The 43,092-nt window shown below is 42.2% G+C and carries 44 protein-coding genes; 14 read left to right on the forward strand and 30 right to left on the reverse strand.

Annotated features, from left to right (window positions below; genetic code table 11):
- The first annotated feature begins 420 nt into the window (after positions 1-420).
- On the forward strand, positions 421-1,206 hold the full coding sequence (locus tag ACKLNX_RS00960) for a hypothetical protein (RefSeq protein ID WP_412970900.1): 786 nt from the start codon (positions 421-423) through the stop codon (positions 1,204-1,206).
- A 98-nt stretch (positions 1,207-1,304) separates the two neighbouring features.
- On the opposite strand, the gene rplQ is transcribed toward ACKLNX_RS00960, so the two are convergent.
- The 20 genes from rplQ to ACKLNX_RS01060 form a co-directional block, all read right to left on the reverse strand.
- Positions 1,305-1,706 carry a 50S ribosomal protein L17 gene (rplQ, locus tag ACKLNX_RS00965; RefSeq protein ID WP_411692880.1) on the reverse strand — a complete coding sequence of 134 codons (402 nt, stop codon included), beginning with the start codon at positions 1,704-1,706 and terminating at the stop codon, positions 1,305-1,307.
- A 41-nt stretch (positions 1,707-1,747) separates the two neighbouring features.
- Positions 1,748-2,737, reverse strand: a complete 990-nt coding sequence (locus ACKLNX_RS00970; RefSeq protein WP_411692903.1) for a DNA-directed RNA polymerase subunit alpha — start codon at positions 2,735-2,737, stop codon at positions 1,748-1,750.
- Positions 2,738-2,757: 20 nt separating this feature from the next.
- Complete coding sequence (gene rpsD / locus ACKLNX_RS00975; protein WP_411692879.1) at positions 2,758-3,378, reverse strand: 30S ribosomal protein S4; 621 nt, start codon at positions 3,376-3,378, stop codon at positions 2,758-2,760.
- Between the two features lie 24 nt (positions 3,379-3,402).
- A complete protein-coding gene (gene rpsK, locus ACKLNX_RS00980; RefSeq protein ID WP_195733732.1) occupies positions 3,403-3,792 on the reverse strand; it encodes a 30S ribosomal protein S11 in 390 nt (129 codons plus the stop codon).
- Positions 3,793-3,804: 12 nt separating this feature from the next.
- The gene (gene rpsM / locus ACKLNX_RS00985; protein WP_411692878.1) at positions 3,805-4,161 is read right to left on the reverse strand and encodes a 30S ribosomal protein S13; all 357 of its coding nucleotides are present in this window, start codon (positions 4,159-4,161) and stop codon (positions 3,805-3,807) included.
- Between the two features lie 140 nt (positions 4,162-4,301).
- Positions 4,302-4,415, reverse strand: coding sequence for a 50S ribosomal protein L36 (gene rpmJ / locus ACKLNX_RS00990; protein ID WP_081585804.1), 114 nt, complete (start codon positions 4,413-4,415; stop codon positions 4,302-4,304).
- A gap of 44 nt (positions 4,416-4,459) precedes the next feature.
- Positions 4,460-5,770 (reverse strand): preprotein translocase subunit SecY, encoded by a 1,311-nt coding sequence (gene secY, locus ACKLNX_RS00995; RefSeq protein ID WP_411692877.1) that lies wholly within the window; start codon positions 5,768-5,770, stop codon positions 4,460-4,462.
- Positions 5,771-5,775: 5 nt separating this feature from the next.
- Positions 5,776-6,210, reverse strand: a complete 435-nt coding sequence (rplO, locus tag ACKLNX_RS01000) for a 50S ribosomal protein L15 (protein ID WP_411692876.1) — start codon at positions 6,208-6,210, stop codon at positions 5,776-5,778.
- A gap of 3 nt (positions 6,211-6,213) precedes the next feature.
- Positions 6,214-6,396, reverse strand: coding sequence for a 50S ribosomal protein L30 (rpmD, locus tag ACKLNX_RS01005; RefSeq protein ID WP_411692875.1), 183 nt, complete (start codon positions 6,394-6,396; stop codon positions 6,214-6,216).
- A 6-nt stretch (positions 6,397-6,402) separates the two neighbouring features.
- Positions 6,403-6,906 (reverse strand): 30S ribosomal protein S5, encoded by a 504-nt coding sequence (rpsE, locus tag ACKLNX_RS01010; RefSeq protein WP_006011602.1) that lies wholly within the window; start codon positions 6,904-6,906, stop codon positions 6,403-6,405.
- A 9-nt stretch (positions 6,907-6,915) separates the two neighbouring features.
- Positions 6,916-7,269, reverse strand: a complete 354-nt coding sequence (rplR, locus tag ACKLNX_RS01015; RefSeq protein ID WP_411692874.1) for a 50S ribosomal protein L18 — start codon at positions 7,267-7,269, stop codon at positions 6,916-6,918.
- 12 nt (positions 7,270-7,281) lie between these two features.
- Positions 7,282-7,815, reverse strand: coding sequence for a 50S ribosomal protein L6 (gene rplF, locus ACKLNX_RS01020; RefSeq protein ID WP_411692873.1), 534 nt, complete (start codon positions 7,813-7,815; stop codon positions 7,282-7,284).
- A gap of 13 nt (positions 7,816-7,828) precedes the next feature.
- Complete coding sequence (gene rpsH / locus ACKLNX_RS01025; protein WP_411692872.1) at positions 7,829-8,221, reverse strand: 30S ribosomal protein S8; 393 nt, start codon at positions 8,219-8,221, stop codon at positions 7,829-7,831.
- 12 nt (positions 8,222-8,233) lie between these two features.
- Complete coding sequence (rpsN, locus tag ACKLNX_RS01030; protein WP_411692871.1) at positions 8,234-8,539, reverse strand: 30S ribosomal protein S14; 306 nt, start codon at positions 8,537-8,539, stop codon at positions 8,234-8,236.
- Between the two features lie 11 nt (positions 8,540-8,550).
- Positions 8,551-9,090 carry a 50S ribosomal protein L5 gene (gene rplE, locus ACKLNX_RS01035; RefSeq protein WP_411692870.1) on the reverse strand — a complete coding sequence of 180 codons (540 nt, stop codon included), beginning with the start codon at positions 9,088-9,090 and terminating at the stop codon, positions 8,551-8,553.
- 15 nt (positions 9,091-9,105) lie between these two features.
- Positions 9,106-9,417, reverse strand: a complete 312-nt coding sequence (gene rplX / locus ACKLNX_RS01040; protein WP_411692869.1) for a 50S ribosomal protein L24 — start codon at positions 9,415-9,417, stop codon at positions 9,106-9,108.
- A gap of 12 nt (positions 9,418-9,429) precedes the next feature.
- Positions 9,430-9,798 carry a 50S ribosomal protein L14 gene (rplN, locus tag ACKLNX_RS01045; protein ID WP_008846203.1) on the reverse strand — a complete coding sequence of 123 codons (369 nt, stop codon included), beginning with the start codon at positions 9,796-9,798 and terminating at the stop codon, positions 9,430-9,432.
- A gap of 272 nt (positions 9,799-10,070) precedes the next feature.
- Positions 10,071-10,811, reverse strand: coding sequence for a 23S rRNA (guanosine(2251)-2'-O)-methyltransferase RlmB (rlmB, locus tag ACKLNX_RS01050; protein WP_411692868.1), 741 nt, complete (start codon positions 10,809-10,811; stop codon positions 10,071-10,073).
- Positions 10,812-10,813: 2 nt separating this feature from the next.
- Positions 10,814-13,273 carry a ribonuclease R gene (rnr, locus tag ACKLNX_RS01055; protein ID WP_412970901.1) on the reverse strand — a complete coding sequence of 820 codons (2,460 nt, stop codon included), beginning with the start codon at positions 13,271-13,273 and terminating at the stop codon, positions 10,814-10,816.
- A gap of 85 nt (positions 13,274-13,358) precedes the next feature.
- Positions 13,359-13,964, reverse strand: coding sequence for a tetratricopeptide repeat protein (locus tag ACKLNX_RS01060; RefSeq protein ID WP_412970918.1), 606 nt, complete (start codon positions 13,962-13,964; stop codon positions 13,359-13,361).
- 284 nt (positions 13,965-14,248) lie between these two features.
- On the opposite strand from ACKLNX_RS01060, the gene ubiD reads away from it, so the two are divergent.
- The 5 genes from ubiD (at position 14,249) to ACKLNX_RS01085 (ending at position 21,399) form a co-directional block, all read left to right on the forward strand.
- The gene (ubiD, locus tag ACKLNX_RS01065; protein ID WP_412970902.1) at positions 14,249-15,733 is read left to right on the forward strand and encodes a 4-hydroxy-3-polyprenylbenzoate decarboxylase; all 1,485 of its coding nucleotides are present in this window, start codon (positions 14,249-14,251) and stop codon (positions 15,731-15,733) included.
- 74 nt (positions 15,734-15,807) lie between these two features.
- The gene (gene fre / locus ACKLNX_RS01070; protein WP_411692865.1) at positions 15,808-16,503 is read left to right on the forward strand and encodes an NAD(P)H-flavin reductase; all 696 of its coding nucleotides are present in this window, start codon (positions 15,808-15,810) and stop codon (positions 16,501-16,503) included.
- Between the two features lie 130 nt (positions 16,504-16,633).
- Positions 16,634-17,992 carry a M28 family metallopeptidase gene (locus ACKLNX_RS01075; RefSeq protein ID WP_411692901.1) on the forward strand — a complete coding sequence of 453 codons (1,359 nt, stop codon included), beginning with the start codon at positions 16,634-16,636 and terminating at the stop codon, positions 17,990-17,992.
- Positions 17,989-18,786 (forward strand): hypothetical protein, encoded by a 798-nt coding sequence (locus ACKLNX_RS01080; protein WP_411692864.1) that lies wholly within the window; start codon positions 17,989-17,991, stop codon positions 18,784-18,786. Before ACKLNX_RS01075 ends, ACKLNX_RS01080 begins: the two co-directional genes overlap by 4 nt.
- A gap of 216 nt (positions 18,787-19,002) precedes the next feature.
- Complete coding sequence (locus ACKLNX_RS01085; RefSeq protein ID WP_411692863.1) at positions 19,003-21,399, forward strand: fatty acid cis/trans isomerase; 2,397 nt, start codon at positions 19,003-19,005, stop codon at positions 21,397-21,399.
- A 94-nt stretch (positions 21,400-21,493) separates the two neighbouring features.
- Here the strand turns inward: ACKLNX_RS01085 and ACKLNX_RS01090 are convergent, their stop codons facing one another.
- Together ACKLNX_RS01090 and alr are read right to left on the reverse strand one after the other, a co-directional pair.
- Positions 21,494-22,387, reverse strand: coding sequence for a BadF/BadG/BcrA/BcrD ATPase family protein (locus tag ACKLNX_RS01090; RefSeq protein ID WP_412970903.1), 894 nt, complete (start codon positions 22,385-22,387; stop codon positions 21,494-21,496).
- Positions 22,384-23,466, reverse strand: coding sequence for an alanine racemase (gene alr, locus ACKLNX_RS01095; protein WP_412970904.1), 1,083 nt, complete (start codon positions 23,464-23,466; stop codon positions 22,384-22,386). The genes ACKLNX_RS01090 and alr overlap by 4 nt, the downstream gene beginning before the upstream one ends.
- Positions 23,467-23,629: 163 nt before the next feature.
- Here alr and ACKLNX_RS01100 point away from each other — a divergent pair, with 163 nt between their 5' ends.
- The 7 genes from ACKLNX_RS01100 (at position 23,630) to ACKLNX_RS01130 (ending at position 35,281) form a co-directional block, all read left to right on the forward strand.
- Entirely contained in the window at positions 23,630-25,207 is a 1,578-nt protein-coding gene (locus tag ACKLNX_RS01100) for a sodium:solute symporter (protein WP_412970905.1), read from the forward strand.
- On the forward strand, positions 25,200-26,123 hold the full coding sequence (gene murQ / locus ACKLNX_RS01105; RefSeq protein ID WP_412970906.1) for an N-acetylmuramic acid 6-phosphate etherase: 924 nt from the start codon (positions 25,200-25,202) through the stop codon (positions 26,121-26,123). Before ACKLNX_RS01100 ends, murQ begins: the two co-directional genes overlap by 8 nt.
- A gap of 308 nt (positions 26,124-26,431) precedes the next feature.
- Positions 26,432-27,793, forward strand: a complete 1,362-nt coding sequence (locus ACKLNX_RS01110) for a M14 family zinc carboxypeptidase (RefSeq protein WP_412970907.1) — start codon at positions 26,432-26,434, stop codon at positions 27,791-27,793.
- 131 nt (positions 27,794-27,924) lie between these two features.
- The gene (locus ACKLNX_RS01115; RefSeq protein ID WP_412970908.1) at positions 27,925-29,433 is read left to right on the forward strand and encodes a bifunctional metallophosphatase/5'-nucleotidase; all 1,509 of its coding nucleotides are present in this window, start codon (positions 27,925-27,927) and stop codon (positions 29,431-29,433) included.
- Entirely contained in the window at positions 29,430-31,037 is a 1,608-nt protein-coding gene (locus ACKLNX_RS01120; protein ID WP_412970909.1) for a diguanylate cyclase, read from the forward strand. Before ACKLNX_RS01115 ends, ACKLNX_RS01120 begins: the two co-directional genes overlap by 4 nt.
- Before the next feature lie 343 nt (positions 31,038-31,380).
- On the forward strand, positions 31,381-33,894 hold the full coding sequence (gene pbp4b, locus ACKLNX_RS01125) for a penicillin binding protein PBP4B (protein ID WP_412970910.1): 2,514 nt from the start codon (positions 31,381-31,383) through the stop codon (positions 33,892-33,894).
- Positions 33,895-33,904: 10 nt separating this feature from the next.
- Positions 33,905-35,281, forward strand: a complete 1,377-nt coding sequence (locus tag ACKLNX_RS01130; protein ID WP_412970911.1) for a Na+/H+ antiporter NhaC family protein — start codon at positions 33,905-33,907, stop codon at positions 35,279-35,281.
- 48 nt (positions 35,282-35,329) lie between these two features.
- Here ACKLNX_RS01130 and ACKLNX_RS01135 read toward each other — a convergent pair whose 3' ends face one another.
- The 5 genes from ACKLNX_RS01135 to ACKLNX_RS01155 all read right to left on the reverse strand — a co-directional run bounded on the left by ACKLNX_RS01135 (position 35,330) and on the right by ACKLNX_RS01155 (position 39,813).
- Positions 35,330-35,746 carry a VOC family protein gene (locus ACKLNX_RS01135; RefSeq protein ID WP_411692853.1) on the reverse strand — a complete coding sequence of 139 codons (417 nt, stop codon included), beginning with the start codon at positions 35,744-35,746 and terminating at the stop codon, positions 35,330-35,332.
- A gap of 9 nt (positions 35,747-35,755) precedes the next feature.
- Positions 35,756-37,165, reverse strand: coding sequence for an aldehyde dehydrogenase family protein (locus tag ACKLNX_RS01140; protein WP_412970912.1), 1,410 nt, complete (start codon positions 37,163-37,165; stop codon positions 35,756-35,758).
- Between the two features lie 206 nt (positions 37,166-37,371).
- Positions 37,372-38,670, reverse strand: a complete 1,299-nt coding sequence (locus ACKLNX_RS01145) for an adenylosuccinate synthase (protein ID WP_412970913.1) — start codon at positions 38,668-38,670, stop codon at positions 37,372-37,374.
- A gap of 74 nt (positions 38,671-38,744) precedes the next feature.
- Entirely contained in the window at positions 38,745-38,939 is a 195-nt protein-coding gene (locus ACKLNX_RS01150; protein WP_411692850.1) for a DUF2065 domain-containing protein, read from the reverse strand.
- A gap of 13 nt (positions 38,940-38,952) precedes the next feature.
- The gene (locus ACKLNX_RS01155; RefSeq protein ID WP_411692849.1) at positions 38,953-39,813 is read right to left on the reverse strand and encodes a tetratricopeptide repeat protein; all 861 of its coding nucleotides are present in this window, start codon (positions 39,811-39,813) and stop codon (positions 38,953-38,955) included.
- A gap of 259 nt (positions 39,814-40,072) precedes the next feature.
- Here ACKLNX_RS01155 and ACKLNX_RS01160 point away from each other — a divergent pair, with 259 nt between their 5' ends.
- Positions 40,073-40,390, forward strand: coding sequence for an Mpo1-like protein (locus ACKLNX_RS01160; RefSeq protein WP_412970914.1), 318 nt, complete (start codon positions 40,073-40,075; stop codon positions 40,388-40,390).
- An 85-nt stretch (positions 40,391-40,475) separates the two neighbouring features.
- Here the strand turns inward: ACKLNX_RS01160 and ACKLNX_RS01165 are convergent, their stop codons facing one another.
- The 3 genes from ACKLNX_RS01165 to ACKLNX_RS01175 all read right to left on the reverse strand — a co-directional run bounded on the left by ACKLNX_RS01165 (position 40,476) and on the right by ACKLNX_RS01175 (position 42,774).
- Positions 40,476-41,570, reverse strand: coding sequence for a PQQ-dependent sugar dehydrogenase (locus ACKLNX_RS01165; protein ID WP_412970915.1), 1,095 nt, complete (start codon positions 41,568-41,570; stop codon positions 40,476-40,478).
- A gap of 125 nt (positions 41,571-41,695) precedes the next feature.
- Complete coding sequence (locus ACKLNX_RS01170) at positions 41,696-42,163, reverse strand: copper chaperone PCu(A)C (RefSeq protein ID WP_412970916.1); 468 nt, start codon at positions 42,161-42,163, stop codon at positions 41,696-41,698.
- A 98-nt stretch (positions 42,164-42,261) separates the two neighbouring features.
- A complete protein-coding gene (locus ACKLNX_RS01175; RefSeq protein WP_412970917.1) occupies positions 42,262-42,774 on the reverse strand; it encodes a hypothetical protein in 513 nt (170 codons plus the stop codon).
- Between the last annotated feature and the right edge of the window lie 318 nt (positions 42,775-43,092).

Genomic DNA, 43,092 nt, shown 5'->3' on the forward strand with positions numbered 1-43,092 from the left:
ATGAGTGCCCACACAGATTGTCTTGTTATAAATTGTTAAAGAACATGCCAGCTTCTTTCTATTTCACTGGCGGCTTGAAGAGGACTTAAAGTACCGTCTCAAGCGGGATGCGTATACTACCTGCATCAGTTTTATTGTCAACCCATTTCATTAATTAATTTTGATTTAATTAACTTAGAGTTAAATACATTTATAGATGTTCAAAGAATGTAAATAAATGTAAACTTTCTTAACATTTGGCAGTCTTAACATTCCTGCTAAAGACTTAATCTCGAAAGCGACGCGCATTGTAGTCATTTATACGATTAGGTCAATAGCAATACGCACAAAAGTTGAAAGTTTTTTCGCTTAAGCGTAATTTAATAAACCTGTTATAAACTCTTGTTGTGCCGATAAGATATAAACGGTAGAGGAAAATACATGAAATATTCAGCCCTAGCACTCAGTGTATTACTGGTCTGTAGCGCTCCCGCCCTTGCAGACATAGAGCAGCCTGTTGAACTAGTAAATACGTCTGAACAATCAAGTCAATTTCTAAAACAACAAGTAAGAAGTAGTAATTCAGTTGGAAGAGCAATTCGAACTGTTTTAGCTAGATACCCGGAAAATACGAAGGAATTAGTCAAGATTGCGCTTGATACATATCCAGATAAATATAGACAAATTGTGTCGGCAGCGGTTTCTTCTCAGCCAGCCTATGTAGATGACATTATAGAGTTAGCAATAGAAAGAAATGTTGCTTCCGCGACCGAGTTAGTGACTTTAGCTATAAATGCGGAACCAAGTTATGCCGAATACGCAACTGAAGCAGCTTGCAAATTCTCACCTGAACAATTTAACGAAATTGTTAAAACAGCAGTACTGATGGAACCAGACTCTGCTGACCAGATAGCTAAAACTTTGGCGAAAAGATATCCAAACAAAACATTAGAAGTGCTTGTCACTACAATACAAGAAGTCCCCTTAGTTGGTAAGTATGTCGTTGATGCCTTACTAGCATTGTTTCCTATAGATTCGTCCGAATCAGAATCAATGATCATTATCTCAGTGGAGCAGTTGGCGCAACACCCTGAGGCACTTGAACGTTTGGTAGAGTTGGCAGAGCAGCGAGGTATTGAACAAGAACAAATCAGTGCTAGCGCAATTAGAGGTGGTTTAACTGTTGCTCAGGCCAAAGTATACGTCGATAAATATTACATTGAATAGATGCATATAAAGCATTCATCAAATCATATAGGCAGTTAGAAAACAAAAAACCCGGCGTAAGCCGGGTTTTTAATTTCAATCTCTAAAGTAGAGAGTGATTATTCTTCTGTTGCTTCAACTACTTCTTCAGTAGCTTCAACGACAGGACGGTCAACTAATTCAACGTAAGCCATTGGAGCGTTGTCACCAGTACGGAAACCACACTTCAATATACGACTATAACCACCTGGACGTGCGTCGTAACGCGGACCAAGTTCGTTAAACAATTTACCTACCACTTCTTTATCACCCGTTCTTGCAAATGCAAGACGACGATTAGCAACACTATCTTGCTTTGCTAATGTGATTAGCGGTTCAATTACTCGACGTAGTTCTTTCGCTTTAGGCAACGTAGTTTTAATAACTTCGTGCTTTACCAAAGAACCGGCCATGTTTTTAAACATTGCTTGTCTGTGGCTGCTATTGCGATTTAACTGTCTACCACTCTTGCGATGGCGCATAGCTATATCCTTCTTTACAAATCAGTTTATCTAAAACCTGATTAATCTTTTTCAGCGATTGATTCTGGTGGCCAGTTTTCAAGGCGCATGCCTAATGACAAACCACGAGAAGCAAGTACATCTTTAATTTCTGTAAGCGACTTCTTACCTAAGTTAGGCGTTTTAAGAAGTTCAACTTCAGTACGCTGTACCAGGTCACCAATATATTGGATAGCTTCCGCTTTCAAACAGTTAGCAGAACGAACCGTTAACTCTAAGTCGTCAACTGGACGAAGTAGAATTGGATCGAATTCTGGTTTCTCTTCTTTTTCAACTGGCTCAGAGATGTCACGTAATTCTACGAAGGCATCTAATTGCTCAGCTAAAATAGTAGCGGAACGACGAATTGCTTCTTCTGGGTCTAATGTACCGTTAGTTTCCATATCGATAATTAGCTTGTCTAAGTCAGTGCGTTGTTCAACACGAGCTGACTCTACAGAATAGGCAATACGTTCTACTGGGCTGTATGAAGCATCTACTAATAAACGACCAATAGGACGATCATCATCTTCAGAGGAACGACGAGTTGAAGCTGGAACATAACCTCGGCCCATTTCTACTTTAATGCGCATGCTCAACTCAGCTTCGCCTGTCAAAGTACAAATTACATGCTCTGGATTTACGATCTCAACGTCACCATCGTGCTGGATATCGCCGGCAACAACAGTACCTGCACCAGACTTAACTAGTGTAAGAGTTGCTTCGGTTTTACCTTCAAGACGAACTGCTAGTCCTTTAAGGTTAAGCAAAATTTCGATTACGTCTTCTTGAACACCTTCTTTAGTGCTGTACTCATGTAATACACCATCGATTTCTACTTCAGTCACTGCACAACCTGGCATAGACGAAAGTAAAATACGGCGTAATGCATTACCTAGAGTATGGCCGAAGCCTCGCTCTAAAGGCTCTAGTGTTACTTTTGCACGAGTAGGTGAAACATTTTCAATTTCAACTAATCTTGGCTTTAGGAATTCGGTCACTGAACCCACAATGTATCCTCTTTAGTTAATCTTTACTTAGAGTAAAGTTCGACAATCAACTGTTCGTTAATGTCCGCAGACAAATCCGTTCTTTCAGGAACGCGTTTAAAAACACCTTCCATTTTCGTATTGTCAACTTCCAACCAAGTTGGTTTCTCGCGTTGATCTGCTAATTCTAGTGCAGAAGCAATACGGGCCTGTTTTTTCGCTTTTTCACGAACAGCAACCACATCTTCAGCTTTTACGTTGAATGATGGAATGTTCACTACTTTACCGTTTACTACGATAGCCTTGTGGCTAACTAGTTGACGAGCTTCAGCACGAGTGCTGGCAAAACCCATACGGTAAACAACGTTATCTAAACGCTGTTCAAGAAGTTGCAACAAGTTTTCACCTGTGTTGCCTTTAAGACGTGCAGCTTCTTTGTAGTAGTTTCTAAACTGTTTTTCCAATACGCCATACATACGACGTACTTTTTGCTTTTCACGCAATTGAACACCGTAATCAGACAAACGACCGCGACGGGCGCCGTGCTGACCAGGAGCTTGGTCAATTTTACATTTACTTTCAATTGCTCTTACGCCGCTTTTAAGGAACAAATCTGTTCCTTCACGACGACTTAGTTTGAGTTTTGGACCCAAATATCTAGCCATGATCTTTCTCCAACTGTCCGTCGATTAAACGCGACGTTTTTTCGGTGGACGACAACCGTTGTGAGGTATAGGTGTCACATCGGTAATATTTGTGATCTTATAACCCGTTGCATTCAATGCACGGATTGCAGATTCACGACCTGGACCTGGGCCCTTAACGAACACTTCAATGTTCTTTAAGCCGTATTCCTGAGCTGCAATACCAGCTCTTTCAGCAGCAACCTGTGCAGCGAAAGGAGTGGATTTACGTGAGCCACGGAAACCAGATCCACCAGAAGTTGCCCATGATAGAGCGTTACCCTGACGGTCAGTGATTGTCACAATTGTGTTGTTGAAAGACGCATGGATATGAGCCATACCATCTGCAACTTGACGTTTAACGCGCTTACGCGCTCTAGTAGGTGCTTTAGCCATTGTAACCCTCGCTTACTTTTTAATAGGTTTACGAGGACCTTTACGGGTACGCGCATTAGTTTTAGTGCGCTGACCACGTAGAGGTAAGCTACGACGGTGGCGAATACCACGGAAGCAACCTAGGTCCATCAAACGTTTAATACTCATTGATACTTCACGGCGAAGGTCACCCTCAACTGTGAATTTAGCAACTTCATCACGAAGCTTATCAATAGTCTCTTCATCAAGATCTTTCATCTTGGTTGATTCTGATACACCTGCACCAACACAAATAGCTTTCGCTCGTGTGGCACCAATACCGTAAATTGCTTGAATAGCAATTACTGCATGTTTGTGATCAGGAATGTTAATGCCAGCGATACGGGCCATTAACAGCACTCCTTATATTTAGTGTTACTAGCCTAAAAAGCCCGATAGGATACTTACCCAGTAACAAAATTGCAAATAAAGGTTTTAAGGCTCGGGCGCTAGTACAGCAACCCGATATTAAAAACCATCTTTTTTTAGGATTAACCTTGCCTTTGCTTATGCTTAGGCTCTACACAGATCACTCTAACAACGCCGTTACGTTTTATGACCTTGCAGTTACGGCAAATCCGCTTAACGGATGCACGAACTTTCATCACATCACTCCGTAAATAGCTAGCTCAAGGGTTAGGCAGTTTGCCTAGCCTTTAAGGTTCGCTTTCTTAAGAACATCCCCATACTGATGAGACATCAAATGGGTCTGTACCTGCGCCATAAAGTCCATTACCACTACACAAATAATGAGTAGTGAAGTACCACCAAAGTAAAACGGAACGTTAAACCATAATAGTAAGAACTCAGGCACCAAACAAACAAAAGTAATATAGAGAGCACCAGCTAGTGTTAATCGAGTCATCACCTTATCGATATATCGAGAGGTTTGCTCGCCTGGACGAATACCAGGAACAAAAGCACCAGATTTCTTTAAATTATCAGCTGTTTCGCGAGGATTAAAAACTAATGCAGTATAGAAAAAGCAGAAGAAAATAATCGTTGCAGCATAAAGCATAACGTACAAAGGTTGCCCTGGAGACAATGCTAATGATACATCAGTCAAGAATGAGAGTGACTCGTTCTGACCAACCATACCAGCAAGCGTCCCTGGGAAAAGGATAATACTAGATGCAAAGATAGGTGGTATAACACCTGCCATATTCACCTTAAGCGGTAAATGTGAACTTTGCGCAGCAAAAACCTTGCGACCCTGTTGGCGTTTAGCGTAGTTAACAACAATGCGACGTTGCGCACGTTCTACGAAAACAACCAAGTATGTTAACGCTACTATAATGGCACCGATAACGAGCAAGAAAAGAAGGTTAATTTCGCCTAGCCTTGCTTGCTCTGCAGTTTGACCAATCGCTGTTGGCAAACCCGCTACGATACCAGCGAAAATAAGTATAGAAATACCATTTCCGATGCCGCGTTCTGTAATTTGCTCACCTAACCACATTAAGAACATGGTGCCAGTAACCAAACTCACGATTGCTGTAAAATAGAAACCAATGCCAGGGTTTACCACTAAACCTTGAACTAAGTTTGGCAGACCAGTAGCAATACCGACAGACTGAAAAATAGCTAGCATCAAAGTAAGATACCTTGTGTACTGACTAATTTTCCGTTTACCCGCTTCACCTTCTTTTTTCAGTTCCATCAATGGAGGGTACATATGCGAAAGCAATTGCACAATAATAGAAGCTGTGATGTAAGGCATTATCCCTAACGCTAGTACTGAAGCACGTTCCAGAGCACCACCAGAGAACATATTCATCATCTCTACGATAGTGCCTTTCTGTTGTTCAAATAATTGAGCCAACACATTGCCATCAATACCAGGGATAGGCACATAAGAGCCCAGCCTAAACACGATAATTGCTCCAAGAACAAACAACAAGCGTGATTTAAGCTCGCTTAAACCGCCTTTTGCTCCTGAATCTTGTCCTGGTTTTGCCATTTAGCTTATTCCTCTACCTTACCGCCAGCCGCGTTAATCGCTTCAAGTGCGCCTTTACTTACTCGGACACCGCTTAAAGTAACAGGACGATTTATTTCGCCACTCTTCATAACTTTAACAAACAGGACTTCTTTTTTAACAAGACCCGCTGCTTTCAAAGTTTCAAGAGAAACGATATCACCTTCTACTTTAGCGATTTCGCTAAGAGTAACTTGGTCAGACACAAACGATTTACGTGACGTAAAACCGAATTTCGGCAAACGACGTTGAAGTGGCATCTGGCCGCCTTCAAAACCAGGTCTAACAGAACCGCCTGAGCGAGACTTTTGACCTTTGTGACCACGACCACCAGTCTTGCCTAAGCCAGAACCGATACCGCGACCAACACGTTTACCTGTATTGTTAGCTCCCTCGGCAGGAGCGAGAGTATTAAGTCTCATGTGTTACTCCTCTATAATCTCAACCATGTATTGAACACGGTTGATCATGCCACGAACTGACGGAGTGTCTTCCAACTCACGTACTTGTCCGATTTTACGTAATCCCAAACCAACTAATGTTGCTTTGTGCTTAGGAAGACGCCCGATTGAGCTTTTAGTTTGCTTAAATTTGATCATCTTAGACATGTTCAATTACCCCAAAATATCTTTGACTGACAAACCACGTTTAGCAGCAATCTTCTCTGGTGAATTCATTTCCACTAAAGCATTGACTGTTGCGCGAACAACGTTAATTGGGTTTGTAGAACCGTAGCATTTTGAAAGTACGTTCTGAACACCAGCTACTTCAAGCACTGCACGCATCGCACCACCGGCAATAATACCAGTACCTTCAGATGCAGGCTGCATGTAAACTTTAGAGCCAGAATGACGACCTTTAATTGGATGCTGTAATGTGTTGCCATTAAGGTCAACGTCAACTAAGTTGCGTCGAGCCTTTTCCATTGCTTTTTGGATTGCAGCAGGTACTTCACGTGCCTTACCGTAACCAAAACCAACGCGGCCATTGCCATCGCCAACCACTGTCAAAGCTGTGAAACTAAAGATGCGACCACCTTTAACAACTTTTGATACGCGGTTTACAGCGATAAGCTTTTCTAACAGATCACCCTGTTGTTGAACTTCTTGCTTAGCCATTTTAAACTCCTAGAACTGAAGACCCGCTTCACGAGCGGCATCAGCCAGTGCTTTCACACGACCATGATATTTAAATCCACTTCTATCGAAAGCGACTTTATTAACGCCTTTTTCGATAGCTCGTTCTGCGATCGCTTTACCTACTGCCGCTGCTGCCTCTGCGTTGCCTGTAGCTGTTAAAGAACCTTTCAATTCTTTTTCTACAGTAGAAGCTGCTGCTAATACTTCAGAACCGCTTGGAGCGATTAACTGAGCATAGATGTGGCGAGGTGTGCGGTTTATAACCAAGCGATGTGCACCTAACTCACTAATTTTCTTACGGGCGCGAGTTGCGCGACGTAAGCGAGCTGATTTCTTATCCATCGGATTACCTACCTACTTTTTCTTAGCTTCTTTACGACGCACAGTTTCATCTGCGTAACGAACACCCTTACCTTTATAAGGCTCTGGTGGACGATATGCGCGGATGTTCGCTGCAACCTGACCTACAACCTGCTTATCAGTGCCTTTCACAATGATTTCAGTTTGTGTAGGGGTTTCTACAGTAATACCTTCAGGCATCATGTAGACGACAGGGTGTGAAAAGCCCAACGTAAGGTTTAGTTTGCTACCTTGTGCCTGAGCACGGTAACCAACACCATTAAGTTGAAGTTTCTTTTCAAAACCGTCGGTAACACCAACTACCATTTGATCTAATAATGCGCGAGCAGTACCAGCTTGAGCCCAGTTGTTAGCAACGCCTTCACGAGGAAGTGCTTTCAATTGGTTCTCTTCTTGTACTACTTCAACAGCGTCATTAAATACGCGAGTTAATGTACCCTTGCTACCTTTTACTGTGACTTCTTGGCCAGCGATTTTAATTTCAACGCCAGTTCTGATGTCGACAGGTGCTTTTGCTATACGTGACATAATATTTCCCCTGTTATGCTACATAACCGATGATCTCACCACCCATGCCAGCTTTACGAGCTGCACGGTCAGTCATCACACCTTTTGAGGTAGACACGATAGCAATCCCAAGTCCGCCCATCACTTTTGGTAACTCATCTTTTTTCTTATAGATGCGTAAACCAGGACGGCTAACTCGTTCGATTGTATCAATTACTTTTTTACCATCGAAATACTTCAATGTAACTTCTAATACAGGCTTAACACCTTCAGTTACAGAAGAACTTTCAACATAACCTTCAGCTTCTAGTACTTTTGCAATAGCAACACGTACTTTAGAAGAAGGCATAGAAACCGTAACTTTAGAAGCCAATTGGCCGTTACGAATTCTGGTAAACATATCTGCTATAGGATCTTGCATGCTCATAGTCTGCTCTCCTTACCAGCTGGCTTTTTTAAGGCCAGGGACTTCACCACGCATCGCAGCTTCACGAAGCTTAATACGGGAAAGACCAAATTTGCGTAGGAACCCATGTGGACGGCCCGTAATACGACAACGATTATGTTGACGAGACGGAGACGAGTCACGTGGAAGTTTTTGCAGTTTAAGAACAGCATCCCAGCGCTCTTCTTCCGAAGAGTTCACGTCACTGATCACCGCTTTAAGCGCCGAACGTTTCGTTGCATACTGTTTAACCAGCTTGGCACGTTTTGCTTCGCGCGCCTTCATTGATTCTTTTGCCATAACCCTACACCTTATTTTCTAAACGGGAAGCTAAACGCACTCAAAAGAGCATGTGCTTCGTCGTTAGTATTTGCGCTAGTAGTGATAGTAATATCCATACCACGCATTTTATCCACTTTATCGAATTCGATTTCAGGGAAGATGATTTGTTCACGAACACCCATGCTATAGTTGCCTCGACCGTCAAAAGATTTCGGGTTAAGACCACGGAAGTCACGGATACGTGGAATAGTAATTGAGATTAATCTCTCAAGGAATTCCCACATACGTTCGCCACGTAGGGTCACTTTGCAGCCAATCGGATAACCTTCACGGATTTTAAAACCCGCTACTGATTTTCTAGCGACAGTGACAATAGGTTTCTGACCGGCAATCGCTGCCATGTCTGCTTGAGCTGCCTCAAGAACTTTCTTGTCTGCTACCGCTTCACCTAAACCCATGTTTAGAGTGATTTTTTCAATCCGAGGGACTTGCATGACGCTTTTGTACCCGAACTGCTTCGCAAGTTCAGCTACTACTGTTTCTTTATAGAAATCATGCAGTTTCGCCATCGTACTCTCCAATAATTATACTAGGTCGCCGTTAGACTTAAAGAAACGAACTTTCTTTTCATCTTCAACACGGAAACCAACGCGATCAGCTTTACCCGTTGATGGGTTAACTAACGCTACATTAGACACATGAATAGTGGATTCTTTCTCAATGATACCGCCAGGCTGCTCAATCTGTGGATTGGCTTTCTGGTGTTTCTTGATCATGTTCACACCTTCAACTACTAAACGGTCAGAACTAAGTACTTTCAAGACTTTGCCTTGTTTTCCTTTGTCTCTACCCGCTAATACGACTACTTCATCATCACGACGAATTTTATTAGCCATTATCGTGACTCCTTAAAGTACTTCTGGGGCCAATGAGATGATCTTCATGAATGAATCTCCACGAAGTTCTCTTGTGACCGGGCCAAAAATACGCGTACCAATTGGTTGCTTGTTTGCGTTAAGCAAAACAGCTGCGTTGTTATCAAAACGGATGGTTGAACCATCTGCGCGACGAACGCCTTTTCTAGTACGCACCACCACTGCATTCAGAACATCACCTTTTTTTACTTTACCGCGAGGAATTGCTTCCTTGACAGTAACTTTGATGATGTCACCGATATGTGCATAACGGCGATGCGAGCCACCAAGAACCTTAATACACTGAACCCTGCGAGCTCCCGAGTTATCGGCAACGTCCAGGTTAGTTTGCATTTGGATCATGTTTAGTGCTCCGCTGTTAAATATTATGACTCTCACGAGTCTCTAAGCTGCTATCTCGCCCTTGATTTCAAAAGAAATTTTAGAAAAAATAGACCACACCCCTACAAAAAGGGCGCGAAACTATAACAGAAAATTAGCCTGAGCGGTAGTTTAATTTGCGATTGAATTAAGTTTATTTAATCCGCAGGCAAGGCATCACTTAGGAATTGAGATCGTGCTTGAATAAGTATGTTGGGGTGATGAATAAAAACACAAGGCGATACCGTCAGTTATTAGACCGTTCGTTGTCTCACTATCTCATATAAACAAATACCACTAGCGACCGATACATTTAAGCTACTCACTGAGCCTGCCATCGGTAGTTTAATCAGCTCATCGCAATTCTCACGAGTAAGTCTTCTCATTCCTTTACCTTCAGCGCCCATTACAAGTGCTGTGGGGCCTGTCAGTTTGCATTGATAAATAGACTGTTCGGCTTCACCAGCTGTGCCAACCACCCAAACGCCAGCATCTTGCAATGCTTTCAAGGTGCGAGATAAGTTGGTCACTTGAATTAATGGGATAACTTCAGCGGCACCACAAGCAACTTTGCGAACGGTTGGTGACAGCGCGGCGGATTTGTCCTTAGGTACAACAACAGCATGAACACCAGCAGCGTCAGCGGTTCGCAAGCAAGCACCTAAATTATGCGGGTCAGTAACGCCGTCAAGTACAAGGATAAATGGCATATCTTGACTCTTTAAGATGGCGTCAAGATCGTGCTCATCCAACACTTTGCCGGGTTTTGCTCGTGCGACAACGCCTTGATGCTGCTCACCATTGCATTTATCGTCCAAAGTCTTGCGTTGGCAAAATTGAATACCAATGCTATGGCGTCTTGCTTCATTAATAATGTGTGTTAATCGTTCGTCTTCACGCCCTTTCAGCACGAAAAGTTCGATCACTCGTTCAGGTTCGCGATCAATAACAGCTGTCATTGCGTGCAAACCATAAATCAATTCTTGTTGTGCCATGACTAAGTTCGCTTCTTATTCTTTGATGACTTTCTGGCTTTTGATGATGGGCCGCTCTTTTTACGTCCCGAAGGCTTGCGCTTAGAAGCAGGCTTGTCATTTGAACCTGTACTTTCTTTTGTACCAGAGTTTTCTTTTGTACCAGCATTGCCTTTTGACGCTTTACCCGCTTGGCCTTTGCCTTCTTTAGCTTTGCTCTTATCAGCTTTAGAAGAGCCACCTTTCGCCCCCTTCCCGCCCGCTTTTCCGCTGCGTTTGCGTGGTGCTTTTACTTTTCCACGAGTGTTAGTCACGCCATCAATCAACAAATCAATCTTTCTTTCATCCAGATTAACGCCAGCCACTTTAATATTAACTTCGTCACCTAATCTGAACATGACGCCTGATGCTTCGCCAATCAAGCACTGTTTCTGGTCATCAAAATGATAGTAATCACTTGCTAACGATGTAATATGAACTAAACCGTCAATTTGAAATTCAGTGATACGAACAAATAGCCCGAAGTTAGTAACAGAAGCAATCACACCAGCAAAAACATCACCCACATGATCCTGCATGAATTCGCATTTAAGCCAATCTGAAACATCTCTAGTTGCATCATCTGCACGGCGCTCGGCCATCGAACATTGTTCACCTAATTGCTCAACTTCTTCAGCTGAATAGGACTTTCCACCTGTCTTTGATTTACGCGTATTCTGCTTGTCGATAATTGCTTTTATAGCTCTGTGCACGACAAGGTCAGGATAACGACGGATTGGCGAGGTAAAATGCGCATAGGCGTCTAAAGCCAAACCAAAATGCCCTACATTATCAGGAGAGTAGACGGCTTGTTTCATTGAGCGAAGCAACATCGTCTGAATCAACTCTTTATCAGGACGGTGTTGAATTTTTTTCATTACGCTAGTGAAATCAGCTGGCGTTGGCTCTTCATGGACAGTAAACGGAATACCTATTTCGGAAAGATAGGTTTTAAATGTCGTTAAGCGATCTTCATCGGGCTTATCATGTATACGAAATAATGCCTCAGCTTCGTTCTTCTCTAAAAACTGAGCAGCACAAACATTTGCCATTATCATGCATTCTTCAATTAGCATGTGAGCTTCATTACGCTCAACAGCAATAATATGAGAGATTTTCCTTTGTGCATTGAACACAAATTTGCTTTCTATTGTTTCGAACTCAATTGCCCCACGGCCTTGGCGTGCGGTCTTTAAAGCTTTGAATAAGCGATTCAGATTTTCTAAATAAGGAACATACTTTTCGTAGCGTTTCATTAAGGCTTCATCGCCTTTCAAAATACCCCAAACTTTATTATAAGTAAGTCGGGCATGAGAACGCATAACCGCCTCGTAAAATTGATACTCCTGCAGTTTACCTTTCGCTGTGATGGTCATTTCACAAACCATACAGAGTCTATCCACGTCGGGGTTTAAAGAACACAAACCGTTAGATAGTGCTTCTGGCAACATAGGAATAACTTTTTCAGGGAAGTATACTGATGTCGCTCTATTTTGAGCTTCGCTGTCTAAAGCCGTGCCCGTTTTCACATACGAACTGACATCGGCAATGGCAACCCAAAGCTGCCAAGTGCCATCATCATTTGGTTGACAATAAACCGCATCATCGAAATCTCTAGCATCTTCACCATCGATAGTAACTAAAGGAAGTTGGCGTAAGTCGATACGCCCTTTCTTTGATTCCTCAGGGACTTCTTCGGAGAGGCCTTCAACTTGCTTAAGTACGCCTTTGGGCCAATTATGGGGAATATCGAAATTACGCAAGGCCATTTCGATTTCCATACCCGGCGCCATATGTTCGCCTAGTACTTCAAGGATTTTACCAATCGCATTAACTTGTCTGCGTGGGCGTTGAGTTATTTCAACCACCACGACGTGACCTTGGCGAGCGCCATTTCTGCCTTCGGGAGGAATGATAATTTCGTGTGAAATGCGGTTGTCATCTGGAATAACAATTGTGACACCATCTTCCTTGAAAACGCGCCCAACAATGGGTTCTTTTCTTGGTTCAAGGACTCGATTAACTCGAAATTCAGAGCGACCACGGCGATCGGAGCCACTGTTAACACCTTCCACGATATCGTCGTGCAACAATGTTTGCATCTGGCCTTGATGGATAAATAAATCTTTTTCTGTATCTGAGTGCTTCAGGAAGCCAAAGCCGTCGCGATGGCCAATGACTCGGCCTCGGATGAGCGCCTCTGCTTTTTGCACTTCGTATTTTTTATCGCGAGTAAAAGCCACCTGCCCTTCGCGTTCCATTGCACGCAAACGTCGCTGAATACCAATTCTCGCCTCTTCTTCTTTCGCATTGACAAGATTACATATTTCTAAGAAGGAGAGTGATGTTTTAGCGTTGGATAGTGTTTCGAGTAGAAATTCACGGCTTGCAACCGGATTTTCGTATTTTGCTTTTTCTCTTGAGTAATGCGGATCGTCTGACATTCATTCTTTTCGTTGTTAAATTCAACGGGATTATATCAAGGTTTTTCTTGCAAGTCTTTTATTTAGGCTAGATTGTAGCCAATGCTCAATTGACCATTGGCTTACGCGCATTTCGAACCGCTTTAGGGTGCATTAGAGACTCTAGCTCTCCCATGTACATCGCAATTCTTTGGTGGGTTCGGCTGTCATCTGTAATCGCGTTGTATAACCAGTGGTACAAATCTTCAAAGTCGTAAGGGCTGCCATAACCATCAATAAACAGTTCGGCCAATTGCAATTGCGCTTTTAAATTGCCTAATGCGGAAGCTTCGCGTAAATAGATAACGGCGCGCTTCTTGTCCTCTTGCACTAGTTTGCCAACAGAATGATAACGCCCTAGTTGTTCTAGTGCAGCAGCAAGCCCCTGAGCAGCGGCCTCTCTCATGTAAAAAACACCGCGCTCTGGTTCAGCGTCAACGCACACTCCCCACGCCAACATATCGCCCCATAAGAATTGATAGGCGGGCACTCTCAGTACTTCAGCTCTTGCCTCAATGTCTTGTACCAATTGGCAACGATCAGAGACAACACGTTCTAAATGCTGGTTTTTATTAATCAGTTTAATTAGCTCATCTTGGCTATATATCTGTACTGCTTCTATCTGCTGAGCTTGCGCGCTGCCGATGAAAGCGAGAAATACAGCCACAAAAATTGAAAATTTGAACACAAACACTCCTGACAATGCGATATTTAAGGTGCTTATTATCTATCGGCAAGAATAACAAAAAGTGAAAAACAATTTTAATCTATCATTTGATCAATGCGTATGTTTCAGCAGTACAAACGACAATGCGAAAATACTCAGAATGAATTAACAGCCTTCGCTATTTTTTGTTAGACTTTAAGTAAAGCTTAAATTCCTAAAAAAGCAGTATAATTTTGAAAATGAAAAGCTGTCATTTCGGGCACTCACAATGATTTTCATCAGGAGTATAAATGAAATATAAGGATCTTCGAGACTTCATCGATCAACTCGAAAAAGTCGGAGAGTTAAAACGCGTAACAATGGAAATTGATACCGAACTTGAAATGACCGAAATTGCCGATAGAACATTGCGGGCAGGCGGTCCAGCAATCCTTTTCGAGAATCCTAAAGGTGCGAACATGCCAGTGTTGGCAAACCTTTTTGGGACACCAAAACGCGTTGCGTTGGGCATGGGCCAAGAGTCTGTTGAGTCACTTCGAGAAGTTGGCAAACTACTAGCGTTCTTGAAAGAGCCAGATCCACCCAAAGGCATTAAAGACCTTTGGAGTAAAATCCCGGTATTTAAGCAAGTGCTTAACATGCCAGTAAAAGAAGTAAAAAAAGCACCTTGCCAAGAAAATGTAATTAGTGGCGATGATGTAGATTTAAGCTTGTTACCTATTCAACGCTGTTGGCCTGGTGATGCAGCCCCGCTCATCACGTGGGGGCTATCAGTCACTCGCGGCCCACACAAAAAACGTCAAAACTTAGGTATTTACCGACAACAAGTGATCGCCAAAAACAAAGTGATAATGCGTTGGCTATCTCATCGCGGTGGTGCGCTAGACTTTAAAGAGTGGTGCCAAGAACATCCAGGCGAAAACTATCCTGTATCGGTTGCCCTTGGAGCAGATCCCGCGACTATTTTAGGTGCCGTTACCCCAGTCCCGGATACATTGTCAGAATATGCCTTCGCTGGTTTGTTGCGTGGCGAGAAAACCGAAGTTGTAAAATCAATATCCAACGACTTACAAGTTCCTGCCAGTGCCGAGATCGTGTTGGAAGGTTATATTGAGCAAGGTGAAATGGCGCCGGAAGGCCCGTATGGTGATCATACCGGTTACTATAACGAGGTTGACGAATTTCCTGTGTTTACTGTGACGCATATCACCCACAGAAACAATCCGATATATCACAGTACTTACACTGGCAGACCACCAGATGAACCAGCCATATTAGGTGTGGCTTTGAATGAAGTTTTCGTTCCTATTCTTCAAAAGCAATTTCCTGAAATAGTCGATTTTTATCTTCCACCTGAAGGTTGTTCTTATCGTATGGCTATTGTGACAATGAAAAAACAATATCCCGGGCATGCTAAGCGCGTCATGATGGGGGTGTGGTCATTCCTGCGTCAATTCATGTACACGAAATTTGTGATAGTCTGTGATGATGATGTAAATGCACGTGATTGGAACGACGTTATTTGGGCAATCACGACACGCATGGATCCAGCTCGAGACACAATGTTAGTCGAAAACACACCCATTGATTATCTTGATTTTGCATCGCCGGTGTCTGGCTTAGGTTCCAAAATGGGAATGGATGCAACGAATAAGTTACCGGGTGAAACGGACAGAGAATGGGGAGAACCGATTGTTATGGATGAAGCTGTTAAGCAGCGCGTTGATGACATTTGGGACGAACTTGGATTACTCGACACAGCGTCTGATAAATAATCGATTTTTACAGTTTAACAAACAATAATTTTAACAAGGTCTTAATCTTTTTAAGATCTGAATAAAGGACCTTCATGAAAGTGATTAATTGCACGGTTGAGTCAATTGAAGAGCTAACCAACGTTGTGCATAAAGTGATATTGGTGCCAGAGATTCCGCTTGTGTTCAAAGCAGGCCAATACCTTCAAGTTGTAATGGGTGAAAGTGATAAGCGACCATTTTCCATAGCAAATGCACCCAGCGCACCGGGCAAAATAGAATTACATATCGGCGCTGAGCCAGAGAATCCCTATGCCTACGAAGTCCTGACCACTTGTCAGAACGAGGGTAAGTTAGTGATTGAAGCGCCATTAGGTAAGGCCTTCGTACGAGAATCAAATAAGCCAGCCATAATCGTCGCTGGAGGCACTGGCTATTCGTATGCTAAATCGATTGTATTGGATTGCCTTGAACAGCAGGCTGGGCGAGAGATTACCTTATATTGGGGTGCCAAATCTTTTGCAGACTTATATGAAGCAAAAGACTTAGAAGCTTTGAGTTTGACTCATCCCAACTTTACTTTCGTTCCTGTTGTCGAACTTCCGAGTGAGCAATGGCAAGGTCATGTCGGTTGGGTGCACAAGGCCGTCCTGAAAGACATCACAGACTGGTCAGGAAAACAGGTCTATGCGGCAGGTCGCTTTGAAATGTCAGCAACCATTCGAGATGAATTTTGTGCTGCGGGCTTAGACAAAGAAGAATTGTTTGGTGACGCCTACGCGTTCATTTAGTTCAGGACTAGATCACTAGCCAACTATTAATTTGCAACGAACCTTTTGAGGAACATACATGCGTAAATCAGTATTTTTAAAGAAGCTTGGTAACACATTTGCTTGTAGTGCATTGATATTCTCCTCCTCAATGCTAGCAACCGTTAATGCACAACAAACGCCAAGCAACGCGTTAAGCTACACTGATCAGGCTCTTTTGCACGGCATTGCTAAAGATGTCTCAGCGAAACGCATTGAACAAGACATTCGTACTCTGGTGAGTTTTGGTACCCGCCATACGCTTTCAGAAACTGAGTCTGAAACTCGTGGAATTGGTGCCGCACGACGTTGGATTAAAGAAGAGTTTGAAAAAATATCAATGGAATGTAATGGCTGTTTAGAAGTATTTTTTCAATCTCAAGTTATATCTGGCGAAAGCCGCATCCCAAACGCGACAGAAATAGTTAGTGTAATTGCCATTCAAAAAGGTACCAGCGATCCAAACCGCTACGTCATGATGAGTGGTGATATTGATTCTCGAGTATCTGATGTAATGGATAGTGAATCAGACTCCCCCGGAGCGAATGATAATGCATCTGGCGTAGCTGGCACATTGGAAGCAGCAAGGGTATTGAGTAAACATCAATTTGAAGGAAGTATTGTTTACGCAGCACTTGCCGGTGAAGAACAAGGCCTCTTTGGCGGCAAAATTCTAGCCGAATATGCAAAAGCAAATAACTGGCGATTAAAAGCGGTATTAAACAATGACATGATTGGCAACATAGAGGGTGTTAATGGTGTCATCAATAATACAACTGCTCGCATCTTCGCTGAAGGAACGCGAAACACCGAAACACCAGAAGAGGCGAATTATCGCAGATTCACTGGTGGTGAAGTAGATAGTCCCAGCCGCAATTTAGCACGCTACATCGATTTAATGGCAGATCGCTATATTGAAAATTTAGACACGATGGTCGTTTATCGTCTCGACCGTTTCAGACGCGGTGGACATCATCGCCCGTTCAACGATCTTGGCTTTCCTGGTGTTCGCATTATGGAAACCAATGAAAATTACAACAGACAACATCAAGATCTTAGAACCGAGAATGGGATCGTATATGGCGATACGATAGAGGGCGTTAACTTCGAGTACGCTGCAAAACTCACGGCACTTAATGCCGTTTCATTAGCTGGTATGGCAAATGCGCCTAATCCACCGGCCGATGTCAACATTAGCGGCGCAGTGCAAGCTTCGACCACATTAAGCTGGAAGCCTCATGATGACCTTAGCCCTACTCCTAACAATCCGCATCTGAAGGGCTACAAAGTATATTGGCGTTTAACTGACGCGCCTCAATGGCAATACAGTAAATATGTAGGGAATGTGACTACTGCAACTTTAGAGAATGTCGTTATCGATAACTATTTCTTTGGCGTTGCTAGCGTCAGCGAAGATGGCTTTGAAAGTCCCGTGGTATTCCCTGGTGCAGCAGGAGCGTTTGGAGAATGAGAAAGAAAGGCATGATAAACAAAACGTTTTCGTTCATTTTGATGTTGATTACTGTACTTGTGTCAACAGGCTCTCAGGCTAATACTCTCAAACTCGTAGGTAATAAAGTTGTTACCTATATTGACGAACATGAGCTACCGGCTAGACAAATGGATTTAGTCAGCGCGGCACTCGCTTCTAGGCAAGTAAATATAACAGCCACTACCCAAGCTTGGTCTGGAAGTGGCTTACGCTCAGGAAAGTTCTCCGGCTACATTGATCACTACTCATTGAACAACGAAGGTGATCGCTACATATATTCTAAACCCTATATGCAAATGAACTTGCATTTGGTCTCGCGCAGCCGAAAAGCCGAATCCATAACGCGACTTGAGCAACTCTATCGAGAGCGTGTCGGCATAGAAAACAGATTCGCCAATACTGACCAACTGCGAGGAGAGCGCGAAGTTCGCTGGGCTCGATCACCCACGTTTTTCGATAATCTGAAACAGCTAGCTGAACGAAGAGTTGATTATTTATTGGTAGACAAAGCCATCGCAAAAGAAGCTAATTTATTACTTGTAAACGCAGGTCTGAAACCACTTTATATGTCCAAAGCAGCATTAATTAAGGTAGACATCAGCTTAGCGATGAATCGCGAATATCCAGATGCTCAGGCAGTTATCAAGGATTTCGAAAGCGGTATCGACAGCTTACAAAAAAGTGGTCGTTATTCGGAATTGTTGAAGCTTGATCTAAACAGAGAGAGTTTGCTTGATGTAGAAGTTTATTCCGACATGGTGCGTAAATGGTGATGTTAGTGACTTGGCCTTCTGATACGAGAGATATACAGACCTTGATATAGCCGATAATATCAATTTCATCTCGCAAAACTTATTTGAAACCAGTAATCTAAATGTTAGGCTAGGCGTATAACATAGCGCTGAATTCGGTATTTTCCGAAGCTGTTCCCTATCAACAAAATTACACTGCGAAAATAAACAACTGCAGTACCTTTTCGTGGAGTATTAATGAGTTCAACCCCTTCCTTTTTCTTTAAAGCCTGCGTGATAACATTTTTTATCGCATCAGGGTGTGCAACTCTCGCCAACTTTAGTTTAGACGACAAGTTTGGTGATGCTGATACGACTAACCGTGATGTTAGCACTGCGACTGACACTTCTTTTAATACCCAATATCCTGACTTTTTTACGCAAGAAGCCAAACCTATCATTGAAAGTCGATGTGTCGTTTGCCACGCCTGTTACGATGCACCATGTCAATTGAAAATGACTTCAGTAGAGGGGATCGAACGAGGAGCCAACGAACAGAAAGTATATGATGGCGCGCGTTTAATTGCAGCCACGCCCAATCGACTCTTTATCGATGCTTTTGAAACACAGCAATGGCGGGAGCGAGATTTTTTCCCCGTTCTGAACGAACGTGAACAAACGCGCGCAGCGAATACGCAAGCCAGTGTGTTAGCACGCATGCTCAAGCTAAAACAACAACATCCTCTACCCAATCATAAATTATTGGATAAGCGCTTTGATGTGAGCATGAGTCGCGAGCAACAATGCCCGACTATTGAAGAATTTGATCAATATGCGCAAGAACAACCTTTTGCTGGTATGCCATACGGCTTGCCCGGTTTAACAGAGTCCGAAGATAAAACATTAATGACATGGTTAGAGCAAGGCGCGAGAATGCCTTCGGTGAAGAACATGTCGAGTGAAGAGCGAAGTGCTGTCGACGCTTTCGAGTTGTTTCTAAACGGTGATTCCCTCAAAATGCAGCTAAGTGCGCGTTATATCTACGAACATTTATTTACCACGCACCTTTATTTTAGTGAAATTACGACAAGCAATACACAGCCTCAGTTTTTTAAATTATATAGATCCAGCACACCAACCGGTCAAGCCATTAAAGTGATTGCAGGGACACGCCCATTTGATGATCCAGGAGTTGAACGCGTTTATTATCGGCTGCAAGCCGTCACCTCGACTATTGTGAATAAAACCCATCAGCCATATGCAATTGATAAAAAGTTAATGGATAAGTGGGAAAAGTGGTTTATAAACGCCGACTATAAGGTGAACAAATTACCCGGTTACGCCCCCGAGGTTGCCGCCAATCCGCTTATAGCATTTGAGCAATTGCCAGAGGATTCACGCTACCGGTTTATGCTGGAGCGTGCTGAAAACACCATTATGGGCTATATCAAAGGTCCAGTTTGTCGTGGCCAAGTTGCACTAAACGTGATTAACGACAGATTTTGGGTGTTTTTTGTCGACCCTGATTTTGTTGATAGTCCAAAATTAAACGCATTTTACGCCTCGCAAACAGAAAATTTACGAATGCCTGCACAAGAAGAAAGTACTGCCTTAGCAAGTGATTGGATAAAGTATGCTGGTCGCCAAAGTGACTATCAACAAGCACGTAATAAGTTTCTAAACGATAACTTCGAAAATGCAGAGCACCTTCGCGTTGATGCTATTTGGGATGGTGATGCACAAAACAAAAATGCAAGTTTAACGGTATTTCGCCACTTTGATAACGCTACAGTTGTGAAAGGTTTAATCGGCACGCCCCCGAAAACAGCGTGGGTAATCGACTATGTCTTGCTTGAGCGAATCCACTATTTATTAGTAGCTGGTTTTGACGTTTACGGCAACTATGGTCACCAACTTTTAACTCGCCTTTACATGGATTTCTTGCGCCTTGAAGGAGAATCCAATTTCCTCGCCTTCTTACCCCCAAGCGAACGCCTAAAAGAACAAAAATCTTGGTATCAAAAGGCAGGAGATGAGTTAACTGAATATTTTGAAGGAAACGTGGATCCGTTTACCCATCCAAGTGGTATTCAATTTTCTACCACTGACCCTAAGCAAGAGCTATACACGAAATTTAAGGCGCATCTTAAAGATGTTCAACCAAATAGTTATCAACTTAGCACAAGCGAATTGAAGGAAAACAGTTTGGCCTTGCTGCGCCAACTTAATCGCGTGAATGGTAAAGGTGCTTCAATCTTGCCTGAACTCACAATGATCATGGTTGAGTCGAACACAAGCCACTCCCCTGAAATTTTCACACTTATCCGCAACAGCGCCCATTACAATGTGAATAGTTTGTTTAATGAAGATGATAACCGAGATATCAAAAACGATACGGTAACTTTGGTACATGGCATTTTGGGTAGCTATCCCGATGCCTTTTTGCATGTTAACGAAAGTGAGATTGCTGGCATGGTCGCCGATGTTGAACGGATCAGATCTGAGTTAGATTATACTCGCTTAATGGATAAGTATGGAGTGCGACGCACCGCGCCAGATTTTTGGTCCTTCAGTGATAAACTGCACGCTGCATATTTACAACATAACCCTGTTGACGGAGGTTGGTTGGATTATAACCGGTTGGAGAATAGGTAGTGATGTGAGTCATTGTCGGCATGGAATCTAATTGCAAATTGGGCTTCAAACTGATTTTGTGAGGACGCGGATTAGGGCTCGTAGGATTATTTCCTTAGTCCGCTTGCAATCTAGCATATAACATAGCTCCCTCTTGCGCGGAGCCCTGCATAATATTGATTTCCTGAGCTAATTGTTGCGCCAGTAGAGGTTGATAAGTACTTGCCAAACCACCGGTTATGAATATCGGCTTATCTGAACTTAGCTTGTTGGCTTGCAGCACAGAAATCAGATAATCCCTACCTTTCTCTAGTAATGTTCTTGCCGTTTTATTGTCAGATTTATATAAGTCTACGATGATCGGAGCAAGAACAGCATAGTCAGTCGCGCGCTTGAGTTTGAAGCGAGTTAAAATTGCATCAATATGCTTAGCTTTATTGGCTTCTGAAGGTGGGTAATCTAGCTCAAGTTCTTTTGAAATTACAGAACAAAACTCATCATCACGCACAATGTGATCATAAGATTTTAAAAGTAGTTTCACCGCACTTAAACCCAACCAAGCTCCGCTAGCATCATCTCCATGAAAAAAACCATGGCCGCCATATTGAGCGACGTTAGACGCTTGATAATGTGCAATAGATGAACCCGTGCCTGTTATGATCACGATACAAGGATCACCTTTGTTCGCTGCAAAACAACTGGCATGTAAGTCACTGATCATATAAAACTGTTTAAAGGAGTGCCGCCACTTCAAGAGTTGTTCTTTCGCAAGAGCGGTTTGTCCACCGGCGCACCCTGCACCAACAACAATATTTGATGAATCGGTATGAATCTTTGAATCGCTAATAGCAAGTGAAATTGCATGCTCAATTTGCTGCATGGCTGAGGCAAAATCATTAAAAACGTTGGCTGGGCCGGCTTTACCTGAACCTAAGAGTCTAGCCTTGTCGTCATATAAGGATGCTCGGCAGTGAGTACCACCCGCATCTATACCAACGAAATAGCTCATTCTACGAATTTCCGAGGAACTCGCTTCGAAATTCGTGTCATCAGTTCGTAGCCAATTGTGCCAATCTTTTTAGCAACTTCGTTTATGGGCAGGTTTTTCCCCCATAATTCAACTTTCGTTCCAATTTCTATATTTTCAATATCAGTAACATCAAAGGTCAGCATATCCATTGAAACACGCCCGACTAACGTCCCTACCTTTCCTTCGAAAAGTGCTGGGGTGCCAATTGGCGCGTGACGCGGATAGCCATCGGCATAGCCTATCGCAACGGTTGCGATTACAGATGTTTGTTTGGCAGTCCAAGTGGCACCGTAACCAACCGATTCACCTGCTGCAATAGTGCGTAATGCAATCACTTCACTATTTAATTGCATCACTGGTTTTAAGAGAACCGCCACCTCATTATTTTCAAATGGTGAACTGCCATATAGTGATATTCCCATTCTGTTCCACATTTTTGCGGAATCGGGTAAACAAATATTAGCGGCTGAATTGGCGATGGATAAACAATCATGTCGTTGCGACATGACATTCATAAATTTATTAATAGCGATACTTGAAGCATTATTATCAGGCTCATCAGCTGTGGCTAAATGCGTGGCAATCACCGTATTTTTATGAAATATGTGGGGGTATGCTTCAGCAAGCTGTTGGTAATCCTCAATCATTAAACCTAGGCGATGCATGCCGGTATCAAACTTCACCCAATGATGACTTTCATCTAGTTCGTTGTTTGCGATGCGCTTGTTGATCCAATTAAGTTGTTGTTCAACATGCAGCATCCAAACCACATTAAGGACTTTGCTTAACTCGCACTCTTGTTCCTGATGCGGGCCTTGAAGCACGAGGATGGGCTGAGTAATTCCCGCTTCTCTCAATTCAAACACTTCATCGAGGAAGGCAACAGCAAACATGTCGGCTTCATCACGCAAGCAATTCGCTACCGCAAGCGCACCATTTCCATAGGCGTCTGCTTTCACAACAACCACTTGTTTGCTGTTTGGTGCGCAGGAGCTCATCGCTGCAAAGTTATGTTTTAAGGCACCGAGATCGATGCTAGCGTGAGTATATCTGGCCAAAAAGAAATATCCTGTTAATTAGTAGGTTGATAGTAAACTAGTGAAACTTGTTTTTCATCATGATTAATGGGTTAATGGCAAGATAAATCAAGCGAATGGGCAAAAAATCGCTTTCAAGCTTTTTGAAAGTAGATATCGCCCTCAAAATAACTAAAAGAGCGTTATGATTGACCAATTTTCTACAATCGACTGGCTTATTTTTGCTGGCTACGGACTGATACTTATTACCAGTGGCTGGTTATATAACCGCCAAGCGGCAACCTCAAATGACTACTTTCTCGGTGGGAAATCGATACCTATGTGGGTGGTTGCTATTTCGGTATTGGCAACCTCACAGAGTGCTGCAACATTTCTTGGTGGTCCAGACCAAGGTTATCGTGGCGATCTAACTTACCTCGCAACTAATTTAGCAGGTTTCATAGCTGCGTTTTTCGTCGCTCGCTTCTTACTACCCAAATTCTACCAGTTTAAAGTATTTACGGTGTATGAATTGCTAGCACAACGCTTTGGCGATCAGGCCAAATATCAAGCTGGTTCGGTTTATTTAGTTGGACGTTTATTTGCAAGTGGCGCTAGGCTATACATGGCAGCCATCGCGATTGCTATGATCTTGTTCGGTAATATCGAAGCCTCTAGTGTCATCATTTCTATCGCATTAATAGCGACTGTCGGATTGATCTATACCGTCTACGGCGGCATTCGCACGGTAATATATAGCGACGTGATTCAATGTATTGTGTATATCTCTGCTGCATTGCTAGTGCTGGGGTATTTGTTGTATAGCATCCCTGCTGATTTCAGTGCGATCATAAATGCGCTACAAAACCCGAGTGATGGCTCCCAATCCAAACTGACACTAATCGACTTTTCATTGGATTTTTCACCTTCAGGTGTATTTGGTTTTTGGTCAGTGATCACCGGTTTTGTGTTATTGAATATTGCCGCATTTGGTATGGATCAGGATGTCACTCAACGCATGCTCACCTGCAAAGATTCTAAAGAGGCAACGAAAGCTTTAACCTCCTCAATACTTATGGGCATACCGGTAGTTCTGATTTTTGTCGTTATTGGAATGCTACTCTATATTTATTATCAACGCCCCGACTTGATGAGCCAAAGTATTGCTAACGGAGAAGTGCCTACGCCAGAATTTGTAGGCCAAACCGTGACGATATTCATGTATTACGTTCTCACCGATTTACCTAACGGCATCAAAGCGGTAGTAACAATTGGTATTATTGCAGCAGCCTTATCGACTCTGAATTCAGGTCTAAATTCAATGTCCTCTGTAGCGGTTCAAGATATCTATCGTGGCATGCTACTTAGCCGCGGAAAAACACTGTCTGAAAGTCAAACGGTAATGGCTGGAAGAATCAGTATGATTGTTGTAGCAATAGCACTAAGTCTAATGGCCGCATTGTGCTTTTACTGGCAACAGCACAGCGATATGCCATTGCTTGCCTTCGCGCTTAGTGTGATGATTTTCTCTTATAGTGGCTTACTCGGTATTTACTTCACTGCCTTGTTCAGTACTAGAGGCTCTCCATTCTCAATTATCGCGGCATTATTCATCGGATTTATCATCCCAGTGTTGATGCAACCTTATATAATGGGCTTATACCTTCCTGAAGAATATCAATTCAGTTTAGGTTTCTCTTGGCAACTGCTTATCGCAACGACAGTCGCTACTGCAGTGTGCATGTTAGGTAACAACAATTCCGCAAAGGCTAACAATGACTGATACCCACGACATACTGAATGAGCTAAATAGCATTCCTTCTGAAGCAATAAACTCAGCAAGTGAGCACATTGACTTAATGAGTACAGTCGAAGTATTGCAATGCATTAACGAACAGGATGCACTAGTTGCTCCCGCTGTTTCGAAAGCCATACCCGACATTAGCAAAGCAGTAGATGTCGCTGTTGATTGTTTGAAGGATGGAGGCAGACTCATATATATTGGCGCTGGCACAAGTGGCAGACTCGGTATATTAGATGCCGTAGAGTGCCGTCCCACATTCAGTGTCTCAGATAATATTGTCGTCGGTCTAATAGCGGGTGGTGAAAGAGCCCTTATACACGCGGTTGAAGGAGCCGAAGACGATAGCAATGCGGCACAACAAGATCTCGAGAACATTCAATTTAGCAAAAAAGACATGCTGATTGGTTTAGCCGCAAGTGGACGTACCCCTTATGTAATTGGTGCATTAAAGTTTGCAAATTCATTGAATGCAACGACAGCCTGCATTGTTTGTAATCCTCAAGCCCCACTTATCGACATTGCAGATATTGGTATCTGTGCCAATGTTGGGCCGGAAGTATTAACGGGCTCAACTCGGATGAAGTCAGGCACAGCTCAGAAGTTGATTTTAAACATGATCAGCACTGCCAGCATGATCAAATTAGGTAAAACCTATAAAAATTTAATGGTTGATGTAAACGCAACAAACCAAAAGCTACTTGCGAGAGCCATTCGAATTGTCATGCAGGCAACCGACTGTGAAGAAAGTGTCGCCGTTGAAGCGCTAGCAATTTCGAATAACAACGCCAAGCTTGCTATACTTAAGATACTTACAAATAACGACATTGAAACGTGTGAAAATTTGTTGAAGCAGAGTGATGGATTTCTGCGAACTGCATTGAATAGTAATCAATAAACAAAAATGGGCATTTACTAGAGTTTTTTTAGAGAACAATATTGAAGTAGTCACGCTTTTTGCACCACATGATGAAAACCTCTACAGAAAACGATGTGGCATTTATCGTTTCAAACGCAAAAATCCAAATGGAAAGCACATAGATGGGCCTGAGAAAGAAACAAGTCCTAACATGACCACTGATAAAGCTATACGAGCTGTACCAACGCTGACCAGTAACATAGATGCATCTTTACGAAGATTCATAGTGTATAAGTTTAAAACCACTTCGGTGTTCTGATTCAACACCTGGTACTAATGGATAATTGATGAAACTACTCTCATCCAACGAGCTGAAAATGCTCCATGAAAACCGCGTTGCTAATCTTGACAGAAAGCAAATCATGCCTGCGCATATTGAACAGCTGATGATTGATTTATCAGTGCGTAATGATATTGAGAGCAGATTGGTCGGGCATTCTTTCTCGGGCCTGCCTATTAGTTGTTTCAGTATAGGCACAGGTCCAATCAAAGTTTTGATGTGGAGCCAAATGCATGGTGATGAATCGACGGCCACAGCTGCTGTTTTAGATATCCTCCATCTGCTCAGTAGCGAAGACACAAAGCCTTTACTAAACGATAGATTAGATACCAATTGGCAAAACTTAATAACACTGCACATTGTTCCTATGCTCAATCCAGATGGCGCCCAAGCCGCAACACGAGAAAATGCGCAATGTATTGACATTAACCGCGATGCGCTCGCCCTCCAAACGCCGGAAGGCAAAATACTTGATAGTTTAGTGACTGAACTTTGCCCTGATTACGCATTCAATTTACATGACCAACACGATTACTATCGTTGCGGTGTTGACGGTAAGTCCTCGACACTTGCTTTTCTTGCGCCTGCATTTGATGTTGATAAAACCGTAAACCTATCGCGTCGTAAAGCGATGGCATTGATAGCGCTAATGAAATCACAGTCAAATTCACTTTTGCCTAAAGGTATTGCCCGCTACGATGATGAGTTTTCTGCACGCTCGTTCGGTGACCAAATTGCAAAGCGTGAGGTAAGTACCATTTTGATTGAATCAGGTCATTACCCTGACGATGCTAATCGCGAAGTTGCCCGTACAATGAACGTTTGTGTATTGATACATGCTCTCAACATGCTGTGCAATCAAGACAACTGGAATACAGACGAGAAGCTAGAGGCACTTGAAGAGAAGTATTGGCAAATACCTGAGAACCAAGAATATAAATTATGCGACATCTTGATTAAAAATGTGGGATTTGCAGAAGGATCTTATACTGCAGATATTGCAATTCGCAAAAACTCTCGCTTCAAGAATGCCTTCGTTGTTGCAGAAATCGGTGATTTACATGAGCAGTTTGGCCTTCGAACGATTGATGCAAGTGGCTACATCTATAATTCGGGTCGACCTTACTTGCTAGATGAGAAGCTGCAGTTAAACGAAGAGAGTTATTTTAGCCTTCTCAAACAGGGATTTAGCCATTTTGTAGGTGACCCAGTATTGTTAGCTAATCAAACTGATTACGTTACCATTGATAATCCCAAATTCTGGCATGATGACCAAAGAATGCTCCTTGGCATCGTCCCTGCTGGCTTTTTAAGCAAGGATGGCAAACTGAAATATGCAATTATTGAAAGTGACGTTATCCCCCTTTAAGCATAATTTCTGTGCTTAGTATTTTATTAGTGCTCAAAAATGTGGCACTCTAGTGCCATGAGAAGGTTACAACCAACATTTAAATCATGCGTTTCTGAATTAATCAAAAGCTATTACTTAAACTGAATACTATGAAAAACCTAGCGTACTTATCAAGCTTACTTATTCTGTTCTTCTCACTTGTTTCACAATCATATGCCCAAGACGTAAAAGAGGCTACGATTGTTCTAAGTGCTGAAATGCCTGATATATCAAGCTCAGACACAGCCAGCTTTGCTGAATTACACCATTTAGTCAATCAAAACAAAGAGCGCAATAGCAATACATTCTTCTTTTTTGGCGGAGCGTCTATCGGTCCAAGTGCGCTGTCTAATCTAGACCGAGGATCACATATAATCGATATATTGAATAGTCTTGAGCCTGATGCTATGGGTGTGGCAAAGCGTGATTTTAGCTACTTTGAAGATGAGTTATCACTCAGATCATACGAAGCTGCATTTCCGATTGTAGCAAGTAATATCATTGATACTCGCACAAACTCCTTTCTTGATGGACTTGCAGACCGCGCGATGATTACCAAAGGCGATATTAAGTTAGGTATTTTATCTATAGTTAATGAACGCTTGATTGAGGAATACTTACTTAAAAACGCCAAGGTCAAAAACCCACTAGAAACAATAGAGGCCAAAGCCAAGGCCCTACGAGATGCCGGCGCTGATATTATTTTGCTACATTATTATTCGCCTTATGATTTTGTACCGCAACTTTTACAAAACAAAGTGATTGATATAGCCTACATATCAAACCCACGTTTAACGACTTCGGAACGTGAAGAAATAAGTAAACATCCTAAGATAATGAGTATGGATGTTACCGACACGGCAATCGTCGTCAAAATGGCTGTAGATGCCTCCGCTAGTATTCGTTCCATTGAACTAGTTAAGCTAATTGACATATCGCCCGATCCGACTGTTCAAGCTCAAGTCAATGCGTATAAATTTAGACTTGATAGATTACTCGATGATCGCATTGGATATTGGGATGGTGAATTTTCTACGCTTCGAGAGGATGTTAGAAGTGGGCAAAACGCTTTCGCCAACTACGTAGTGGATACCATGCGCAAGATTACCGACGCCGACGTTGCGTTGATAAACGGCGGTAGTATTAGAGGCGACAGGACTTACAGAAAGAATGCAGTGATAACAAGAAGGACTATTGCCAGCGAACTTCCTTTTCGCACTAACCTGAATGTTATTTCTATTAGGGGTGAACAATTATTGGATGCGATTGAGGTTGGTCTTGCAGGTTTAAATGAACTGGAGGGCACTTTTCCTCACATCTCAGGTATGAGTATTGTTTTTGATGCCAGTAATGAAGCCGGTAATCGTGTTGTATCTGCCAAAATAGAAGGAAAGGATATCGATCTTGAAAAAGAGTATATCTTGGCAACTACAGACTATTTATACAATGGAGGCGATGGCTACAAAACCTTGGCATCCGGTCGACAAATTCAGGACTCTATATTTTTAGATAGTATATTAATTTCAGATTTAGTTCAGCGTAATGTGCGCCTTCAAGGAAAACTCAGTAGTAGTATTGATGATCGATTGGCAGATATCTCGGCGAGTACTAAAAAATGAAAGTAAATAATAGGCAAACTATTCGATTATTCACCTATGCACAGTTTGCTATCGTCGCCGTCTTCTCAATTGTTGTTTTATTTTCTACCATTCGTTTAACGGAAATTGGAAAAATTCTTGCTGAACTGACCAACGAAACAGTACCGAAAGTTTCGTACGCCGCAACGTTAAATACCCAAATACAGAACCTCGCAACCTTAACTGCCGTTCTAGCAAATGCTCAGAGCAAACCAGCTCGTCAGTTGGCGCGTGAGAGTGTCCAAAAAAGTATGCAACAAATTAACGACACCTTATTGAAAAACTCGACCGATAGCACTTTCCTATTTACTCGCCTAAATACTCTTTATAAGGAAATTCACGAACTCGACGAGTTGGTGCTGCAAAGGATTATATTTCAGAAGCAACTTGAAAATAGCAAAAGTCGACTGAATGCCGAGATACAAAAGCTACTAACAAATACCCGTGAAATTAATGGTCCAAGTAATAGTGAGAGTATGCTGGTTGAAGCCTTGTTACTAAGCGTCAAAATTACCGAGGAAAGTCGACTTCATGAAATAAGACAAATTGAAGCCAATTTGCTTGAAATTCTTGAGCGCTTAAAATTTCAATTCGACGCAAGTGAAATGAATGAGCAATTTAATACCAAGAATATAGAAGCACTTCTATTTGACCCCGAAGGCCTGATTAACCAAAAAATCCAATCATTACGTATTGAAGGTCGAACACGAGGTAGAGATAATTTTGTTAGAAATTTGATTGCTGATGCTTCAAGTAACTTGCAATATCAAGCCTATGTCGTCAATAAAACGAGTATTGAGAACGCACGAAAATCTACGCTGTTAACCCAGCAATATTCAATACTGACGATCGCAGCTGGCGCCCTAGCAGTATTGCTCGCTTTGGCCATCATTTACTTCTTGCATAAGCGCATTATCACACGCTTGATGGCTCTATCTAGACAGGTTAGAAAGGCTGCTAACTCCCCAGATGCAAGAATAACGGTAGAAGGGAATGATGAAATTTCTGAGCTCGCCAATATGTTTTCGATATATCAAGAGCGTGTAAAGGAACAAGAAAGTACATTGTTGAATATGACGCTGACAGATCCATTAACCGGCATCCCAAATCGTCGAGCATTTGAAAGTAAACTCATCGAAACCATCGATTTAGCACTGCGAAGTCAAAGCGATGTCAGTGTGCTGATGATCGATATTGATTACTTTAAAGCCTATAATGATCATTATGGACATTCAGCCGGAGATGCATGCTTGCGCCTGGTGGCAAACGAATTAAATAAAACGTTATCAAGGCAAACTGATTTTTGCGGACGGTTTGGTGGAGAAGAGTTTGTCTGTATCTTACCAAACACCGACTTGGCTGGCGCTAAAGCAGTGGCAGAGTCCTTACGAAAAGCAATAGAAAGCCTAGAAATACCGCATGAAAAAGCAAGCACTAATTCATTCGTGACAGTGAGTATTGGTGCTGCGACGTCAGTGTTTAACAAAAACACTCATCTCACAAAAGAGATTTTGGTTCTACAAGCCGACAAAGCACTGTACAGAGCTAAAGAAAAGGGACGAAATACTTGTTGTTTCTTTGAATAGACTTAATTGATATTAACCAGTCAATTCCCACCAGCCTTTTGATTAGCCAGCCTTTTGATTTGCCAGCAGTGCAGCAAGTAAGGCTTTGAAACTGCTTGAATGAGATCTTTCGATTTCCACCTGATAGTCGTATGTAACGAGAGCTAAATTTCCTGCTAGTGCAAAACTAAAATAAATTTTATACCTGTATCTAGTTGTCTTGTTCATCATGCCTTGTTAGATTTGACGAATATAAGGTAATGCTTTAATTGAATACACTTCTTTAATGTTCTTTTTAATTGTCTTTAGAGTAATAGAAGTCGTTTTTTAGGGTCAAAGCCAAACAGTTTGTATAGGAAAAATAATGCCAAAATGGATAAGGCTAGCCCAAGTTTCACTCGTTGCTAGCGCTGTTTTTTTAGTGAGTTGCACGAGCACTTCAGACATCGAATCAATGCCGTCTAAGAACTATAGTGAACGAGTTAAATCCTTGGTCATGCATTTTACTGCGGTTAACTACCAAGAGTCGGTCGATGCACTCGTGGCCGAAGGCAATGTAAGCTCTCATTATTTAATCCCTCGACTCGATGACTCAAGTTATCCTCACGATAGGCTTAAGGCATTTCAATTAGTTGATGAAAATAAACGCGCTTGGCATGCTGGGCTTAGTTATTGGCAAGGGCGTTCAGGCCTGAACGATCATAGTATTGGCATAGAAATAGTTAACGTTCCTTTTTGCCAAGAAGATAATCCCGCAGATGCTTCCCTTTCTGCTATCACACCACAAATAATGGGCGCAGAAAAAAATCGAGATTTGTGCATTTTCCCTGAATTCGAAGAAGAACAAATCCAAATTTTAATCAAACTCTCGAAAGAAATACTTGAGCGGAATCCAGATATTGAGCCGACTGCAGTCATTGGCCATTCTGATATTGCCCCCTCAAGAAAAAATGATCCAGGACCAAAATTTCCTTGGTATCGCCTATATCAAGAAGGGATTGGCGCGTGGTACGACAATGAGAGCTTAAGTTATCATTGGCTGGCCTTCAATCAAACACCACCAAGTTTAGCACTGATACAGCAAGCGTTAAGCGCCTACGGATATGACCTTGTCGCAACTGGAAGAATGGACCAGCAAACTATCGACACTTTGTCGGCGTTCCAAATGCACTTTTTACCTTGGCAAGTTACGGGCGAGTTCGATAATCAAACCGGAGCCGCTATATTTGCGCTTCTTGATAAGTATTTCCCAGAGAAATATGAGCAATTAAATACAATCTATCAATCTGAAGTGTTAAGTGCCCAAATTAACAAACAGGCTATCAAGGAGAGTGTCCAACAATCTCAATTGACTAAGAGCTTCCCTGAGCCGCTTTCCAATAATGAGGAACAGTTAGCCAATCGAGCACAGTTTAAAGCCTATAAAGGCAGAGGCGAGCTGTTTATTGAAACTACCGACGCACGCTCTGCTGACATATTTATAAATGGACAAAAGTTAAATTTAGGCAACTTCGACCAAGCGCAACGCACAAGAGTTTCTATCCATAGGCGCACGATAGATGGTCAAAACAGCCTGCGTGTTGAAAATGTGCAACCCGCTGGCGCAAGTATCAAAATAAGTATCCCCTACCCAACATTGGCATACGAGGTTGCGCCATTTAAACCTCTGTTTCGACATGTTGATCGTTTCATTCGAGATGAAGTTAAAGAAGGCTTTCCGGGCGCAGCGATAGCCGTTGTCTATAAAGGTAAAATAATTAAGAGAACAAGCTACGGTTACGCCAAAAAGTACGATGCGATTGGTGAGCCGTTAGCGCAGTTAGAGGCAATGAGCTCAGAACATATGTTCGACCTCTCGTCCAACACGAAGGTCTTTGCTACCACTTTAGCGATCATGCAACTGGCCAATGAGGGCGAAATTGATATTTATCGACCTGTGCATTATTACATTCCGGAGTATCGTGGTAACGGTCGAGAAGTTGTCCTAGTGCGGGATTTACTCGCTCACGCTTCTGGCTATGCTGATGAATTTAAATTCTATCGCCCTGATAACAAGTACGGTGAATATTTCTATTCACAAAATAAGCTGAAAACAAGTCGCTTACTGCTTACAGCACTGCCTTTTGAGTCCGTGCTGGGTAGTACACAGGAATACAGTGATACCAACTTTATGTTGTTAGGCCTATTGGTTGAACGCGTTACTGGCATGTCTTTGGACGAATATAGCCAAGAAAAAATCTATTCGCCATTAGGACTAAAAAACACCTTGTTTAACCCACTTAGAGCAGGGTTCAGCGCTGAGCAATTCGCTGCCACCGAGATATTTGGGAATACCCGTGGCCGCCATATAGATTTCCCGAATGTTCGCGAGCACGTACTTCAAGGGGAAGTGCATGATGAAAAAGCCTACTACTCCATGCAGGGCGTTTCTGGACATGCTGGACTCTTTTCCAACACCGATGACTTAGCCATATTAAGTCAAATGATGTTGAACGGTGGCGGTTATGGGAATGTGAAACTATTTAATGAAGCGACCATGGCGCGCTTTATAAAGCCTTCGGGCAAATCAAATAACATTGGTCTGGGATGGCAACTCGCCAGCGACAAGAGTAAGCAAGACTTATTCAGTCCTTATGCGAGTGCATCTGCATTTGGCCATACCGGGTGGACCGGAACAGCTGTTGTGATTGACCCTAGTTACGACCTAGCCATTATCTTATTAAGCAACAAACGTCATTCTAAAGTCACAGCCATTGAAGATGATTACGAATTTGCCGCAGACAAGTTTGAAACCGGCAAATATGGTAGTGTCATCAGCATGATTTACGAAGCACTCATTGAATTTGAAGCCCAGAAACAGCTTCAGAATGAAAACTAGGAACTAGACTATGGAATGGCTTACCATCCTCCCACCCGTTATTGCAATTACTGTTGTTGTTTGGAAAAAGGAAGTTATCTTAGCCTTGTTCTTGGCTATCTTGTCTTCAGAACTCTTACTGGCGATGAAGCTAAGCGCCAATAGTGTGATATCAACACCCATAAATACAATTGATCGGATTGTTAATACAGCAGCTTCAGCGGGAACAACAAGCATACTTATTTTCAGTCTACTTGTTGGTGCGCTATTGGCTTTCATTCGTGACTCGGGAGGCGTCAGTGCTACCGTTAATCGCGTGATTGGAAGTGGCTTGATCAATTCTAAGAAACGAGTTGGTGGCGTGACAATGTTTACCGGAATGGCGATTTTCATTGAATCCAACTTAAGTGTGCTCACCGCGGGTATTTTTGCACGTGGCTTATTTGATAAATATAAAATGAGCCGTGCACGTCTTGCTTATATCATCGACTCTACCTGTGCACCTATTTGTATTCTCATCTTGTTGAATGGCTGGGGAGCGTACATCCTTGCTTTAATTAGTACCTACGATCTTGGACTAGATCCACTTGCTGTGTTGTGGGGCACTCTACCCTTTAATGTCTACGCATGGTTAACGCTTGTTGTGGTCGGCTACACTATATTTTTCGATAAAGTACACGGTCCTATGAAAGAAGCGGAAGATGCACTGGAATCAGTAGAAACCTCATTAGACGCAACACCAGCAACAAAATCTCGATTCATGCTTGTGCCGTTGTTAGTGATGATTATTGGGATGTTTGGCTTTATGTTCATAACAGGTGATGGCGATATCACCAAGGGAAGCGGCAGTAAATCCGTTCTGTATGCTACATTTCTCGCTTGCGTTGTTGCCTATATACTTCTGCTATGGCACAAACGCTTTACACATCAGCAGTCTATAAAAATCGGCTTCAATGGTATGGGTGAACTATTGCCTTTAGTCACTATAGTGTTGCTTTCTATTGCCTTGGGTTCTAGTCTAAGAGAACTAGGGACTGGTATATTTGTATCGGGGTTAGTAGGTGAAAACCTACCATTGATTCTTGTTGTGCCGATGCTGTTTATCGCCGGAGCAATTATGTCTTTCACAACCGGCACTTCATGGGGGACATTTGCTATTCTAATCCCAATAGGAATGCCTTTAGTCGCCACTTTAGGTCTGCCACCTTCATTAGTATTAGCAGCTATTTTAGGCGGTGGGATTTTTGGCGACCACTGTTCACCCATTTCTGATACAACAGCAATCTCATCACTTGCCGCAGGGTGTGATTTGTTAACTCACGTTAAAACACAAATGCCTTATGCACTCTCTGTTGGAGGTGCAACCATCATTGCTTACATCTTATTGAGTCTACAAATATTGTTCTAAGAACACGTTGCCTAAAAACAGATAAAGCGCTCAAAAGAGCTTTGAGCGCTATTTTGCGAATAACTGAGTTTCGTCAGCAAAGGCTTTAAACTCTAAAGCATTTCCTGCTGGGTCAAGTAAGAAAAAGGTGCCTTGTTCGCCAACCTTACCTTCGAACCTGATATAAGGCTCAATCACAAAACGTTGTTTGGACGATATTAAGTTATCGGCTAATGCTCTCCAATCAGCCATATTCAATACCACACCAAAATGCGGAACGGGAACAGCCTTAGAGTCGACATCGTTTGGCCCTGGTAGTTTGGGCATTTCAGCAACTAAATGAGTCACTAATTGGTGACCAAAGAAATTCCAGTCAATCCACTGCTCACTACTGCGCCCTTTTTCACATTTCATTAGGCCGCCATAGAAGCCCTCAGCGTCGGCTAAATTAGTCACCGGGATGGCTAGATGAAAAGGTGCTGGCATATTAGTTTCCTATGAAAACTTTTTAAGTAACATTAACTTAAACTTACTGAAAGGTGCATATCGTAAGGGCGCGTCAAATTTAAAACTACGCTTCATTACAGACTTCTTATGACTGAAAGTGTCAAAACCAGCCTTACCATGATATTGCCCTATACCACTCGTACCCACGCCGCCGAATGGTAAGTCGTGATTCACGAGAAAAATATTGGTGTCATTAATACAAATTGAACCAGCACTCACTTGCTCAACAAACTCTGCTTCAAATTTATCATTTGACGTAAATACATAGGCCGCCAGGGGTTTTGCTCTGCTGGTCACAAAATTGAGCATTTGAGATTTAGTTTTACAGGTTACAATCGGTAAAATCGGGCCGAATATTTCTTCTTGCATCACAGCCGATTCAGTTGAAGGTTGGACAAGGACTGTGGGCTCAATATAGCAATGATCTATATTGTGCTTGCCACCATGGATAATATATTCACCATCTAAGTAATTAATTAATCGAGCACAATGTCTCTGATTAATAATGCGTCCGTAGTCTTTATTATCTTTGGGATCATTACCATATTGTTCTTTAATTTCGGCAATTAGACGCTGGCTAAAGTCAGCGAGGTATTCTTCTTCGATAAGAATGTAGTCTGGCGCTACGCAGGTTTGCCCAGCATTCATCCATTTACCCCAAACAATGCGCTTAACTGCTATTTCCATATTGCTTGCGCCATCGACAACACATGGACTTTTACCACCAAGCTCCAAAGTAACAGGCGCGAGGTGTTTAGCTGCCGCAGTCATAACAATTCGACCGACGTGCTCCCCGCCAGTGTAAAAGTATTTGTCAAACGCTTGGGCTAAGAGCTCTGTTGTTTCATCTTTGCCGCCTTCAACCACTTTGAATGCGTTATTATCAAGGTATTTGGGTACCAACTTAGCGATAAGCGCTGAAGTCGCCTCGCTCAATTCTGATGGCTTAATGACAGCACAATTGCCAGCCGCTATGGCTGCGATAAGAGGGGCAACAACTAATTGAAAAGGATAATTCCATGCACCAATGATTAAAGCCACGCCAAAGGGCTCACTTATCGTGTAACTCTTGCCTGGTTTTGCCATAAGTGGCGTGCTGACTTTGTTGGGTTTCATCCACGATTTTAAGCGTTTTAAGTTACCCTTGATATCGCTTGTCGAATAAGCAATTTCAGTCAACCAGGCTTCCGTATCACTTTTTCCTAAATCGCTATGTAATGCAGCTATTATGTCTTTACTATTCTCAGTAATCAGTTGATTTAAAGCCGTTAATTGCTCAACTCGCCACTGATAAGACTTGCTCCGCCCCGTCGCGAAAGTACGCTTCAACTCATCAATAATAGCCACACTAGAAAAACTTGGGCTGGCTTGTTGCCTTGAATCTGAGACTTCTTGCATGAATACACTCGCGATAATTAATAGATTAAGTACATCGTAGCAAAGCCTTTGCTATAAGCAAACTTTAGCCGAAGCCTAACTGCAAATTATATGACTCTGCAGCGCTTAAGTAGTTGGCAAAAAAAATGCTGACATCAAGCCAGCATTTGTTTTGTCGAATTCCGCTCTTAGCTTAGACAGCTTTTACGAAAATGTCGCTTTATAGTTTAATCCGAAAACGGATTGTGCAAGACCATAGTATCCGCACGATCAGGGCCTGTAGATATAATATGAACAGGAACGCCTGTAAGCTCTTCTAAGCGCTTAATATAGTTCTGAGCAGCGGTAGGTAAACCTTCGTAAGTAGTCACACCATAAGTGTTATCAGACCAACCCGGCATGTCTTCATAGACTGGAGTCACAAGGTCATAACCTTCTGCAGCTAATGGTGGAATTTTACTGACGTTACCAGCAGCATCTTTATAGCCAACACAAATGCGCAAAGTTTCTAAACCATCAAGAACATCCAGTTTGGTTAAGCAAAAACCTGAAATTGAATTCAGTTGCACTGCACGAAGCATCGCGACTGCATCAAACCAACCCGTGCGTCGTTTACGACCAGTGGTTGCGCCAAACTCGTGGCCTTTGATACCAAGGTGCTGACCAACTTCACAATCTAACTCAGTTGGGAATGGACCTGAGCCAACACGTGTTGTGTAAGCTTTCACAATACCCAAAACATAATCGATATGAAGAGGACCGAAACCCGCTCCCGTACAAACACCACCAACCGTTGTATTTGACGAAGTCACATATGGGTACGTGCCGTGATCGATGTCTAGCAAAGTACCTTGAGCACCCTCGAACATGATGGCTTGTTTGTTCTTTCTAGCCGTTTCAAGTAAATCAGTAACGTCAACGACCATTGATTTAAGCAAATCAGCTACTGATAAGGCTTGTTCAAGCACTGTATCGTAGTCAACCGCTTCAACTTTATAGTATTCAGTTAGCATGAAGTTATGGTAACTAAGCACTTCTTTTAGCTTTATCGCGAAGTCTTCTGGATTAAAGAGATCACCCACGCGTAAACCGCGACGAGATACTTTATCTTCGTATGCAGGACCAATACCACGACCCGTTGTGCCAATTGCTTTATTACCACGCGCTTTTTCGCGTGCAACATCTAGTGCAATGTGGAAAGGTAAAATTAGTGGACACGCTTCACTGATCACTAAGCGCTCTTTAACTGGTATCCCACGCTCTTCGAGCATAGCCATTTCAGTAAGAAGTGCTTCAGGGCTTAATACCACTCCATTTCCAATCACACACTTTACGTTTTCACGCAAAATACCTGAAGGAATTAAATGAAGTACGGTTTTTTCGCCATCAATTACGAGAGTGTGACCTGCATTGTGTCCGCCTTGATAGCGCACAACAAAAGAAGCCTGTTCAGTTAGAAGGTCAACGACCTTACCCTTTCCTTCGTCACCCCATTGGGTGCCGAGTACAACAACATTTTTAGCCATGAGAGGTATATATCAGAAAATTAGGACGCGATTTTAGCAAAGATATGGGGTAAAAATCACCCCATATTTAGTATTTATATATTCCTTATTAGAAAATAGGCACTTACAGAGCCAATGACTACCAAAACACCGCCCATGCGACGAAGAGATTCAGTAGGTTGTAGCGCCATTTGCATTAAAAACTGCTTCCACTTGTTTGGCATAATTAAAGGCATCGCCCCTTCAATAATAAAAAGAAAACAAAGCGCCAATAGGATACTTTCTAACATCTATTGCTCAGTATTAGTAAAGCAAACTGTAAATCTTACGACGATACTGTGATTTAAGTGGGTCACCGTCAGGTAATGCATTGATCATATCGAGCGTTATTTTTTTAGCCTCACCAAAACCTAAGTCTTTTCTTAACACTGACAAAAGCAAAATAAGCGCTTCTTCATTTCTATGTGCTTGATGCAATTGCACAGCTAATTTAACTTTCAACTCCATATTGTCAGGATCAGCATCAAGCTCAGCTTGCAATTGTTGGATCTCTGGTGAATCAGCAGCTTGCTCTGCTAATTCTATTTTGCCTACTATCGAATGATACTTAGCATCTTGATCAGCCAATGTCACCGCTTCAAGGAGTTTCTTAGCTAGTTCCGCTTGCCCTACTTCTACATAGCAATCGGCCATCATTAGGCGAATATCGACTCTTTCGTTGTTAAGTTCAAAAGCTTGTTTCGCAAAACTAAAAGCCTCATGGTAATTATTCTGCTCTACTAGTTCTGCAGCTGACTTCAGTAAATCGTCCTCAGCTTTCGGCAAATGTTTATCTAACATCTCGCGAATCTGTCTTTCTTCCTGTGGACCAGCAAAACCATCCAGTGGCTGACCATCTTTCACCAAAATAACGGTGGGCAAACCTTTGATACCAAATTGACCCGCTATTTCTTGCTGCTCATCGCAATTGACGCGAGCATAAAGTAGGTCATTTGGGTACTCGCTTGCAATGCGGTGCAACAGTGGCGCTAACTCGGTGCAGGGCTCACTCCAAGGTGCCCAAAATTGAATCATCACAACCTTCGTTTTTGAATCTTCCAATATAATTTGCTGGAAGTTCTCTAAAGTAATATCTACTGGGTTTGTGTTTACTTCTTGCAACATAACTCTGCTTTTTTGTTTAATGCGATACAGGTAATTATTGGGTTTTATTCCTAGAAAGCAACCCGTTTTCAACAGGCTCGAACTAATTGTTTATTGAATACGGTATGCTACTATCGAAAACGGTCTTTAAAGTGATTTAAAAAGCACCTAGAAATGAATGAAAGCAAATAAGATTCAGGGGCTTATTCTTTGATTAAGTGAAGAGTTAGCCTCCTTATAAAAGCTCTTATTAAAAGCTGGTCGAAAAAGGTTGGTTAAAGTGGAAAAAAAATATAAAAGTTTTGCAGAGTTTTATCCTTATTACTTATCAGAGCATGAAAACAGCACCTGTCGTCTGTTGCATTTTATCGGCTCATGTTTGGTCCTAATAGTAATAGCTTATTCAGTTTTCACTAGCCAATACGTTCTATTGTGGCTTATTCCCCTAATTGGATATGGGTTCGCTTGGGTTGGGCATTTTTTTTATGAACACAACAAGCCAGCTACTTTTCAGCACCCCATCTATAGTCTAATGGGTGACTGGGTGATGTTTAAGGATATTTTAATTGGAAAAATTTCGTTAAAGCCCCAGAATTAAGCTTTCAAAAGCCAGATACGAAAACGGCTAGCTTCTTTAGCTAGCCGTTCAAATGGTTTTACTAGACTCAAGATCTAAGTCTGCCTTAGCCTTTTGTGAGTCTTAACACCTTACCTTTAACATCATCCGTCAAAACGTAAATACTGCCATCTGGTGCTTGTTTCACGTCACGAATACGTTCATTGCGGTCTTTAAGCAATTCCTCTTGAGCAAGGACTTTCTCACCATCCATCGTGATCCTATTTAAATATCTAAACTTTAATGAACCTACGAATAGGTTACCTTTCCATTCAGGAAATTCATCGCCGGTATAAAAAGTCATTCCGCTTGGAGCGATTGAAGGATCCCAATAAGTTAAGGGTTGACGCATACCTTCCATTGCGGTTTTATCCGTAATTTCTGTACCGTTGTAATTAATACCAAAAGTAATTTTGGGCCAGCCATAGTTATCGCCTTTGTTTAAGATATTAACTTCATCACCGCCTTTTGGACCATGTTCATGCGTCCAAACTTGCCCATTACTTGGGTGCAAAGTCATGCCTTGTACGTTGCGGTGACCGTAAGAAAATATTTCCGGCGCTTTTCCGCTAATAAAAGGGTTATCCTTTGGCACAGTTCCGTCATCATTGACTCTAACTACAACCCCAAAGTGATTATCAGTCGATTGAGATTCTTCCTTCTTTGTGCGATCGCCCAAAGAAATGAACAACTTATTATCATTGTCGAAAACCAAGCGACAACCAAAGTGATGTGCACTGTCTATCTTTGGTTGAGCGACAAATATTTGGGTCACATTCTCTAGTGTATTACCGACTAATTTACCCCGATGCACTTCACTACCCCGAGTATTGCCGTCAGCAACAGATAAGCATACGTAAACCCATTGGTTTTTGTCGAAATCAGGGTGTAATGTCACACCAAGCATGCCGCCTTGACCAACGACAGCAGCCTCTGGCAAGCCACTAATTTCTGGGCCAAGTTCGCCAGCTTTAGTTAGCTTGCGAAGTCCACCAGCACGTTCGGTAAGTAATGCATCGCCGTTTGCCATAAATGCGATGCTCCAAGGGTTCTTCAAGCCAAGTGCAATTTCTTCAACCTTGATATCGGTTGCCATGGCAGAAATTGATATCGCGCCTAAACTAGCAGCTAGCAATGATTTTTTTAAAAATGTTTTAAGCATATTGTTCTTCTTTTCTTAATTTATCGTGTTTGATACGGGCATAGATTCTATTTGTATCAATTCAAAGTTTAGTTCTAATCCTGGGTTTAAAGTTATTCAATAAGCAATTAAAACTGAAGGCTTGCTTACCTAGCATCTTTTACTTCTATCGGTACTCGCAAGACTTTGTTTTTTTCAAAAACTAGAGAGAGCGAAAACTCTTCACCTGCTGTGAGCGGTTTCTTCAACCCCATTAGCATGATGTGTTTACCACCGGGTTCAAAATTCAAAAGCGAGCCAGAAGGTATATCAAAACCATCCTCAGCTTCACGCATCTGCATCATTCCATCGCCCATTAGGGTTTCATGCAATTGGGCATCATCCGCAATAGAAGCCTCTACATTAACCGCTAAAAGCTTAATATCATGCTTGCTTTGGTTATTGATAGATAAGTAGATAGCGCCCGTTTTGGCTAGAGCGAATGTTGATCTTGCCCACGCAGCATCAACTGTCACTTTTCCTTTTGCTTCTTTGTGCCCATGTGCAAGCACACTAAAAGAACTCACCAAGCAAATAACGATGGTTAAAATAAACACTTTGGATAACAACTGCATGGGCATTTCCTTTTGAATTGAATAGAGCATAGATGAGACCTTAAAACTTACTTTGCAAATGGTTACATATATTCCTTATCTAATTCAAACAAAAACCACTATTTACTTTTACTCAAACCAGGAACACGAAATTTATAAGGAGTAGGAAGTTTGATGTCTTTATTTGCAACTTTTAGCGCATCGTATAAGGATTCCATATCGTACTGGTGGTTTATAGTAAGTTGGTACTTGCTACCATCTGATACAATTACGAATATAACTGGATAATCAGTTTGAGAATCGGTTTGTTGATCAATCTCAACAATATCAGAAACATTTAGTTTCCAATTATATTGTTCAAATAGAGGCTCCTTGACCTCAAAGTACTGTCTATCGACGCTGATAGAAAATGTTTTCTTTGTTATATAAAAGTATAAGGCGAAAAGAACTAAAAGAATCAATACGCTGAAATAACCAATTTCAAACCAGTACCTTAAGGCCTCTAGTTCGCTATTTTGTTGCGCCCAATATTCAACACCAAGGTACATGATCGTCGCAATAGCGATATTGATTCCAATACCAACTAAGGTCTTCTTATGGTTTTTCTCATGATAAAAGAGTGATTTTTTCATACTGATACTTTCATGTCCCTGGCGGCTAATACGTTTTAAGGCTAGATTAAAATGTAGTTGTATTCGTATGCTTTGTCCAATAGGCATACATTTCTTGCCCGTCACCACTGCACAGGCGGTGGTCTCTTTAGAGGCAGTTTTTTACCCGTCACCACCGCGCAGGCGGTGGTCTCCTTAGAGGCAGAGAACCGACGGATTACACTCACTGAAATTTGTTACACCCAACACGTCATTCCCACGAAAGTGGGAACCCCCAAAACAGCATAGATAATTCAAAAAAAGAAGTTATTTCAATAACATAAAATCTGTTGTTATCGA

It is taken from the genome of Glaciecola sp. MF2-115 (assembly GCF_047250385.1).
In the GTDB taxonomy this organism is placed as follows: Bacteria; Pseudomonadota; Gammaproteobacteria; order Enterobacterales; family Alteromonadaceae; genus Glaciecola.

What these genes read in the sequence shown, in the direction of transcription:
- rlmB (WP_411692868.1), bottom strand. Translation starts at nt 10,811, where the DNA reads ATGGCACAACAAGAATTGATTTATGGTTTGCACGCAATGACAGCTGTT.
- ACKLNX_RS01150 (WP_411692850.1), bottom strand. Translation starts at nt 38,939, where the DNA reads ATGTTAGAAAGTATCCTATTGGCGCTTTGTTTTCTTTTTATTATTGAA.
- rplF (WP_411692873.1), bottom strand. Translation starts at nt 7,815, where the DNA reads ATGTCACGTATAGCAAAAGCACCTGTCGACATCAGAACTGGCGTTGAA.
- pbp4b (WP_412970910.1), top strand. Translation starts at nt 31,381, where the DNA reads ATGCCAAAATGGATAAGGCTAGCCCAAGTTTCACTCGTTGCTAGCGCT.
- rpsH (WP_411692872.1), bottom strand. Translation starts at nt 8,221, where the DNA reads ATGAGCATGCAAGATCCTATAGCAGATATGTTTACCAGAATTCGTAAC.
- fre (WP_411692865.1), top strand. Translation starts at nt 15,808, where the DNA reads ATGAAAGTGATTAATTGCACGGTTGAGTCAATTGAAGAGCTAACCAAC.
- rplX (WP_411692869.1), bottom strand. Translation starts at nt 9,417, where the DNA reads ATGGCTAATAAAATTCGTCGTGATGATGAAGTAGTCGTATTAGCGGGT.
- ACKLNX_RS01130 (WP_412970911.1), top strand. Translation starts at nt 33,905, where the DNA reads ATGGAATGGCTTACCATCCTCCCACCCGTTATTGCAATTACTGTTGTT.
- rplO (WP_411692876.1), bottom strand. Translation starts at nt 6,210, where the DNA reads ATGAGACTTAATACTCTCGCTCCTGCCGAGGGAGCTAACAATACAGGT.
- ACKLNX_RS01145 (WP_412970913.1), bottom strand. Translation starts at nt 38,670, where the DNA reads ATGGCTAAAAATGTTGTTGTACTCGGCACCCAATGGGGTGACGAAGGA.
- ACKLNX_RS01135 (WP_411692853.1), bottom strand. Translation starts at nt 35,746, where the DNA reads ATGCCAGCACCTTTTCATCTAGCCATCCCGGTGACTAATTTAGCCGAC.
- rnr (WP_412970901.1), bottom strand. Translation starts at nt 13,273, where the DNA reads ATGTCAGACGATCCGCATTACTCAAGAGAAAAAGCAAAATACGAAAAT.
- ACKLNX_RS01155 (WP_411692849.1), bottom strand. Translation starts at nt 39,813, where the DNA reads ATGTTGCAAGAAGTAAACACAAACCCAGTAGATATTACTTTAGAGAAC.
- ubiD (WP_412970902.1), top strand. Translation starts at nt 14,249, where the DNA reads ATGAAATATAAGGATCTTCGAGACTTCATCGATCAACTCGAAAAAGTC.
- ACKLNX_RS01170 (WP_412970916.1), bottom strand. Translation starts at nt 42,163, where the DNA reads ATGCAGTTGTTATCCAAAGTGTTTATTTTAACCATCGTTATTTGCTTG.
- rpsK (WP_195733732.1), bottom strand. Translation starts at nt 3,792, where the DNA reads ATGGCTAAAGCACCTACTAGAGCGCGTAAGCGCGTTAAACGTCAAGTT.
- rpsN (WP_411692871.1), bottom strand. Translation starts at nt 8,539, where the DNA reads ATGGCAAAAGAATCAATGAAGGCGCGCGAAGCAAAACGTGCCAAGCTG.
- rpmJ (WP_081585804.1), bottom strand. Translation starts at nt 4,415, where the DNA reads ATGAAAGTTCGTGCATCCGTTAAGCGGATTTGCCGTAACTGCAAGGTC.
- secY (WP_411692877.1), bottom strand. Translation starts at nt 5,770, where the DNA reads ATGGCAAAACCAGGACAAGATTCAGGAGCAAAAGGCGGTTTAAGCGAG.
- ACKLNX_RS01115 (WP_412970908.1), top strand. Translation starts at nt 27,925, where the DNA reads ATGAAAAACCTAGCGTACTTATCAAGCTTACTTATTCTGTTCTTCTCA.
- ACKLNX_RS01090 (WP_412970903.1), bottom strand. Translation starts at nt 22,387, where the DNA reads ATGAGCTATTTCGTTGGTATAGATGCGGGTGGTACTCACTGCCGAGCA.
- rpmD (WP_411692875.1), bottom strand. Translation starts at nt 6,396, where the DNA reads ATGTCTAAGATGATCAAATTTAAGCAAACTAAAAGCTCAATCGGGCGT.
- rplQ (WP_411692880.1), bottom strand. Translation starts at nt 1,706, where the DNA reads ATGCGCCATCGCAAGAGTGGTAGACAGTTAAATCGCAATAGCAGCCAC.
- murQ (WP_412970906.1), top strand. Translation starts at nt 25,200, where the DNA reads ATGACTGATACCCACGACATACTGAATGAGCTAAATAGCATTCCTTCT.
- ACKLNX_RS01085 (WP_411692863.1), top strand. Translation starts at nt 19,003, where the DNA reads ATGAGTTCAACCCCTTCCTTTTTCTTTAAAGCCTGCGTGATAACATTT.
- ACKLNX_RS01075 (WP_411692901.1), top strand. Translation starts at nt 16,634, where the DNA reads ATGCTAGCAACCGTTAATGCACAACAAACGCCAAGCAACGCGTTAAGC.
- ACKLNX_RS01175 (WP_412970917.1), bottom strand. Translation starts at nt 42,774, where the DNA reads ATGAAAAAATCACTCTTTTATCATGAGAAAAACCATAAGAAGACCTTA.
- ACKLNX_RS01140 (WP_412970912.1), bottom strand. Translation starts at nt 37,165, where the DNA reads ATGCAAGAAGTCTCAGATTCAAGGCAACAAGCCAGCCCAAGTTTTTCT.
- rplN (WP_008846203.1), bottom strand. Translation starts at nt 9,798, where the DNA reads ATGATCCAAATGCAAACTAACCTGGACGTTGCCGATAACTCGGGAGCT.
- rplE (WP_411692870.1), bottom strand. Translation starts at nt 9,090, where the DNA reads ATGGCGAAACTGCATGATTTCTATAAAGAAACAGTAGTAGCTGAACTT.
- ACKLNX_RS00960 (WP_412970900.1), top strand. Translation starts at nt 421, where the DNA reads ATGAAATATTCAGCCCTAGCACTCAGTGTATTACTGGTCTGTAGCGCT.
- rpsD (WP_411692879.1), bottom strand. Translation starts at nt 3,378, where the DNA reads ATGGCTAGATATTTGGGTCCAAAACTCAAACTAAGTCGTCGTGAAGGA.
- rpsM (WP_411692878.1), bottom strand. Translation starts at nt 4,161, where the DNA reads ATGGCCCGTATCGCTGGCATTAACATTCCTGATCACAAACATGCAGTA.
- ACKLNX_RS01165 (WP_412970915.1), bottom strand. Translation starts at nt 41,570, where the DNA reads ATGCTTAAAACATTTTTAAAAAAATCATTGCTAGCTGCTAGTTTAGGC.
- ACKLNX_RS01120 (WP_412970909.1), top strand. Translation starts at nt 29,430, where the DNA reads ATGAAAGTAAATAATAGGCAAACTATTCGATTATTCACCTATGCACAG.
- ACKLNX_RS01100 (WP_412970905.1), top strand. Translation starts at nt 23,630, where the DNA reads ATGATTGACCAATTTTCTACAATCGACTGGCTTATTTTTGCTGGCTAC.
- rplR (WP_411692874.1), bottom strand. Translation starts at nt 7,269, where the DNA reads ATGGATAAGAAATCAGCTCGCTTACGTCGCGCAACTCGCGCCCGTAAG.
- ACKLNX_RS01080 (WP_411692864.1), top strand. Translation starts at nt 17,989, where the DNA reads ATGAGAAAGAAAGGCATGATAAACAAAACGTTTTCGTTCATTTTGATG.
- rpsE (WP_006011602.1), bottom strand. Translation starts at nt 6,906, where the DNA reads ATGGCTAAGCAAGAAGTTCAACAACAGGGTGATCTGTTAGAAAAGCTT.
- ACKLNX_RS01110 (WP_412970907.1), top strand. Translation starts at nt 26,432, where the DNA reads ATGAAACTACTCTCATCCAACGAGCTGAAAATGCTCCATGAAAACCGC.